Genomic DNA, 57671 nt, shown 5'->3' on the forward strand with positions numbered 1-57671 from the left:
TTGGGGTTGGTGCTCACGCCCGGCCCGAACATGGTCTACCTGATCTCCCGGTCGGTGGCGCAGGGCCGCCGGGCCGGGCTGGTCTCGCTGCTCGGAGTGGCTGCCGGCTTCGGCGTCTACCTTGCTGCGGCGGTCGCCGGGCTGGCCACCGTCTTCGTCCTGGTGCCGACGCTGTACGCGGTGGTGAAGCTCGCCGGGGCCGGCTACCTGCTCTGGCTGGCCTGGCGGACCATCCGCCCTGGCGGGCGGTCGCCGTTCACGCCCGCGCCACTGCCGCCGGACCGGCCGCGCCGGCTGTTCACCATGGGCCTGGTCACCAACCTGCTCAACCCGAAGATCGCCATCCTGTACGTGTCGCTGCTGCCGCAGTTCGTCGACCCGGCGCGCGGGCATGTGGCGGCGCAGAGCCTGCTGCTCGGGCTCACCCAGATCGTGGTGGCGCTAAGCGTCAACGCGCTGATCGTGCTCACTGCCGGTTCGCTCGCCGGGTTCTTCGCCCGCCGTCCGGTGTGGCTGCGGGTGCAGCGCTGGGTGACCGGGACGGCGCTGGCGGCGCTCGCTGTGCGGATCGCCACCGACCGCTCCCGCGCGGCCGTCGCCGCCGGCTGACGCCTGGCGGGCTGCCCCGAGGTCGGGCTGGTCAGCGGCGGACGGCTCCTGGCGGCGGTTGCCGGTGCGTCGGAGTTGGAGGACCACCACGGAGGACAGCACCACCGCGCCGCCGACGAGCTGCATCGGAGTCAGGGACTCGCCGAGGACGAGCGCTGCCAGGGCGGCGGTGACGACGGGCTCGAAGGTGGACAGGATGGCGGCGGTCGACGGGCCGGTGCGCTTGAGCCCGGCGAAGAAGCTCAGCATCGCCGCAACTGTGGAGACCACGGCGATGCAGGCCAGCCAGAACCATCCCGCCACCTCGAAGCCGAGGTCGACGCCACCGGTGACCAGGGCGCGGACGCCGAGAGTGCCTGCCGCGCCGGTCATCACCAGGGCAGACAGCACCACGGGCGCCAGCCGTCGTACGACGGTGTCGGCGACGAGGATGTAGACGGTGTAGGTGATCGCGGAGGCGAAGGCCAGCAGCGCCCCGAGCAGGTGGAAGCTCACGGCGCCGGCCCCGAGCAGGACCAGCAGTGTTCCACCGGAGGCAGCCGCCAGCGCGGCGCCACGCGCTGGTGTGAGCCGGTCCCGGCCGAGCGCCACCGCCACCACGGTGACCATGACCGGGTAGGTGTAGAGGATCAGTGCCAGCAGCGAGGCGTCCATCAGTTGCAACGCGGAGAAGAACAGGCTCGCCTGCGTGGCGTACCCGATGGCGCCCAGACCGACGGCGATGGCCAGCATGCGGGAGCGCGTCATCGTCGGCTGACCGGCCGCCGCGCCGCCGGGAGGGCCGGACGTGGCGCGGCGCAGTTCCGGTCGTGCCAGCAGGGCGATTCCGAGCAGGACGGCGGCCAGGGTGAAGCGGACCAGCAGCAGCGACCCGGGTGGCACGCCCGCGTCGTAGGCGAGCTTGCCGAAGATCGCCATCGCGCCGAAACAGGCTGCGGACACAAGACACATCGCGGCACCCATGCGGCCAAGGATCTCGGACGTGACCGATCAGGTCTAGCGATGATTTCCGGAGGTGAATCGTTAGGATTACCGCATGATCGAGTTGGGTCTCCGGCGGTTGCGCTTCCTGCGGGAGTTCGAGGAGCGAGGCACCCTGGCGGCGGTCGCCGCGGCCCTGGGCTACAGCCCGTCCACCGTCTCGCAGCAACTGGCCCTGCTGGAGAAGGAGGTCGGCGCCCGCCTGTTCGACAAGGCCGGACGGGGCGTACGGCTCACCGACGCCGGGCACCTTCTCGCCCAGCACGCGCGGGTGCTGCTGTCGGCGGCCGAGGCGGCAGAAGCCGACCTTGCCGCCCTCAGCGGGGAGATCCGGGGCACCGTGCGGGCCGGCGGCCTCCAGTCGGCGGCACGCCGTCTCCTCGTCCCGGCGGTGGCCCGCATCAGGGCCGAGCACCCGCAGGTCCGCGTGGAGGTCTTCGAGCTGGAGTTGGAACAGTCCCTGCCAGGGCTACGCCTGGGCGCTGTCGATCTCGTCGTCGGCGACGAGTACGACAGTCATCCCCGCCCCCGCCCGGCCGGACTCCGCTTCACCCTCCTGCTCGAAGAGCGCCTGAAACTCGTGCTGCCCGCGACGCATCCCCTCGCCCAGTCCGGCGGACCCGTCGCGGTGGCCGACCTGCGATCGGACATCTGGGCCGCCTCCGCCGAGGGCACCGGTCACCATGCCATGGTCGTGGGCACCTGCCGCGGGCTCGGCGGTTACGAGCCCGACCTGCGGCACCGTTGCAGCGACGCGGACGTTCAACTCGAACTCGTCCGTGTGGCTGCCGCCGTTGCCCTGATGCCTGCCTTGACAGTGCCCGACAACGACCCCGCGCTCGCGGTCCGGGACGTCGCCGAGGCCACCCTCAAACGACGGCTGTTCGCCGCCACCCGGGACACCCCGCCGGCTCCCGCACTCACTGCCCTCCTGGCAGCCGTGACGGACCAGGCACACAGGATCGGGGCTCAGCCCGCGCAGACCGCTGCGGGAAGCGCCGCGCGCTGAGCGCGTCAGCTGTCGGGCTCGCGGTGGCGACGGAGCATCCCGGCGGCCAGCGGCGCGGCGTCCAGGTCACCGGCGGCGAGCCGGGCGGCGAGGGTACGCCGTACCAGCCGGTCGGCCAGCGCGGGCGCGTGCCTGCCGACTGCCATCTCCAGCCGGCCGCGTCTCGTGGTCGCCACGTCCCGGGGTGCCCGTCGGGCGGCGGCGGTACGCAGGATCGCCGCGACGACGCCCTCGACGGGCTCCGGTCGGGACACCCCTTGCAGGGACAGGCCGGCCTTGGCGGTGCTGTCGTGGATCGGTGAGGCCACCATGCTCGGGTAGACCACGCTCACGCCGACGTGGCTGCCGACCTCGTGGCGCAGCGCGTCGGCGTACGCGACGAGGGCCCGTTTGCTGACCCCGTACGCGGCGGCCAGTGGCAACGGCAGCACCGCCATCCGGCTGGCCACGAAGATCACCCGTCCGCGGGCGGCGATCAGCGCTGGCAGCGCCGCGGCGGTGGTCCGCCAGGCGGCGAGCAGGTTGACCTCCAGTTGCTGGCGGACCACCTCGTCGGGCGGCAGTTCGGCCGGGGCGGGGCCACCCACCCCGGCGTTGTTGATCAGCAGGTCGAGGCCGCCGAGCCGGTCCACGGCGGATGCCACCGCGGCGGGCACAGCGTCCGGGTCGGTCAGGTCGCAGCCGAGCACCGGCACGTCGTCGTCGGGGCGCGCGTGCAGGTCGAGCCCGACGACCCGTGCGCCGGCGGAGGTGAGCGCGGTGCCGAGGTGCCGGCCGAAGGTCCCGTTCGCCCCGGTGACGAGCACCCGCCGGCCGGCCAGCCCGGTCACCCTCCGGCTCCCGCCCGGCGGGCCCCGGAGGTCAGCTCACGGGTCAGCTCGGCCAGGTACGCGTCGAAGTCGACACGCATTGCCGGGCGACGCTGACCCCAGCGGGCGGTTGCCGCGCGTAGTTCGGCCCGGCAGGCGGCGCGTTGCCGCTGCGGGTCGGGCAGCGCGTACCGGCCGGCCAGGTGCGCGGCGATCAGCTTGGCCTGTGCCTCGACGAGCGGGAACGCGGAGCCGGTGGACTGCATGAGCCCGACGAACGTCAGGCCGGGAGCCTCGGGGTGGAACACGTGCCGGTACAGCGCCAAGGTGTCGGCGCCGCCGCCGAGCAGCGCTGGGTCGAGGAACGGGATCTGCACCCGGTAGCCGGTGCACCAGATGACCAGGTCGACGTGGTCGCTGCGGCCGTCGGTGAACTCGACCCGGTCGCCGTGCAGGGCGGCGACGCCGGGGCGGGCCTCGACGTCGCCGTGGGTCAGCCGGGACAGCAGCCCGTCGGAGAGCGTCGGATGGTCCTGGAGGAAGCCGTGGGTGGGTGCGGGCAGCCCGTAGCGGGAGGGGCTGCCGACGGTGGCGGTGAGCAGGGTCTGACTGATGCGTTGACGCAGTCGCCACGGCAGCCGGCGGGCCAGCGCTCCGTTGAGGGTGTCCGAGGGGCGGCCCAGCAGGTATTTGGGCACCACCCAGACTCCCCGGCGCAGCGACAGCAGAGTGCGCTGCGCGGCGTACGAGGCGTCGACGGCGATGTCCATGGCCGAGTTGCCGCCGCCGACGACGAGGACCCGCTTTCCCGCCAGCTGCTCCGGACCCCGGTAGTCGTGGCTGTGCATCTGCTCGGCGGTGCACTCGCCGGGGTACGGCGGGTCGGGCAGTCGCGGCACCCGGTTGTGGCCGTTGGCGACGACCACCGCCTCGACGGTGATCTCGACCGGCCCGTCCGGCCCGCTCGCGGTCACCGTCCACGTGCCGGCGGGGTCGCGGGTGACCTGCTCGACGGTGTGCCGCAGGCGGATGCTGTCACGCAACCCGAAACGGTCGGCGTACTCGGCCAGGTAGGCGGCGATCCGGCGGTGGTCGGGGTAGTCGGGCCAGTCGGCGGGCATCGGGTGGTCGGCGAACTCGGTGCGGCCACGGCTGGTGTTCAGGTGCAGCGTCCGGTACGCGGGTGAGTCGGGCGCCCCGTACACCCAGAGGCCGCCAACCTGGTCGGTGGCCTCGAAACACACGGTGGGCACGGCCGCGTCGCGCAGTGCCTTGACGGCGGCGAGGCCGGCCGCGCCGGCGCCGATCACCGCGACAGTGGGTGGTGCCTGCATCGCTGCCCCCATGTAATCCAACGTCCGATGGATAATCGTCGGGTGGGGGCGGCCCGTCAAGAGGGCGGTGGCCCGTACAGGCCGTCCAGGAGACGGTGCACGAACGTCCGGAACTCGCGCCGCTCCCGGGCACCGGGGGCACCTGCGGCCAGCGCCACGACGTGCCCGTGGGTGGCCCACACCAGGCTGCGTACTGTGACGTGCGGGGTCGGTTCGGTCAGCGCGCCGGCCTCCGCCGCGGCGGTCAGCAGCTCCGCCACCAGCCGGTACAGCGGCTCGGCGTAGCGCTGGTCCAGTTCGGCGTGCCGCTGCGGTTCCAGCCAGCGGCGCAGCCACAGCGCTGTGGTCTCCGGGTGGTCCTCCAGGAAGTCGACGAACACGTCGACCAGATCGTGCAGCGCCCGCCGTGCCGCGTCGGGCCCCGCGTCGAGCGCCGCGCGCGCCCGCTGCGCGGCCCCGGTGAGCACGTCCCGCTCGGCGCTGAACACCCGGGCGAAGCAGGCGTCGTACAGCGCGGCCTTCGTACCCGTGTGGTGCGCGACAGTGGCGACGTCCACGCCGGCGGCCGCGGCGACGTCCCGCAGCCCGACGGCGTCGAAGCCGCGCTCGGCGAACAGCGCGGTGGCGGCGGTGAGCACCACCTCGCGGGTCGGTCGGGTCTCCTCGCGTCGGGGCCGACCCGGACGGCGTCGGGGCATGGTCATGGCCGCCATTCTGCCCCTAGAATCCAGCAACCGTTGGATTGCGGAGAGGAAACGGCCATGACCGGGCTCGACCGGCGGCCCGCGGCCGCCACCGACGCGACGCTGCCCCGCGGCCCCCTGACGGGCTTCGCGGTCGGGTCGCTCGGCATGGGTGTCTGGGTGACAGTGCCCGGCCTGCTGCTGCTCTACTTCCTCACCGACGTGCTGGCCGTCGCACCCTGGCTCGCCGGCCTGGCGCTGCTGCTGCCGAAGATCGCCGACGTGCTGCTGCACCCGTGGATCGGTCACCGCGCCGACGTCGAGCAGACCCGCCGGGGCGACCGGCGTCGACTCCTGCTGGTCGGCTGCGCCCTGCCTGTGGCGTTCGCCGCGCTCTTCGCGGTGCCCGGAGGCCTGACCGGCGTGTCGGCCGCCGCCTGGGTGGCGGTGCTCTTCGTCGCCGGCAACCTGCTGTTCGCCGCCTACCAGGTCCCCTACCTGGCCACACCGGCCGACCTGCGGATCGGCTACCACGAACGCACCCGGCTGATGGCGTTCCGGATGGTCGTGCTGACCCTGGGCATCCTGGTCTCCGGCCTGCTGGCCCCGCTGCTCACCGGCGGCGACGCCGCGACCCGCGCCGGCTACCAGCGGATGGGTGTGATCCTCGCGGTCGGGATGCTGATCGCCATGCTTGTCGGCGTCGCCGGCATCGCCCGCCTGCGCGGCTCCGCGGCGACCCCCACCCCGGCGGGGCACGGCGGCTGGCGGGCGTTGCGCACGGCGTTGCGCGACAGGCAGTTCCGCTGGCTGGTCGCCGCCTACCTGGCCATGTCCACCACCACCCACCTGGTGCTGGCCGGGGTGCCCTACTACGCCGAGTACGAGCTGCGCGCCCCCGGCCTGACCACGGTGCTGGTGGCCGCGTTCGTCGCGCCGGCGCTACTGGTCACGCCGGCCTGGCTGGTCCTGGCCCGCCGGGTCGGCAAGCAGCGGGCTCTGCTGGGCGCGCAGGGCGCGTTCGCGGTCGGCTCGCTGGTGCTGGCGGTGGGCCGCCCGGCCGGCCTGCCACTGCTCATCGGTGCCGTGGCGGTGCTCGGCGTGGCGTTCGCCGGCATGCAGTTGCTGCCGTTCTCGATGCTGCCCGACGTGATCCGCGCCGCCACCACCAACACCACCGGCGCCGGCACCTACACGGGGGTGTGGACGGCCACCGAGGCCACCGGCGCGGCACTGGGCCCGTACGCGTACGCGCTGTGCCTGGCCGTTGGCGGTTTCGTGGCCTCCACGGCCGGCGAGTCGCCGGTGCAGCCGGACACGGCGCTCGCGGCGGTCCGCTACGGCTTCGGCCTGCTGCCGGCGGTGGCGATGCTCGCCGCGTTGCTGCTGCAACGCCGCTACACCCTGGACTCGGCGGCCCGGGCCGCGACCTGACCCCGTCGGCGGCCGGCACTAGACTGCCACCTCGATGGACGCCGAGCCCACCCCCACCGACACCCGCCCGTGCGCCCACTGTGGACAGCCGGTGCCGCAGCGCGTCGGCGCGGGTCGCCCCTTCCGCTACTGCCGGGACAACGACGGGGCGTGCCAGCGCGCCTCCCGCAACAGCCGGATGCGGCACCGCAACGCCCCCGGCCTGCCCGGGCAGGTGGCCCGCACGTGGGAGGCGGTGGACCGGCTCGACCAGATCGTCGAGACGCTGACCGAGGCCCTGCACGCCGAGCTGTCCCCGCTGGGTGTGCAACGGCAACTCGCCCAGGCGCACGCCGAGGCCGCCACCGAGATCGCCGCCGCCCAGACCGAACGCGACGAGGCCCGCGACGACGCCGAGAACGCTGCGGCCGACGCCGCACGCGCCCGGGAGCAGGCCCGCGTCGCCATCGCCGAGGCCGACGACGCCCGGCAGCGCGCCGAGCAGGCAACGCGGCAGGCCACCGCGGCCGACGAGCGCGCGCAGCACGCCGAGGCAGCCCGCGACGCGGCACGACACGACGCCAGCGCCGCCGAGGCGCTGCGTGTCCAGGCCGAACACGACAGGGACCAGGCCCGCGCCGAGGTGCGGGACCTGCGGGCGCACCGCGACGCCGAGCGGCAACGCGTAGCGGACCTGACCGTCGAGCGCGACGGGTTGCGCGCCGATATCGAGCGGGCCACCCGGGCCGCCGCCGACGCGACCGAGCGGGCCGGCCGGTGGCAGAGCGAGGTGCAGGACGTCCGCCGCCAGATCGACCAGGCCCGCGCCGACGCCGCCCGGACCCGCACCGAGGCCGCCGACGCGGCCCGCGCCCGCGAGCAGGCCGACCGGGCCCGCGACCGCGCCCAGGTCGCCGCCCGCGCGGCCGACGGCGCCCGGCAGGAGGCCGCCGAGCTCGCCGCCCAGCTCCGCGCGGAGCTTGCCGCCACGGTCGCGCACCGCGACTCCCTCGCCGTCGAGCTGACCGCCGCCCGGCAGGCCGCCGCCACCGCCGAGGGCCGGCTCACCGCCCTGTCGGTACGCCTCGACGCCGCCGAGTCCGACCGTGACCTGGCCCAGCGGCGGGTGGCGCAGCTCGGTGACCAGGTCAGCGACCTGGCCGTGGCGCTGGCCCGCCTCGGCGCCGCCGCCCCCGGCGAGGCCGCCCGCTGACCGCTGGGGATGCCCGGCGCAACCTTCGCCGTGCCTGGGCGGTTAACATCCCCGGTGGCAGCCATCACCGCCGCCGCCGGAACACGGCCGGGCAGGTGTCCGGCCAGGCCGGCTACCCTTGGTTCCGGCCCACCTGTGGACGCATGGTGTCCTCGGGCGGGAATGGGGCGACGGGAACCCACCGTTACACCCGGAAGACCAGCACCACGAACGAGGGGAAGTCGATCATGGGCGAGCGTATGCTGCGCGGAAGCCGGCTAGGCGCGGTCAGCTACGAATCCGACCGCAACACGGAGCTCGCGCCGCGTCAGACCCGCGAGTACCTGTGTGCCAAGGGCCACCAGTTCGAGGTGCCGTTCGCCGTCGACGCCGAGGTCCCGACGACCTGGGAGTGCAAGTTCGACGGCAGCGTCGCCCGACTCGTCGACGGCAACGAGCCGGAGCAGAAGAAGGCCAAGCCGCCGCGTACCCACTGGGACATGCTGCTGGAGCGGCGCTCGATCGCCGAGCTCGAGGACATCCTCGCCGAACGGCTCCAGGAAGTTCGCACCCGCCGCGGCCGCGCCTGAGCAAGCCGCACCACACGCGTCGGCGCCCCCGGGGAATTCCCCGGGGGCGCCGACGTATCTGTGCCTCAGTTACGCGGGCCGGGCTCGACGATCTCACCCTCGATGGCCCGACCGCCGTCCACCACGACCGGCGGCGGCTCCGGCTGCGGACGTGGCGTCGGTTGCGGCGCGCCCTGGCGCACCCGCACCGTACGCGGCCCGAACAGGTCACCGGCGACCATCGACGACACCCGCCGCTCGGCGGTGCGTTGCACCCCGGCGCGGGCCAGACGACGCAGCGGCGGCACCATCAGCAACAACCCGACCAGGCCACTGACCAGCCCGGGAACCGCCAGCAGCAGCGCACCGGCCAACCCGACAAGGCCGTCGGTGACCTGCCGCCCCGGGGGCTGCCCGGCCTGCGCGGCCGTCCGGAAGCCCCGCCACGCGCGCATCCCCTCACGGCGCAGCAGCACCAACCCCAGCAGAGACGCGGCGAACACCACAAGCACCGCCGCACCGAACCCCACCGCCCGCCCCAACAGGACGAACGCCGCCACCTCCACAAGCACCGCCAGCAGCAGGGCAACCGGTACGAACCTCAGTCCTCGCCGCATCTCACCTCATCGCTAATTGGGCGGCACACCCACACGCGCCGCACATCCAGCATGACACGGCCGTGCTCACGGCCACCGCACCTGACCTGTGGAGGTGCCGTTGAGGCCACGCCGTACCGCCTGACGGCGGTCCTGCACACCCCACCTGGTGATCCGCCACAACGCCTCGGCGACGATGCGTGGGCTCATCTTGCTGTCCCCGTGCTCCCGCTCGGCGAACGTGATCGGCACCTCGACGATCCGCACACCGGCCTGGTGGGCCAGACGGGACAACTCCACCTGGAACGAGTAGCCCTGGGAGCAGACCGACTCCAGGTCGATGGCGTCCAGGGCGCTGATCCGGTACACCCGGTAGCCGCCCGTCGCGTCGGACACGGGCATGCCCAGCGCGAGGCGCGCGTACAGGTTGCCGCCACGCGACAGCAGCAGACGCCGCAGCGGCCAGTTCACCACCCGCGCCCCGCTGGTCCAGCGGGACCCGATCACCACGTCGGCGTCGCGGGCGGCCTCCAGCAGCGCCGGCAGGTCCTCGGGGGCGTGCGAGCCGTCGGCGTCCATCTCCACGACCGCGTCGTAGCCGCGCTCGCGCGCCCACCCGAAACCGGCCAGGTACGCCGCGCCGAGGCCCTGCTTGCCCTCACGGTGCAGAACCCGCACATGCGGGTCGTTCTCGGCCAGAGCGTCGGCGATCGCGCCGGTGCCGTCGGGGCTGTTGTCGTCGGCGATGAGGATCCGCACGGCGGGCGCGGCACGGCGGACCCGGCCCACGATCGCCGCCACGTTGTCGGCCTCGTTGTAGGTGGGGATCACCACCAGCACCTGACCCACGCCGGGCACCTCGTCGGGTCGCCGGATCGTATCGGTCGCCTGGATCACGGTTCCTCCGCTCCGCCGGCGTACCGGCTGCTGCTATCCGGGCACGACCCGCTGCCGGCGGCGCAGCACCCCCGCGCCGACCAGGGCTGCCACTGCCAACCCGGCCAGGGCCAGCTCCGGCCACCAACCGAGACGGGTGGCGAGGGTCCGTCCGTCGTGCAGCCGCAGCTCCCGCACCACGACCTCCCGGGTGTTGAACCCGGTGGCGTCGCTTACCCGCCCGTCGGGGGCGACGAACCCGGACACCCCGACAGTGGACGCCATCAACGCCGGCAGGCCGTGCTCCACCGCCCGCAACCGCACCATCGCCAACTGCTGGCGGGCCTCGGCCACATCGAACGTCGCGTTGTTCGTCTGCACCACAAGCAGCTGCGCGCCGCCGGTGACGGTGTCGCGGACCACCTCGTCGTAGGCCACCTCGAAGCAGATGACATCACCCAGGACGATCGGGCCGGCGCGTACCACGCCCGGGGTGCTTCCGGGTACGAAGTCGTTGCGGACCAGGTCGACCTTGTCGCTGACCATCCGGGCGATGTCGCGCAGCGGCACGTACTCGGCGAACGGCACCGGGTGCCGCTTCGTGTAGAGCTGCGACATGTCCGCCCCGGTGTCGGGCTGCCACAGGATGCCCGCGTTGCGGACCTGCCCCGGGCCGGGGCCGAGCAGCACCGCGCCGACCAGGATGGGTGCGCGGATCGTGTCGGCGGCCTGGGAGATGCGGGCCCCGGCGGTGGGGTTGCGCAGCGGGTCGATGTCGCTGGAGTTCTCCGGCCACACCACAAGGTCGGGTTGGCGTTGCGTACCGGCGGCGACCTGAGCGGCCAACTCGATTGTGGCGTCGACGTGGTTGTTGAGCACCGCCTGGCGCTGGGCGTTGAAGTCCAGCCCGAGGCGGGGGACGTTGCCCTGCACGATGGCCACGGTGACGGGCGCGCCGCTGCCCGTGGCGGCGAGCGGCACGAGCAGGCCCGCGGCGACCACTGCCACCGCGGCGACGGCCGGCGCGATCACCGGCGCCCACCGCCGCGCGGGCGCAGCCCCGGTAAGGGCGTTGCCGTCCGGCGCGGGGTCGCGCCCGTCGGTGTCGGCTGGTGCGGTGTCGGCTGGTGTTTGGCGGGCGGCCCTGAGGGTGGTCCAGGCGTGCCACGCGGCGGTGACCAGCAGCCCGCCGGTGAGGGCCACCGCGAAGGTGACAAGCGGAGCGCCGCCCAGCGCGGCCAGCCGCAGCAGCGGGGAGTCGTCCTGGCTGAACGCCAGCCGCCCCCACGGGAACCCGCCGAACGGCGTACGGTCGCGCAGCGCCTCCTGTCCGACCCAGAGCAGCCCGGTCAGCGCCGGCCACGCCCAGCGGCCACGGTCGGCCAGCGGCGACACCCAGGCGGTGGCCGCGCCCAGCAGGGCCAGGTAGCCGGCCTGAAGCAGCGACAGCAGCACCCACGGCAGGTAGCCGGTGTGCAGGTTCGTCCAGGACAGCAGCGGCGCGAACAGCGCCACCCCGGTGAGGAAGCCCACGCCGGCGCCGGCGCGCAACCTGCGGCGGTGCGCGGCGGCGGCCAGCAACGCCACCCCGACGGGCGCGAGCGGCCACATCCCGTACGGCGGGAACGCCAACAGCAGCGCCAGACCGGCGACGACGGCCATCGGCGCGGCGACCTTCAGCGGCAGCGGCCGCCCCGCGGCAACCGGAGGCGGCGGCACCGCCGGGGAGTGGGTCTCGTCCCGGTCCAGCATCGTCACCGCAGCATCCCCTCGATCACGGGGCGAAGGCTACCTGGCCGGGCGGCACATCGGCCGCATCGGGCTGCCGGGGACAGACCACCCGGCGGACATGAAATCGGGGCGCGGCTCGCGCCGCGCCCCGATGCTCCCAGGCCCTCCCCGGCCGGTGTGGCGAGGACGAGGAGCGCCGACCTTCGGACCGACCGGACGCGGACTGGCTGCCCCCGCCGGGCCGTTGTCTACTGGCCGTGCACCTCACCCTGCCCGTACACCGGTAACCGCGACCGGTTCGCGCCGCCCCGCCGACCCCCGCCCGCTGGACCTGGCCGCTGCGACGATCACGCTCAACTGTCGCTCGGCCAGCGGACGAAGGGACGAAGCGAACAACAGCCGCTTCCCGTGGTAGGACTCAAAGACGGTACGTGCCGACCCCCGCCTCCTGTCAACCCACCCCCGGCCTGTCGTGTGATGTACCACGGCGTGTCGGCCGGTGTTTCTCACTGCGTGCCCAGATGGTGGCGCAGCAGTGCCCCCGCCGCCGCCCGGTGCTCCTCGGCGAGCAGCCCGCCGGCGGCCAACACGTAGTCCACGTCCACCACGGCGCGGGCCGCCCGCGGCAGCGCCCACCCGCCGGCGTGGTCGGCGAGGACCGCCGCCAGCACCTCAGCGGACACCGGCGCGGCAGCGTGCCGCAGCACCCCACCGGAGCCCACCAGCAGCCTCACGTCGCGCAGATCCCGGCCGGCGCGTTCCCCAGTTGCGGCCCCACGGGCGTGCCGCCGCAACGCGACGGTCGCGGCGAGCGTGGCGATACGCCGGTCCACGGCCCGCTCGGCGTCGTCGCCGGCCAGGAACGCCGGGTCGGCGGCCCGCCGTTCCGCCGCGACCGCCAGATCGTCGGCGTCGGCGGCGGCCAGCAGCCGCTCCTCGACAGCGGCGCGCACCACACCGGGGGCGCTCCACCGCATACCCAGGTCACCCTCGACGGTGCGGGCCCGCCACAGGCTCCCGGCCACCTCACGGCCCGGCCCAGCGGCCCGCTCGTCGGGGGTGAGCACCGAATACACGTCGGTGGTGGCCCCACCCACGTCGACCACCGCGAGGTCCCCGCCGATCGTGTCGGCGAGCACCTCCACACCGGTGAGCACGGCGTCGGGGGTGGCCGCGCGCACCAACCGGGCGAACCGGCCGCCCTTGGACAGCCGTTTACCGCCGATGACGTGGCGCAGGAACACCGCCCGGATCGCCGCCCGCGCCGACGCGGGCGCCAGCACACCGATGCGGGGCAGCACGTTGTCCGCGCCCGTCACCGGCACCCCGGCGGCCTCCAACAGCCCTGTCAACTCGCCGCGCACGTCACCGTTGCCCGCCAGCACCACAGGTATCCGGAAGCGGGCCCGGGCCAGCCGTGTGGCGTTGTGGGTGATCGTGTCGGCGTCACCACCGTCGGTACCACCCACGAGCAGCACCACATCCGGTCGGGCCGCGCGCAACGCCGCCAGATCTGCCCCACCGAGGCGCCCGGCGGCAACGTGCACCACGTGCGCCCCGGCGGACAACCCGACCCGCCGACCCGCCTGCGCCGTGACCAGCGGCTCGTAGCCGACCACGGCAAGCCGCAGCCCACCGCCGGCCGACGAGCACACGTACCACGGCACGTCACCCACGCCCAGCCCGGCGGTCGCCGCCGCGACCGCGGCGTCCAGGCCCCGCAGCACGTCGCTGCCCACCGTCGTGGGAGCGGCCGCCGCACCCACCAGCACACCGGCGACCAGATCCACCACTGCCGCCTTGGTGTACGTCGAGCCGACGTCCGCGCAGACCGCCAGGGTCACAGGCCTCCCCTGTTCGCGACTGCGGGGCTCGCAACCCCGGCTCACTCCTCGCGACTCGCACCTGCGGCGGGAACGACCACGGTGCCGGTCGCGGTGACCGCCACGATCGGCGGGTCGAGGACCTCGGCGGCGGACTCGGAGCGGTCCGGGCGGCCCCGGCACACCACCGCGCAGCTCAACTCCAGGGTGCGGCTGCGCGAGCCCACCTTCGACACCCGCGCCGTCACCTCCACCACGTCACCGGCGCGGATCGGCGCGAGGAACCGCACATCGGCGTACCCGGCGAACAGACCCTCGTCGCCGTCGGTACGGATGCACACCTCAGTGGCCACGTCACCGAACAACCCGAGGGCGTACGCCCCGTCGACGAGGTTGCCGGCGTAGTGGGCGTGCGCGTACGGCACATACCGCCGGTGCGTCACCGTCAACCCGAGCCTGGAGTCGGTCATGCCATCGCCTTCCGCTGCGTGATCAGGGCGTGCACGAGGTAACTGGCCACCTCGCCGGGCGTGGTGCCCCGACCGAAGATCCGGTCCACACCCAACTCGTCGGTCATCGACTCGTCGAACCGGGGACCACCGACGATCAGCAACGGCCGACGGCCCGCCGGCATCGCCTCCCGGAACGCCGCCGACATCTCCCGGGTGTTGTGCAGGTGCGCGTCGCGCTGGGTGACGACCTGCGACACGAGCACCGCGTCGGCCTTCTCCACCCGCGCGGCCTCCACCAGCTCCGGCACGCTGACCTGCGCACCCAGGTTGGTGACCTTCAACTCCCGGTAGTACTCCAGGCCCTTCTCCCCCGCGATGCCCTTCACGTTGAGGATCGCGTCGATGCCCACGGTGTGCGCGTCGGTGCCGATGCACGCCCCCACCACCGACAGCTTGCGCCGCAGTCGCTGCTTCACCACAGTGTTGACCTCCTTGGCCGACAGCAGCGCGAAGTCCCGCTCCACCACCTGCACCGCGTCCAGGTCCACCAGGTGGTTCACCCGCCCGTACACGACGAAGAACGTGAACCCGTCGCCCATCGGTTTGGCGTGCACCACCATCGCCGGGTCGATGCCCATCCGGTTGGCCAACTGCACCGCCGCGCCCTCGGCCCGTTTGTCGTGCGGCACCGGCAGCGTGAACGACACCTGCACCATCCCGTCACCTGTGGTGTCCCCGTACGGCCGCACGATCTGCCCACTCACGCCGCCGCCTCCAGGATCTCGGTGGCCGGGTTGCAGTAGTCCGCCTCGTGTGCGGCGACCCCCGCGAGGCCCTTACCCCGGTCAGCGGGCCGTTTCATGATCCCGAACGTGCCCTCGGCGATCGCCGTGAGAAGCGTCTGCTCCCCGATGCGCTCCAACAGGTCCAGCGCCTCACCGAGAACCTGGTTGGCCCGGCGGCGGATGAACCCGCCCGGCGCCGGCACGAAGTCCTCGTGCAACCCGCCGGCCGCGCCCAGCACGTACCGCACGTTCTGCAGGGCGATGTCCCGGTCCGACAGCCACGGCGTCACCACCGCCTCGGTCATCATCCCCACCAGCAGGATGCCCTGCCCGGTCAGCGCGCCCGCAAGGTTGAAGAACCCGTCCAGCAGGTTGCCCCGGAAAACGTCACCTGTCATGTGCTTCGTCGGCGGCATCCACTTCAGTGGCGCATCCGGGAACAACTCCCGGGCCAACAGGGCGTGCGCCAACTCCAACCGGAACGACTCCGGCACCTCCGGGTTGATCTCGAACGCGTGCCCCAGGCCCAACTGCCAGTCCGCCAACCCCGCCTCGTGGGCGAAGAACTCGTTGAGCAGCTGCGAAACCGTCACCGTGTGCGCCTCGTCGACCGCGTCGGCGGTCGTCAGGTAGTTGTCCTCACCGGTGTTGATGATGATCCCCGCGCGAGCGTGCACCTGCCGGGAGAACCGCTGGTCCACGAACGTACGGATCGGGTTGATGTCGCGGAACAGGATCCCGTACATCGAGTCGTTGAGCATCATGTCGAGGCGTTCCAACCCGGCAAGGGTCGCCATCTCCGGCATGCACAACCCCGACGCGTAGTTGGTCAACCGCACGTAGCGGCCCAACTCCTTCGACGACTCGTCCAACGCCGCCCGCATCAGCCGGAAGTTCTCCTGCGTGGCGTACGTGCCCGCGAACCCCTCCCGCGTCGCGCCCTCGGGAACGTAGTCCAGCAGCGACTGCCCCGTGGAGCGGATCACCGCGATCACGTCCGCGCCCGCCCGCGCCGCCGCCTGCGCCTGCGGGATGTCCTCGTAGATGTCGCCGGTCGCCACGATCAGGTAGATCCACGGCCGCTGCGCCGGGTCACCGTGCCGCTTGACGAGCCGGTCCCGCTCCGCACGTCGCCTGTCGATGCGCCGTACACCTGCTCCGACGGCCTTGCGCGCCGCGGACCGGGCTGTCGTCGCGGCCCGGCCGGTCGGCACGGCGAAACGCACCGACCCGGCAGCCGCCTTCTGCGCCAGCAACGTCACGTCGGTGATGCCCTCACGGGCGAGGGCGTCGAACACCGGTACCGCCACACCGTGGCCCAACCCGATGTCCGCGACGACCGCGTCGACGAGCCGGTTCACCCACGGAATGCCGTCCGGGTCGGCGCCGCTCACCCCGGCCAGCCGCAGCACGGCCCTCTCCACCGACACAGTGGTGTGGCTACGGGCCAGGTCCACCACCGGCTGTCCGGCCCGACGCGCCAACTCCCGCGCCCGCGCCACAAGCACCGGATCAAGATCAAGCTTTCCGGTCACGCCACACCGCTCATCTGCTCGCTCACGACGACCCTTCCTCGTAGATGACCTCACCGCGCAGCACCAGACGCCGGCACACAGGCAGCGGCGTCGGATCGTCCGGACCCCGCAACTCCGGATCCTCGGCCAGCAACACCGGCAGACCCCGATCCACACCTGCCGGCGTCGACCACACCGCGAACGTCGCCGGCGCCCCCAACGCCAGCACCCCCTCGACGTCCAGGTGCACCGCCCGCCACCCACCACGGGTGTGCGCCGCGAACGCCGACCGCACACCCATCCGCTGCGCCGGATTGTGGTGCGCCGCCGCCGCCCGCACCGACCCCCACGGATCCAGCGGCGTCACCGGCGAATCCGACCCGAACGCCAACGCCACACCCACCGAATGCATCGCACCCATCGGGTTGGACTCCAACGACCGGTCCAACCCCAACCGCGACTCGTACATCCGGCCCGCGCCACCCCACAACCTGTCGAACGCCGGCTGCATGCTCGCCACGACCCCGTACTCCACGAACCCGGCGATCAACCGCTTACTCATGATCTCCGCGTGCTCGATGCGGTGCCGAGCAGCCCGCAGCCGCTCCACACCCACCGCCCGCGCCGCCGCCGCGAAACCGTCGAGAACCGTGCCGATCGCCGCGTCACCGATCGCGTGGAACCCTCCCTGCATGCCATGCGCCGCACAGTCCAGCAGATGATCACGCACCTGCTCCGCCGACAGGTACCCGTGCCCACACCCGTCACCATCGCCGTACGGCTGCGACACGTGCGCCGTCCGCGACCCCAACGCCCCATCGGCGAACAGGTCACCACCAGCGCCCACCGCACCCAACTCCCGGGCCCGCGCCGCGCCACCCAGCTCACCCCAGTACCCGTACACCTCCGGCAACCCATCACCGGAGATGCCCAGCAGACCGGTGAAGTCCTCCTCGTCGGAGATCTCCGGCCCACCGCACTCGTGCACCGCCGCGATACCCAGCGACGCCGCGTGCGCGAGCGCCACCCGCTGCGCGGCCACCCGCTGCGCACGACTCACCGACCCCTGCGCCGCCGCCCGCACCACATGATGCGCGTCGCGCCGCAACCAACCCGACGCGTCGAAGCCGGCCGCGTCGGCCGCCTGCGGGCACGCCGCCAGCAGCGCCGACGACACCAACGCCGAATGGATCGACGCCTGCGACAGATACACCCGCCGACCGTCGGCCGCCCGGTCCAGCGCCGCCGCATCCGGCAACGTCGCGTCCGACCAGCCCGACTCGTCCCAGCCGTGCCCCAACACCACAGCGTCCACCGGCAGCCCCGCCGCGTACGTTGCCACCGCGTCGAGCAACTGCCCCGCCGACCGCACCCCGGACAACTCCAGCCCGGACAGCGTCAACCCGGTGTCGGTGGCATGCACGTGGGCGTCGACGAACGCCGGCGTCACCAGCGCACCATCGAGATCCACCACCCGGTCGGCAGGCGGCGCGTCACCGTCAATGCCCAACCAGGCGATCCGCCCACCGGAGACCAACAGCGCGGTAGCGCTCGGATCAGCGGGACAGTGCAGCACACCGCCGCGGTACAACGTCGAGGGGTTCGTCATGACCTCAGTCTGCCGCCACCCGCGCCGCGAAGAGCCGACGCACCCCCGGCTCGGCACGCAGCAACCCCAACGCCAACTCCGCGTGCCCCGGCACGTAGCCGTTGCCCACAAGCATCGTCACGTCCGCCGCCAACCCCTCGGCGCCCAACGCCGCCGCGGAGAAGCTCGTCGCCATCGAGAAGAAGACCACAGTGCCACCGTCAGCCGTGGACAGCACCGCCCCGTGCTCACAGCCCGGCACGTCCACGCACACCACAGTCACGTCCGCCGGGGCACCCAGCGCCGTCGTCACCGCCGTCGACAACCCCACCGGATCCCGCGCGTCGGCCAACGCCACCACCGACGCAAGATCGGCCGCCACCAGCGCGTCACGCTCCGCCGCGACCGGCACCACCCCGACGGTACGCGCCGCACCCGCACGTCGCGCCGCCGCAAGCGACAGCGACCCGCTCTTGCCCGCCCCGCCGATCACCGCCACCCGCACCGGCGTCGGATCACCTGCACGGCTCCGATCCTCGACGTAGCGCGCCACCACCCGCGCGGTCAACGCCGGCGCCCCGCACACGTCGAGCACCGCCAGGGACAACTGCGGGTCCTCGTCCTCGGGCAGCACCGCCGCGATGGAACGGGCGAACAGGATCGCCCACCCGTCGCACGGCACCTGCTCGCTGCGCCCGTCCCAGCGGGCCAGCCCGTCGGTCACCACAAGCGGCGTCAACGTGAGCGACACAAGCGTGGCGACCCGCTCCCCCGCCTTGAGCCCCAGCGGGGAACGCCGACCGGCTTCCTCGACAGTGCCGATCAGCATCCCGCCGGACCCGGTCACCGGGTTCTGCATCTTGCCCCGCGTCGAAATGATCTCCAGTACCTCGGCGCGGACGGCGTCCCCGTCGCCACCGTGCTTCTCCGACAACTGCCGGAAGCTCGCCGCGTCCAGGTTGAGTCGCTGCACCCGGATCCGCACCTCGTTCGGGGCGATCGCGGCGGACGTGTCAAGCCGCCAGGCCGCCTGCGGCAGCACCCCCGCTGGCTCCACGACGCGGTGCAGTCCCACCGGTGACGTCACGCCGACCTCCCCTGCCCAGCCGTCCGAAGCCCCGGTCAAGGCTCGCGTAACGGGAAAACTTACGGCAGACTAATTTCTTTGCCGGATATTTTCCAGTAGCCTTCGAGCCTCATGATCAGCCACGAGCACCGAGGAGGGGCCGTGACCCAGACCCAACCGGTCGAGACCATCGCTCAACCACGTCACGCCCCGGTCGCCGTGCCGAGCGCCGGGCAGCCGTACGAATACCGCCGCCAGCCGCTTGTCGAACCCGACTGGACCCGCTTCCCCGGCTGGCGCCACGTCACCCGCGACCAGTGGGAATCCGCCCAGTGGCAGCGCGTCAACTGCGTCAAGAACGTCAAGCAACTACGCGCCGTCCTCGGCGACCTCGTCGACGAGAGCTTCTACGCCGACGTCCAGGCCGACCAGCAGGCACTGGCCACCATGTCGATGCTCGTACCACCCCAAATGATCAACACGATGGTGCCGTTCGCGCCGCCCACCACCGAGGCGCTGCTCGCCGACCCCATCCGCCGCTACATGATCCCGGTCGCCTCCGACCGCCGCACCGACTGGCCGTCACACCCCTACGCCAGCCGTGACTCCCTGCACGAGCACGACATGTGGGTCGCCGAAGGCCTCACCCACCGCTACCCCACAAAGGTCCTCGCCGAACTGCTCTCCACCTGCCCGCAGTACTGCGGGCACTGCACCCGCATGGACCTCGTCGGCAACTCCACCCCCGCCGTCGACAAACTCAAGCTCACCCTCAAGCCCGTCGACCGCTACGACGCCCACATCAGCTACCTCAAGGCCCACCCCGGCGTCCGCGACGTCGTCGTCTCCGGCGGCGACGTGGCAAACGTCCCCTGGCGCAACCTCGAGTCGTACCTGATGCGCCTCCTGGAACTGGAGACGGTCCGCGACATCCGGCTCGCCACCAAGGCCCTCATGGGCCTCCCCCAGCACTGGCTGCAGCCCGACGTCGTCGAAGGGCTGGAGCGGGTGGCCCGTACCGCCGCCCGCCGCGGCGTCAACCTCGCCATCCACACCCACGTCAACCACGCCCAGTCGCTCACCCCTCTGGTCGCCAAGGCCGCACAGACCGCCCTCGACGTCGGCGTACGCGACGTCCGCAACCAGGGCGTCCTCATGCGCGGCGTCAACGCCACCACACCCGAGCTGCTCGACCTCTGCTTCGCGCTCCAGGGCGAGGCCGGGATCCTGCCGTACTACTTCTACATGTGCGACATGATCCCCAACGCCGAACACTGGCGGGTCCCCGTCTGGCACGCTCAGCAACTCCAGCACGACATCATGGGCTACCTGCCCGGCTACGCCACCCCACGCATCGTCTGCGACGTGCCCTTCGTCGGGAAGCGGTGGGTGCACATGCTCACCGACTACGACCGCGACCGCGGCATCTCCTACTGGACCAAGAACTACCGGACCTCCATCGAGTCGGCAGACCTGGAGGCCCTCAACAAGCGCTACGCCTACTACGACCCGATCGACACCCTGCCCGACAGCGGGCAGCAGTGGTGGACCGACCACCGCGACGACTGATCCACCACCCGGAGCGCCTGTTGCGCCGCGAGGGCGCCCGGTGCCGCGGGCCGTCGGCTGTCAGCCGTCGTAGGCATCGGCCGTCGTAGGCGACGGCGACGTAGGTCTGCGGCGAGCGTGATACCTCTGCGTCATCAATATGACTCTGCGGTATCACGCTCGCCCATCAAGCCCGCTGGCCGTGCTTGCCGCAATGGCTGGCATGAACGCATACGGCCTCGGCGGCAAGGTCGACCCGCCGCTGCATCCTCCCTGCTCGGCCAGCAGCCGCCGGACTCTCAGCCGCCGGTCAGGACCTCCGACAGCGTCGCTGGCACCAGGCCCCGCTCGCGCAACCCGGCCAGGATGTGCGGCAACGCCTCGTCGGTCATCGAGGCGTTCGCCTCGGTCACGTGCATGATCACGATCGACCCGGGGCGCGCCTTGTCCAGCACCGCGCGCACCAGTGGCTGCCACGCCTCGGCGAACGGATCACCGCTGACCACGTCCCCGTCGACAACCGTCAGCCCGAGCGGAGCGAGCGCGTCCAGCGCAGCCTTGTCGTGGCACAGGCCCGGAAAGCGGAAGTACCGGGTCTGCCGACCCCCGTACGGCTCGATCACCCGGAACGTCTTCGCCACGTCCTCGGTCATGCCCCTCGCCGGCAACCGGGGAAGGCCGTAGCAGTCCCCCGTGAACGCCAGGTGCCCGTACGTGTGGTTGGCCAGCTCGAACCGCGGATTGCCGGCGATCCGCCGAGTCACCTCCGGATAGCGCTGCACCCACTTGCCGGTCAGGAAGAACGTCGCCGGCACCTGCTCCCGCTCCAGCAGGTCAAGGATGCGCAGGTTGGCGTACGACCGCACCCGGCCGCTGCGCAGACTGTGCAGCATCCCGTCGGTCATGTCCGCGTCGAACGTCAACGCCACCCGGTTGCCGACACGCGGCCCGTGATCGACCACCGGTGGCCTGATCCCCGTCGGCGTCGCACCCGGAACACCAGTCGGCTGCGGGCTCACCGGCGCCGCGACAGCGCCCGACGGCGAAGCCGAAACCGCCGGGATCGAAGCCGCCGGAGCAGGGACCGCCGGCGGCGAAGCGCCCGACGGGGCGACCGAAGCACCGGACGGGCTCACGAAGACCGGCGAGGACGCCCGGGAGGGCGAGGTGCCGCAAGCCGTGACGCCGAGCACGGCACCTGCCGCCAGAACACCTGCCAGAAGCCGGAGCCGAAAGTGGATCACGCAGCGGATCATGACAGACGCGAAAGGGACTCGGTGTCCCCCGCTCAGCCGCCTACACGGAACCGCCTCGCGGCGCGTACATGATGACGGCGACACCGAGCAGACACAGCACCGCACCCGTGACGTCCCACCGGTCCGGGCGGAAACCGTCGACCACCATCGCCCAGCCCAACGAGCCCGCCACGAACACCCCGCCGTAGGCGGCCAGGATCCGGCCGAAGTTCGCATCCGGCTGGAACGTCGCCACGAAGCCGTAGCAGCCCAACGCCACCACACCGGCGACGATCCACCACAGGCCGCGCTGCTCCCGCCAGCCCTGCCAGACCAGCCAGGCGCCACCGATCTCGGCCAGCGCCGCGAGCGCGAACAACACAAGCGAACGAAGCACCGTCACCCGGCGACAGTAGCCGCAGCACCACGGGTCCCCGGGCCGTCGTACGCCCGGGGACCCGTGGACAGCTCAGGTCACTTGGTGAAGGAGTCCTTCGCGTTGCGACCCGCGTCCTTCATGTTCTGACCGGCCTGCTTGGCGCGCGCCTCGCTCTTCTCGCTGGCGCCCTCGCCCCGCATCCGCTCGTTGTCGGTCATGTCGCCAACGCGCTCCTTCGCGGCGCCGGCCATCTGCTCAACCTTGTTACGTGCCTTCTCGGTGAAGCTCATCGCGCCTCCTCGGTCTGGCGACTGTCCCCACCCGCTTGCCCGGTCTCTGGGTGCCGAAACCGGCGGTGCCGCTCGGCACAACCCGTAAGGCATCCTAGGAAGATAGGTGGGATGGTGGAGCCGCATGCCTCCGTCCGCACGGTGGTTAACTGGCCGGATGGGAGAGCTCCTGCTGATCCGGCACGGCGAGACCACCTGGAGTGCCGCCCGCCGGCACACCTCGTACACCAATCTGGAGCTGACCCCCGACGGTGAGCGCCAGGCCCGCACCCTCGCGGCGTTTCTGGCCGGCAGGCGGTTCGCCACGGTGCTGAGCAGCCCTCGCACGCGGGCCCTGCACACCGCGCAGCTGGCAGGGCTCACCGTCGACGGCGTCGACGAGGATCTCGTCGAGTGGAACTACGGCGAGTACGAGGGGCGCACCACCGTCGACATCCACTCCGACCAGCCGCAGTGGAACATCTGGACCGACGGCTGCCCCGGCGGTGAATCACCCGCCCAGGTGGGCGCCCGGCTCGACCGGGTGCTGGCCCGGGCCACGCCGCTGCTGGACCAGGGCACCGTAGCCCTTGTCGGTCACGCGCACAGCCTGCGGGTCCTCGGCGCCCGCTGGGTCGGCCTGCCCCCGTCCGCAGGCGGCCTCCTGCGGCTGGACACCGCCACCGTCAGCGCGCTCGGTCACGAGCACGGACGGCGGGTCATCCTTCGGTGGAACCAGCCGACTCCGCCGGCACCCGGGACCGCGACCGACTCGGTCCCCCCGCGCTGATCTTCGGCGGCCGGCTCTCGTACGGGGTGGACAACACCACCGTCGTCCGGGTCGTCACGCTCGCCGAGGTGCGGATCTCCTGTAACACCCGCTCCAGGTCAGCCGGGCTGGCCACCCGCACCAGCAGCATGTAGAAGTCCTCCCCCGCCACCGAATAGCACGAGTCGATCTCGGGCAGGTGGGCCAGCCGCTCCGGCGCGTCGTCCGGCTGCGACGGGTCGAACGGCCGGATCGCCACGAACGCCGTCAACGGCAGGTCCAGCGCCTCGAAGGAGACCTTGGCGGCGTACCCCTTGATCACCCCGCGCTGCTCCAGCCGGCGCACCCGCTGGTGCACGGCGGACACCGACAACCCCACCTTCTCGGCCAGGTCGGTGTACGACAGGCGGCCGTCAGCGGTGAGCGCGGCGAGGACAGCGCGGTCGATCTCTTCCACGGCGAGCAACCTACCGGGAAAACGGCCCGACGGCGACGGGCACGGCGAAGCCGCCGCACCCGTCGCAGCCCGCTCAGCCCTTCGCCAGCGACCGGGAAATCACCAACCGCTGGATCTGGTTGGTGCCCTCCACGATCTGCAACACCTTCGCCTCACGCATGTAGCGCTCCACCGGGTGGTCAGCCACGTAGCCGGCACCACCGAGCACCTGCACCGCGTCGGTGGTCACCCGCATCGCCATGTCGGTGGCGAACAGCTTGGCCTTGGCCGCCTCGATCGAGTACGGCCGCCCGGCGTCGCGCAGCCGCGCCGCCGCAAGGGTCAGCGCGCGGGCCGCCGAAATCTGCGTCGCCGCGTCGGCGAGACCGAACCCGAGACCCTGGAAGTCGATGATGGCGCGGCCGAACTGCTGGCGCTCCCGGGCGTAGGAGACCGCGTAGTCGAGCGCGGCCTGGGCCAGCCCGACCGCGCAGGCAGCGATGCCGAGCCTCCCCGAGTCCAACGCGGACATCGCGATCGTGAAGCCCGCGCCCTCGCCCCCGACGAGCCGGTCGGCCGGCACCCGGGCCTGGTCGAAGACGATCTGCGCCACCGGCGAGGACCGCAATCCCATGGTCCGCTCGGCCGCCTGCGGCGCGATGCCCGGCGTCGCGGCGTCGGCGACCACGCAGGAGATCCCTTTTGGACCCGGGCCTCCGGTGCGGCAGAACACGTTGTAGAAGTCGGCGTTCCGGGCGTGGGTGATCCACGCCTTGGTGCCGGAGAGGACGTACGCGTCGCCGTCGCGGACCGCCCGGGTGGTCAGCGCCGCAGCGTCGGAGCCGCCCTGCGGCTCGGAGAGGCAGTACGCCCCGAGCAGTTCACCGCCGAGCATGTCCGGCAGCAGCTTGCGCTGCTCGTCGGTGCCGAACGCGGCCACCGGATAGCAGGACAGGGTGTGCACGCTCACCGCCTCGGCGACCGCGAGCCACCGGCTGGCCAGGATCTCCAGCACCTGGAGGTACACCTCGTAGGGCTGGGCTGCCCCGCCGTACTCCTCGGGGTAGGGCAGGCCGAGCAGGCCGGCCCTACCGATGGTGCGCAGCACGTCGCGGGGGAACTCGGCGCGTTCCTCGAAGCCGGCGGCCTTGGGTGCGAGCTCCCGGTCGGCGAGCTCGGTGGCGAGGTCCAGCAGGTCGTGGGCCTCGTCGGTGGGGAGGATCCGGTCGACAGTCATAAGGCGATGAGCTCCGTGGGGGTGGTATTGAGCCGTTGCACGCCGTCCGTTGTGCAGACGACGATGTCCTCGATGCGGGCGCCGTGTCGGCCCGCGAGGTAGATGCCCGGTTCGATGGAGAATGCCATCCCGGGTTCCAGGGGCCTGTCGTTGCCAGCGACCAGGTAGGGCTCCTCGTGACCGTCCAGCCCGATGCCGTGGCCGGTGCGGTGCAGGAACGCGGGGCCGTAGCCGGCGGCGGCGATCGGTTCCCGGGCCGCGGCGTCGGCCCCCGCGCCGGTGACCCCGGGTCGCACGGCCGCCACCGCCGCGCGTTGGGCGTCGCGCAGCACCGCGTAGTAGTCCAGGAACTCGGCCGGCGCCGGCCCGCCCGCCACGTAGGTGCGGGTGCAGTCGGAGCGGTAGCCCGACGGCATCGTGCCGCCGATGTCGACAACCACCGGTTCGCCGGCGCCGATCGGCCGGTTCGAGGTGCCGTGGTGCGGGCTCGCCCCGTTGGGACCGGCGGCCACGATGACGAAGTCGACGCTGACGTGCCCGGCGGCCCGGATCGCGGCGGCGATGTCGGTGGCCACCTCGGCCTCGGTGCGGCCGGGGCGCAGCCATTCGCCCATCCGCAGGTGCACCTCGTCGATGGCCACGCCGGCCTCGGCGAGCGCCGCGACCTCCGCCGGGGACTTACGGATGCGCAGCTCGCGCAGCACCTCGGAGGCGAGCCGCTGCGCGGCGCCGGGCAGCACCGCGCGCAGTGCGAGAACCTGCTCGGCCCACATCCGGTCGGCCAACCCCACCGATGCCGGCGGGCCGTCGAGGGCTGCCACCACAAGGGGGTACGGGTCGACGCCGTCGGCGTGGTCGACGATGCGCAGGCCGGTGGCCGGTGACGCCTCGGCGGCCGGACGTTCCAGGGTCGGCACGATGAGCGTGGGCTCACCCTCGGCGGGCAGCACCAGGCAGGTGAGCCGCTCCCCCGCGTGTGCGTCGTAGCCGGTCAGATAGCGCAGGTCGGAACCGGGGGTGAGCACCAGCGCGTCCAGACCGGCGGCCGCTGTGGCGCGCTGCGCGGCGATCAACCGGTCGGACGGGTACAGCTCGTCGATTCCCACCTCGTCAGCTTAACGGTCGTTTGGGCATCCCCAGAAGCCGCGCGGGGTCCGCCGTGGGAAATCCACCGGGGTTGATTGACGCCGACAGTTAACACTCTTTAAGATTTGGCTGCCTCGAGGCCATACCCGCGTTTTCGCACCTCCCGCCCGTGACAACCCTGCGCGGGCGGGCGTCGTCCCCCGCCCGGGAAGGCCCCACCGATGCCCTCAACACTGCGCCGCGCGCTCACCGCCGGCCTGCTCGCGCTGGCCACCGCCGGCGCCACCCTCACCCTCGTCCCCACCGCCGCGCAGGCCGCCGTACTGCCCAACAACTTCAAGAGCGTCGGCTACCTGCCCTCGTGGGCCGGCAACGTCAACACCATCCAGTACAACAAACTCACCCACATCAACTACGCCTTCGTGCTGCCCAACAACGACGGCAGCCTGCGCCCTGTGGAGAACCCCAGCAAGCTCTCCTCGCTGGTCTCGCTCGGGCACGCCAACAACGTCAAGGTGTCGATCGCTGTCGGCGGCTGGAACGACGGCAACGACTCGGCCTTCGAAGCCCTCGCCGCCAACGCAGGTACCCGGACCGCCTTCGTCAACAACCTCGTCAACTTCGTCAACCAGTACAACCTCGACGGTGTCGACATGGACTGGGAATACCCGGACCCGGGGACCTCGGCCAACAACTACACCCAGCTCATGACCCAGCTCGGCAGCGCACTGCACAGCAGGGGCAAGCTCCTCACCGCCGCCGTGGTCTCCGAGGGCACCTACGTGCAGGGCGTACCCACCGCCGTCTTCGCCCAGGTCGACTGGCTCAACATCATGGCGTACGACGGCGGCAGCCCACACGCCAACTACGACTGGTCGATCGCCAGCATCAACCTGTGGAAGTCGCGCGGCCTGCCCGCCAGCAAGGCAGTGCTCGGCATCCCGTTCTACAGCCGCCCCGGCTACTACACGTACTCGGCGCTTGTCGGCATGGACCCGGCCAACGCCAACCGGGACTGCGCCACCGTCAGCGGCGTGCAGCAGTGCTACAACGGCATCCCGACGGTCAAGCGCAAGACCCAGTGGGCGCTCGCCAACGCCGGCGGCGTCATGAACTGGGAACTGTCGCAGGACACCACGGGCTCGACCTCGCTTGTCAGCGCCATGTACGACACCATCATGGGCGGCACCACCCCGCCGCCGAGCGGGCGTACCGGCCGGATCACCGGGATCGGCGGCAAGTGCGTCGACGTGGCCTCCGCGAGCACCGCCAACGGAACCGCAGTGCAGCTGTGGGCCTGCAACGGCACCAACGCGCAGACCTGGACGGTGGCCGGTGACAGCACCCTGCGGGCGCTCGGCAAGTGCGCCGACATCACCAGCGGCTCCACCGCCAACGGCGCGAAGATCCAGCTCTGGGACTGCAACGGCACCGGAGCCCAGGTCTGGCAGGCGCAGTCCGACGGCACGCTGCGCAACCCGCAGTCCAACAAGTGCCTGGACGCCAGCGACAACAGCTCCGCCGACGGCACCCGGTTGCAGATCTGGGACTGCTTCGCCGGCGCCAACCAGCGCTGGACGCTTCCCGCCTGACGGCACGGTCCGTGAGATCCCCGGCCGACGCGCCCCGCGCCGGCCGGGGATCCTCGCGCTCACGCTCATCGCCGGCCGGGGATCCTCGCGCTCACGCTCATCGCCGGCGCGCTGGCCGACGGACGCTCTGGTTTTCCCGGTCGGACGGCCCCGGCGGTCATAGCCTGGGGTCAGGAACCCGCACGGGCTCCCGACCGGGAGGAGCGACGTGGCAGCGAACCAGGCGAACCGGGCGGCCACACGCCGTCGCCGTCAACTGTGGGCCGGCGTCCTCGCGCTCGTCGGTCTGGTGCTGCTGGTCATCGGGCTCACCGTGGCCGACGGTGTCGCGGCCTGGATCGAGGTGCTTGTCGCCGTCGTGCTGCTGGTGACCAGCTATGTCGTGCAGCACCTGGCCCGGCGGGCGACCGTCTACGGGCACGACGAGCAACGCTGACGCCGCCGTCGGCAGGGCGTACCCGAGATCGTCGGAGGGCTGTGCCAGGCTGTCCGGCGTGGCACATCGACCCCCGATCCTGCTGATCGACGCAGCCAGCCTCTACTTCCGGGCCTACTTCGGCATTCCGGAGTCCGCAGCCCGCACCGAGGACGGCACTCCCGTCAACGCGGTACGTGGCTTCCTCGACATGCTCGCCACCCTCATCCGTGGACGCGGCGCCGACCGGATGGTCTGCGCCCTCGACTACGACTGGCGGCCGGCGTGGCGGGTCGAGCTGCTGCCGTCGTACAAGGCGCACCGGGTTGCCCCGCAGGGCGGCGAGGTCGTTCCGGACACGCTCTCCCCGCAGGTGCCGATGATCCTGGAGGTGCTGGCCGCGATCGGCATCACCGCCGTCGGGGCGACCGGCTACGAGGCCGACGACGTGCTCGGCACGCTGTCGGTGACCCAGCCGGGCCCGGTCGAGGTCGTCTCCGGCGACCGGGACCTCTTCCAGCTCATCGACGACAGCCGACCGGTCCGGCTGCTCTACGTCGGGCGCGGCGTGGCCAAGCTCGACGACTGTGACGACGCAGCGGTGCGCGCCCGCTACGGCGTGCCGGCCGACAGGTACGCCGACTTCGCGGCGCTGCGCGGCGACCCCAGCGACGGCCTGCCCGGCGTGCCCGGTGTCGGCGAGAAGACCGCCGCCCGGCTCATCGAGCGGTACGGCAGCATCGCCGGCATCCTTGCCGCGCTCGACGACTCCGACTCGTCCTTCGCGCCGGGCCTGCGCACCAAGCTCGCCGCCGCCCGTGACTACCTGGCGGTCGCCCCGACTGTGGTCCAGGTGGCCCTGGACGTGCCGCTGCCGGAGCTGCCCACCGCCCTGCCGACTTCTCCCGCCGACCCGGACCGGCTCCTCGAACTGGCCGCCCAGTGGAACCTGGCCGGCTCGACCCGCCGCCTCGTGGACGCCCTGGCCGCCCGCGCCGACCACTGACTCCGGTCGACGCTGGCCGGGCCGGCGTCAGCCGCGTAGTTCGGCCGTGCGGGCGGCCATCACCCTCATGGCGTACCGCTGCATGCCGGGGCCGAAGGTGATGCGCGGAAGGCGGAGGCTGTCATCGGTCGCGTCTCCCGACGGATGCGCAGGGGGTGCTGGGACGGGCGGAAGCTATTTGACCTTGCGGGTCGACCGGACCACGATGCCCTCGTACTCCGGGTGCTTGCGCAGCCACTCGGCGAGGAACGGGCAGATCGGCACGACCATGCGCCTCTTGGCCTGGGCGTCGTCCATCACCGCGCGGGCCAGCGTCGACCCGACGCCTCTGCCCTCGTACGCCGGATCGGTCTCGGTGTGGGTGTAGACGATGATGCTGCCGGTCAGTTGGTAGGTGACGAATCCAGCGACAGCGCCTGCCTCGTCGCGCGCCTCGAACCGCTCCCGCGTCGGCGCCTCTGTCACTGTGAACTGCACCGGACCATCCAATCACAGCCGGCTCTGCTCGATTCCGGCACGACGCACGGGCGGGGCCCACCCCCAGTTGAGGGTGGGCCCGCCCGTGCGTGGTCCTCAGTGCCGTCGGCGGCCGTACATGCCGGCGACGATTGCCACACCGATCGCCGCGAACACGATCTGGATGAACAGTTCGATCCAGTCGACGCCGGCGGTGTCGTCGACGCCGAACACACCGGCAACGAGGGTGCCGAGGATCGCGGCCAGTACGCCGATGGCGAGGGTGAGCCAGATCGGGATGTTCTGCTTGCCCGGCACCACCAGCCGGCCGAGGGCCCCGATGATCAGACCGATGATGATGGCGGTGAAGAAGCCCGTAACCTCCACGGGAACCGTCCTTCCTCAGTGTCGTGAAGCTGAAATTTTTCGTCGGCGACGCTTTCGTGCCCCCGATGGTGCGCCACCGAAACCGGAGATCGGCTCGTCAGCCGATTTGTCACGCGACTGTCATGAAACGTATGACTGCGCCCCACGGCCGGCGGTCGCGGTCACTGCGGCACGATGAGCGGGGCGAAGTCGGTGCGGGTGAGGGGCCGTTCGGTGAGCGAGCCGTCGGCGCGCGGCACGCCGAGGGGCTTGCCGTCGCGCAGGAACGTGACGGTGGCGACGTCGTCGCGGCTGGTCAGGGTGCAGACGATCTGGCCGAAGGCGAGGACCTCGTCGCTGCGGCCCACATCGTGGCCGGGTTCGTCGACAACGACGCGGGCCTCGGCGTCGGTGACCGTCGCCCCGGCGGCGGTCACCGCACCCGCGAGCGCGCTCGTCAACCCGTCGTCCCGCTCGGTCGTGGTGGGCCCGGCGAGCAGATGCCGCAGATGCTCCTCGACAGTCGGCGGACGTTCCACGCGCCGGAGCACGGGGACGATGCGGTTGTCACGCAGCAGACAGAGGATCTCCGCGGCGCTGCCGGCCGGGACCGTGGCATCCGTGGAAGCCACTGTCGGAAACGGCCCGCGTGGGGGCGTCACCGGCCGGGCCGTGTCGTCGGTGGGGATGCCACAGCCGGCGAGCAGCGCGGCGAGCGTCACCGCGACGACCAGACGACGGCCCGTCATGGCAGGCTCTCCGCGAGGGTGACCCGGAAGCGGGCGCCGCCGCCGGGCCGGTCGCCGAGGGTGACGTCGCCGGCGTGCGCGGCGGCGTGCTGGGCGACGAGCGCGAGCCCGAGACCGGTGCCGTCGCCGGTGCCACGGGTGTTCGCGGCGCGGCCCCGCACGAACCGGTCGAAGATCGCCTCACGGTCCTCGACCGGCACGCCCGGGCCCTCGTCGTCGACCTCGATGACACCTGCGCTGCCGTCGCGGCCCAACCGGACGGCCACCGGGCCGCCGCCGTAGGTTGCCGCGTTGCCGAGCAGGTTCGCGAGGATCTGGGCTACCCGCCGCCGCTCCACCTGCCAGGTCGCCGGCACGCCCGGACCGAGGTGGACCATGCTCGCGGGCAGGTCCAGGGCGTGACAGGCGTCCCGGGCCAGCGCCACCACGTCCACCGGGGCCCGACGGGCGGGGTGGTCACTGCGGGCCAGGTCGATCAGGTCGTTGACGAGCCGCTGGAAGCGGTCGATCTCGTCGGCGACGAGACCGGCGGCCGTCGCCGTACGTTCGTCCTGGTGTTCGCGGCGGCGGGCCAGGACGCTGGCCGCCGCGGCGAGGGTCTGCAACGGGGACCGCAGTTCGTGGCTGACGTCTGCGGCGAAGCGGCGGTCCCGTTCGATGCGCTGCGCGAGCCTGTCGACCATCTGGTTGAACGACGACGACAGGCGGGTCAGGTCGGGGTCGGTGGTCGGGTCGAGGCGGGCGGTGAAGTCACCGGCGGCGATCTTCTCGGCGGCGTCGGCGACCGCCGTCAGTGGACGCAGCCCGTGCCGGGTGGCGTACCAGCCGAGCGCGGCACCGGAGCCCGCCACCATGATCGCCACGGTGGTCAGCGCCAACGCCAGGACCTGGAACGTCTGCTCCAGCTCACGCAGGGAGTTGACCTCGAAATACATCGACGTGTCAGACAGCGGCACCCCGACCACCAGGGCGGGCTGGCCGTCGAGGCGTACCCGCTGCAACGCCGGCTCCCCGGCGGCCACGAGCCGTCGCAGGTCGACAGGGATGGACGTGGTGGTGCCCGAGTCGACGGTACGGGCGTACCACTCGCCGTCCAGGTGCAGCACGGGCCGGCGGCCCCCGCCGGTGTCCAGCGAGCGCAGCACCTCCACCACGTCCGGGGTGTCCGTGTCGAGGCCGGCGCGCACGATGGCGGCGTCGAAGTAGGCGGCGCGCAGGGCCGTACGCTCGCGTTCCTCAAGCAGGGAGCGGCTGACCAGCTCGTACGAGACGAGGGCCATCGACGCGGCCAGCAGGAGCGCACCGACGGCGAACGCGGCGGTGACCCGGGTACGGAGTCCGAGGCGGTGTCTCATCGCTGCAGCTTGTAGCCCATACCCCGCAGGGTGACCAGGTGGCGGGGCGTGGCCGGATCCCGTTCGATCTTCTGCCGCAGCCTGCCCACGTGCACGTCGACAAGCCGCTCGTCGCCCAGGTCGTAGCCCCAGACCCGTTGCAGCAACTGCTGCCGGGACAGCACGCGACCGGCGTGCTCGGCCAGCTCGCAGAGCAGCCGGAACTCGGTGCGGGTGACCGGCACGGGCTGGCCGGCCCGCCGGACCTCCCCCGCGTCTGGGCTGATCTCCAGGTCGCCGAAGGCGAACACGGGCACCGGCGCAGGCCCCGGACCGGCGACGCCCGCGCGGGCGCGGCGACGCAGGGCGCGCAGCCGGGCGGTCAACTCCTTGATCGCCACGGGCTTGACCACGTAGTCGTCGGCGCCGGCTTCGAGCGCGGCCACGATGTCGTGGGTCTCGTCGCGGGCGCTGACCACCACGATCGGGACGTCGTCGTCGCGGCGCAACTGCCGGATGCACTCGAAACCGTCAAGGCCCGGCAGCATCAGGTCGACAAGCACGTAGTCGGCCGGGTCACGGCGCTGGGCGCGCAGGCCCTCCTCGGCGGTGGCCGCGCCGACGGCGTCGTACCCCTCGTCCTCCAATGCGAGCAGCAGCGCCAGCCGGATGCGGTCGTCGTCCTCGATCACCAGTACGGCCGTCATACAGGGAATCATCCCCAGGCCGCACGCCGCGCGGCCAACCGCGCCCGCCGGTTGGTGGATTTGTCACGCAACTGTCATGGATCCGCGCGGTGACCGCCAAGCCGGCCCGGCACGGTCGTTGGCGTACAGGGCCGCGAGCGAAGGGGTACGCCATGACGGAGTCACCGGCACCGACGTCGTGGACGCTGCCGATGGTCGAGGTGTGCATCGACACGTTCGACCTGGCCGGTCTGCCGGAGACCGGGGTCGTGTTCGACAGGCTGCTGGCGCTGCGTCCCGGCCGCGTCGTGGTGGACCTGTCACGGTGCCGGCACATCGACGCCGCCGCCATCGGGCTGCTGCTCGACGTCCACCGGCGGCTGGTACGGGCCGACGGGGTCCTCACCATCCGTAACCCGAACCCCCGCATCCGGCGCATCCTGCACACCGCCCGGCTGGAGCAGGTTCTGCCGATCGTCATCGACGCCGAGGACGGCCAGCCCGAAGCCGCCCCGCCATCGCCGATCGCGCAGGGCCGGGCGCCCGTGACCACCCGGCACTGACGCCGGCAGCGACAGGAGAGGCAGCATGAGTGTCAGCGGGTTGGTCAGCGCCGTCGTCGTCGGCGTGGTCGCGGGGGCTCTCGGCCGGCGTGTCGTTCCCGGCCCGCACAGCGTTCCGCTGTGGGTCGCCCTGACCGTCGGCGTCGTCGCCGCGCTGATCGGGTCCACCGCCGCGCGCCTGGCCGGTGTCACCGCCCAGGGGTTCGGTTTCCTGGAGTTCCTCCTGCAGATCGGCGTCGCCGGTGTCGGCGTCGTTCTCGTCGTGGTGACCACGGGACGAGCCACCTCAGAGACGCCAGAACCGTGACGCACGGGATCCGCACCACCGATTTGAGCCCGCACCGAGGTCGTCCGCGGCCGGGCACGGACGTAGGAAGGACAGCGCCATGACCGTCGTCCCCGACGACGACCTGATGACCCTGATCTGCGACATCTGCGGTGACTCCCTCCGGGCCACCGCGTGCGTGCTGCCCGACGCGGAGGTCGTCTGGACGCTGGTGTCCGAACACGGCTGGAGTGGATCGCCGTTCGCCACCGGCCCCCATCGCTGCCCGCACTGCAGCCTGCGGCCGACCTCGCAGGGCGCAACGGTCTCGTGCAGCGACCACGGACCCGGCGGCATCCTCGCCATCGACCACCTCGACGACGTGACGGTCGTCGCGGCCACCGGCGACATCGACCTCGAAGCCGGTGACACACTGCGCTCCGCCCTGCGGCACGCCGCCGAGATGGGTGGGCACGTCGTTGTCGACCTGAGCCACGTGCACCTCATCGACTCCACCGGACTGGGCCTGCTCGTGCGCGCCCACCAGGACGCCCGCGGCCGTGGCGCCACGCTCAGCCTCGCCGCGCCGTCGCGGTTCATCCGCACCGTCCTGCACACCATGCGCCTGGACGGGACGTTCCCGATCTTCGAGAGCCGCGCCGACGCGCTCGCCCACCTGTCGCAGGACGCGTCCGTGTCGGGCACCCGCGTCTGATCACGGCCGATCCACCAGCAAGGAGCTCTTTTCGTGCACATGCCATGGCCGCTGCCTGACGAGAACTGGTTCGCCGCCAGTCAGCCCGAGCCGGACAGCCCGGACCGGCGGCTCGAGGCGCTTGTCGCGCAGCGACTGAGCGCCGACTCGACCACGAGGCGGCAGCGGATCGGCGTCACAGTGCAGAACCGGGTGGTCATCCTGTCCGGGTTGGTGAGCGACACTGACGCACGCCAGGTCGCCGCGGAACTCGCCTGGGACGTGCCGGGAGTCTTCGACGTCTGCAACACGCTGCGGCTCGGCGACCAGCGCCGCAGCCGCCGCTGAACCGGGTCGCACCACGCCGCAGCTCGCCGGCCAGGACCGCGCCGCCCGCAGCTCGCCCGCCAGGGGCCGTATGTCAGAGGCCCTGGCGGGCGAGCGCGTCGTTCAGTAGGCGTGCCCCTGTGGGAAACGCCGCGGGGTTGGGGCCGGCGTAGCTGAGTCGGAGGAACGGCCCTGTGGGTTCGGCGGGAAACCACCCGGTCCCGGGGGCGATGACGAGCCCGGCGTCTCCCGCGTCGGAGGCGAGCCGTTTGACGTCTGTGCCGTCGGGCAGGCGGACCCACAGGTTCAACCCTCCGGCCGGCACCCTGTCGATGTGCGCCAGTGGGGCGTGCTCGCGTAGCGCGGTGACGAGGAGATCGCGTCGCGCGCCCAGTTGCTGGCGCAGGCCGCGCAGGTGCGTGGCGAAGGAGGGCTGGGTGACGACGTCGAGTGCCGCGGCTTGCAGGAGGCCGCTGACGTACATCGACTCGGCGGCCTGGTCGGCCAGGAGCCGTTCGCGGGCCGGGCCCCGGGCGATGACGGCCGCCACGCGGATGGCCGGCGACACGCTCTTGGTGAGCGAGCGCAGGTAGACGACGTGGCCGCTGTCGTCGTGGGCGGCCAGAGGTGTCGCGGTGGCGGTGTCGCCGAGGTCGTGGGCCCAGTCGTCCTCGACGACGAAGGCGCCGTGCTCGCGTACGACGGTGAGCACCTGCTCGTGCAGCGCCGCCGACCACCGTGCTCCGGTGGGGTTGGCGTGGTTCGGTTGCGCGTAGAGCACCCGGGCGGCCGTCTCGGCGAACGCGCGGGCCACCTCGCGGGGGTCCGGCCCGTCGGGGCCGCTGGGGACCGGTACGACCCGCACGCCTGCCTGCCGTGCGGCAAGGATGGCTCCCCAGTAGGTCGGGGACTCCAGCAGCAGTGGTTGACCGGGCCCGACCAGGGCGCGGAACACCGAGCTCAGTCCACTCTGGCTGCCGGGGACGATGATGACGTCGCTGGGTGTGGGTGGTGTTCCGCCGAGCGGGGTGACGGCACGCACCTCGTCGGCGAACCAGGACTGCAACTCCGGCAGGCCGGCGGTGGGCGGCCGGGTCAGCGCAGCCTCCGTGCGAGCCGCCCGGGCGAGCGCGGAGCGGACCAGACGCTCCGGGAGAAGCTCCCGGTCCGGGTAGCCGGCGTGCAGGGCGACGACGTCGTTGGGGGTGCTGCGCAGCGCTGTCGGCACCGCGCCGGAAAGGGCGTGCGGCGCGCGTAGCGCGGCGGTCTGCCAGCCGTAGTCGGCCGGTCGCGCCGTCCGTACGGCGCGGACGAACGTGCCGACTCCGGGCCGGCTCTCGACGAGCCCGCGGGCGGTGAGGGTACGCAGCGCCTGCTGCACCGTCACGGGACTGGCCTGGTAGCGGGCGACCAGTTCCCGGGTGGACGGCAGCCGTGCACCGGGTGCGGCCGTCGTGATCCACCGGGCGAGGTCGGTGGCGATCCGGGTGCTGCTACCGTCATTCATGATAACACAGAGTAGCGCTACTGCCCATCCGCCCCGCGCGATATCGGCGTCGCGCCCGTCCGGTCTGTGGTGGGGTCTTGTCGGGGTGGCGGCTTTCTCGCTCACAGTTCCCCTGACCCGGCTGGCGGTGGGCGGCCTGTCGCCACTGTTCATCGGCTCGGCAAGGGCCGTCGTGGCGGCGGTGCTGGCCGCCGGCGCGCTGGCCCTGACCCGCCAGCGCCCGCCTGGCGGCGCGCAGTGGCTCCGCCTCGCCGTGGTCGGCGGAGGCGTCGTGGTCGGGTTTCCGCTACTGACCTCGTACGCCCTGACGAGCGCGCCGGCCAGCCACGGCGCTGTGGTGATCGCCGTGCTGCCGGCGGCGACAGCTGCCCTGGCCGTCCTGCGGGGCAGGGAGCGTCCGCCGCTCGGCTTCTGGATAGCCGCCGGCGCCGGAGCGGTAGCGGCGACGGTCTTCGCCTCGGCCCAGTGGGGCGGCCTGGGTCACCTGCACCGCGCCGACCTGCTGCTGTTCGGCGCGGTCGTGGCCGCCGCCGCCGGGTACGCCGAGGGCGGTCTGCTGGCCCGCGAGCTGGGCGCCTGGCAGACCGTCTCCTGGGCGCTCGTCCTGTGCTCCCCGCTCATGGCGGCCCTGACTGTCGTCGCCGTCGCCCGAGAGGTCCCGCAGGGCACGCCTGCGCAGTGGGCGGCGTTCGGCTACCTCGGCGCGGTCAGCATGTTCCTCGGCTTCTTCGCCTGGTACCACGGGCTGGCGATCGGGCCGATGGCGCAGGTCAGCCAGGTGCAACTCGCCCAGCCCGTCATGAGCATCGCCTGGGCGGCCCTGCTGCTGGGCGAGCAGATCGGCGCCACGACGCTCGTCGGCGGCCTCGTGGTCATCCTGTGCGCCGCGACAGCGATCCGCACGCGACTCGGCACCAACCGGTGATGGGACGCGGGCCGGCGCGTAACCTCGGCACATGTGGATCGTGCGGGGGTTCGGTGGCTGACGCGGACGACGTGCGGCGACTGGCGCTCGCTCTGCCGCACGTGGTGGAGGTCGACAGCGCCGGCTTCGACTTCCGGGTGGCCGACAAGGGATTTGTCTGGTCCTATCCGGAGCGCCGCCCCGGCAAGCCACGGCTGATCCGCACCGACGTCGCCGTGCTGTTCGTCGGCGACGAGGCCGAGAAGCAGGCATTGCTGCTCGGCGAGCCCGACCTCTTCTTCACCGCGCCCGGTTACGAAGGGCTGCCCCTGGTGCTGCTGCGCCTGCCCGAGGTCGGCGTCGAACGCCTCAGCGAACTCGTCACCGACGCGTGGCGGATGCGGGCACCGGCCGCGCTCGTCGCCGACCTCGACGACCCCGCGACGCTCTCGGGCTAGCGACCGCCGCCGGCAGGCGGCCGCCGAGCCGGACCGGGCCGCGGCCGGACCGGGCGGCAGCGAGCAAGAGGGCCGGCCGCGTTGCGGCAAATAGCGACATCCGTACGCAACCTGGTTGACACATTGACGTGGATCTCGGCGTTCGATTACCGTGCGAGCGAGAGAGAGCGCTCTCTCAGTCGACCTTCTCCTCATTTCAGACGCAACGCGCCGGAGCGGGCACGGACCGTGACCCGGCGTGCGATGGAGGCACAATGAAACCTCCCGTCCCCCACCGTCGATGGGTCCTGGCCGCCACCACGGCCCTGGCCCTGGTCGTCGGCGGCCTCACGATCCCCCTCACCCGCGCCGCCGAGGCCGCCGCCGTCGGCGCCGGTAGCTACACCACCACCCCGGTCGGCCCGCTCCCCTCCGGCTGCGGCTCGATGTCGAGCAACCCCCGGCAGTTCGCCACCGCCAACGCGCCCGCCGGTGCCATCCCCACAAACGACTGGTGGTCCTCGCTGCTCTGGAAGCGCACCGACTGCTCCTTCAGCGAGCCCCTGCACGCCCACCCGATCTCGTACGACACGTTCACCGACGGTCTCGGGTTCTCCGCCAACTCCACGCCCGCCATCAGCGGCACCGCCACCGGTGTCGGCGAGTTCCACTACCCGTACGTGCAGGACATCCGGGTCGGTGTCGCCGGGCTCGGCGCACCCCAGGTCAAGGTCGACGGCTGGAGCGACTGGACGGTCAGTCCGCACTGGAGCGACGGCACCCGCACCCTGCGGGCCACCATCGGCCACGGCCTGCCGTTCGCGTACTTCCAGAGCACCGGCGGCGACGCGGTGATCAGCACGAGCGGCAACCCGGAGGTCTGGTCCAACAGCGGTGCCACAATCGGATTCCGGGTCAACGGCCACGACTACGTGGGGTACGCCCCCAGCGGCGCCAGCTGGAGCGTCGCCTCCGGCCGGATCTCGTCGGGGCTGGCCGGTCGCGGGTACTTTTCGGTGGCCCTGCTGCCGCCGACCTCCAGCGCGTCGGAGCGCTCCGACCTGGCCGCGACGTACGGCAGGTACGCGCACGCCCACGTCACCGGCACCACCGTCTCGTACACCTACGACCAGGCCACGAGCGGGCTGAACACCACGTACGCGTTCACCACCACCGCCCGGGAGGGCAGCGCCACGCAGACTGTGGTCAGCCTCTACCCGCACCAGTGGAAGTCGCTGTCCGGGTCCACCCCGATCACGCCGACGTACCCGTCGGCGCGGGGGCGGATGAAGGTGCTCACCGGCGTCAGCCAGTTCCGCACCGCCATGAAGTTCCAGGGCGTACTGCCGGAGTTGCCGGCCGTCGGTGACGGCAGTGGTGCCGACCTGGCGACGCTCAACGGTCACCTGGCCGCCACCCGCGCCAACCCGATGGACCAGCGCGGTGGCGACACCTACTGGACCGGCAAGGGGCTCGGCCGGGCCGCCCGGCTCGCCGAGGTCGCCGACCTGGTCAACGACACGGCCACCCGCGACAGTGCGCTGAACGCCATCCGCAGCACGCTCACCGACTGGTTCACCGCGTCGAGCGGCAAGACCAGCAGGGTCTTCTACTACGACAGCAACTGGGGCACCCTGATCGGCTACCCGGCGTCGTACGGCTCGGACCAGGAGCTCAACGACCACCACTTCCACTACGGCTACTACATCGCGGCCGCCGCGACTCTCGCCAAGTTCGACCCGTCGTGGGCCTCCACCAGCCGCTACGGCGGCATGGTGGACCTGCTGATCCGCGACGCCAACAACTACCGGCGCGACGACACGCGCTTTCCCTACCTGCGGGACTTCGACATCTATGCCGGCCACGACTGGGCCTCCGGGCACGGCTCGTTCGGCTCCGGAAACAACCAGGAGTCCTCGTCGGAGGGAATGAACTTCGCAAGCGCCCTCATCCAGTGGGGACAGGTCACCGGCAACACCGCCGTCCGTGACGCCGGCATCTTCCTCTACACCACGCAGGCCGCGGCCATCCAGGAGTACTGGTTCGACGTCAGCGACCAGAACTTCCCGGCCGCGTTCGGACACTCGACTGTCGGCATGGTCTGGGGCGACGGCGGCGCGTACGCCACCTGGTTCAGCGCCGAGCCGGAGATGATCCAGGGCATCAACCTGCTGCCGATCACCGGCGGGCATCTCTACCTGGGCAACAACCCGGCGTACGTACGCACCAACTACGCCGAACTGGTCCGCAACAACGGCGGGCCACCCACTGTGTGGCAGGACATCCTGTGGCAGTTCCAGGCCCTCGGCGACGGTGACGCGGCGCTGGCGAACCTGCGGGCGAACCCCAACTACACAGTCGAGGAGGGCGAGAGCCGGGCGCACACGTTCCACTGGATCCGCAACCTCGCGGCGTTGGGCACCGTCGACACGACGGTCACCGCCAACCATCCGCTGAGCGCGGTCTTCTCCCGCAACGGTTCACGCACCTATGTGGCGTCGAACCCGACCGCGAGCCCGATCACCGTCACGTTCTCCAACGGCACCAGGCTCACCGTGGCGGCCGGAAAGACTGCCACCACCGGGGCGTACACCTGGAGCGGTGGCAACGCCGCTGGCGGCGTCACCCCGACCACGCCGCCCACCACGGCACCGCCGACCACGGCACCGCCCACGACGGCTCCCCCGACGACGGCTCCCCCGACCACGCCGCCGCCCAGCTCGGGCTCTCCGACCCGGTACCTGCTGTCGAACGGCGGGCTGGGCACCGCCGGAAGCGCGGCCACGACGACTGTCGCGGCGGCAAACGGAAACCACGACGGTACGCCGACCAACGCGCGGGTGTTCACGGCGACCGGCCTGAACCTCGCCTACTCCGGCGGGCAGAGCGCGTTCGACCTGTTCCTGGACGCGGGCACGGCGGTCGGCAACGGCGTGCAGGTGCGGATCTCCTACGACCTGACCGGCAACGGCAGTTGGGAGCGGGTGGAGACCTTCCGCTACTTCGCCACCGACCCGGTTTCCGGCTACGAGCACTACACCCAGAGCGCCGGCCTGGCCTCGGCCACCGGAACGTTGGGCGCGCTGTCCAACGGCACGGTCCGGGTGGAGGTCTGGTCGGCGATCGGCAACAACCCCACAACCCTGGGCATCGGCAACCAGTCGGTGCTCCGGCTCCCCTACTCCTGAGCGCGCTTTCCGGGTCGCCGTCGGTCGGGCAACGACCGGCGGCGACCCGGAACCGCGTCCAGGTGGACCTGCGGCGAGCAAACCGACAGACCACCCAAACGACGCATCACGGCATCGACGCCGAGGATCGGACACCGATTCGGCAACCTGGGCGTGGCAGCCAAAAACTTTTGTCAGGTTCCTACAACTGAGCGGCGGTCTGTTCGGCGGTTGCGCCATGGCATTCCGCGCCCCGAGCCGGAAAAGTGATCACTGCCGGGAGCCCATCAACTCGCGGCGTGCACATGATGGTCTACCAAAGGGGTCAGTCGGGTGTTCAACCGTGTCGCCATCGTCAACCGTGGTGAAGCCGCCATGCGGCTCATCCACGCGGTCCGAGAGCTGGCCGCGGAGACGGGCATCCGGATCGAGACGATCGCCCTCTACACGGACGTCGACCGCACCGCCACGTTCGTCCGCGAGGCGGACATCGCCTACGACCTCGGCCCGGCGTCCGCGCGCCCGTACCTCAACCTGGCCACCCTGGAGCGCGCCCTCGTCGAGACCGGGGCGGACGCCGCCTGGGTCGGCTGGGGATTTGTCGCCGAGGACCCGGCGTTCGCGGAGCTGTGCGAGAAGATCGGCGTCACGTTCATCGGCCCGAGCCCGGACGCCATGCGCCAGCTCGGCGACAAGATCGGTTCGAAGCTGATCGCCGAGAAGGTGGGCGTACCTGTCGCGCCGTGGAGCCGCGGCGCCGTGGAGACACTTACCGCCGCCCGCGCCTCGGCCGCCGAGGTCGGCTACCCCCTGATGCTGAAGGCCACCGCCGGCGGTGGCGGCCGCGGCATCCGCGTGGTCCGCGACGAGGCCGAACTGATCGACGCGTACGAGCGCACCAGCCAGGAGGCGGCGCGGGCGTTCGGCAGCGGCATCGTGTTCCTGGAGCGCCTTGTCACCGGCGCCCGGCACGTCGAGGTCCAGGTGATCGCCGACGGGCAGGGCACAGCGTGGGCGCTCGGCGTACGCGACTGCTCGGTGCAGCGCCGCAACCAGAAGGTCATCGAGGAGTCGGCGTCGCCGGTGCTCAGCCCCGAGCAGGCGGCCGAGCTGAAGACGTCGGCGGAGCGGCTCGCCATCGCCGTCGGCTACCGCGGCGCGGCGACAGTCGAGTTCCTCTACCACCCCGGCGACCGGCTGTTCGCGTTCCTGGAGGTCAACACCCGCCTCCAGGTCGAGCACCCGATCACCGAGCTGACCACCGGATTCGACCTGGTCAAGGCCCAGCTGCACGTCGCGGCGGGCGGCCGGCTCGACGGTGAGCCCCCGGTCGAGCGCGGGCACGCCATCGAGGCCCGGCTCAACGCCGAGGACCCCGACCGGGACTTCGCGCCGTCGCCGGGCCGCATCGCGCGGCTGGACCTGCCCAGCGGCCCCGGCATCCGGGTGGACACCGGCGTCAGCGAGGGCGACACCATCCCCGCCGACTTCGACTCGATGATCGCGAAGATCATCGCGTACGGGCGCAACCGCGACGAGGCGCTTGGCAAACTGCGCCGGGCGATGGCGAACACCACGGTGATCATCGAGGGTGGCGCGACGAACAAGAGCTTCGTGCTCGATCTGCTCGACCAGCCCGAGGTGCTCGACGCCAGCGCGGACACCGGCTGGATCGACAGGGTCCGGGGCGAGGGCCGGCTCGTCACGCACCGGCACTCCGCTGTTGCGCTTGCCGCGGCCGCCATCGAGTCGTACGAGGAGGAGGAGCGGGCCGAGCGGCAGCGACTGCTGTCGACGGCCTCCGGCGGGCGCCCGCAGGTGCAGCACGCCAGCGGCCGTCCGCTGGACCTCAAGCTGCGCGGCGTCACCTACCGCCTGCGGGTGGCACGCATCGGCGCGCACCGGTTCCGCGTCGGCATCGAGGCGGGCGGCACCGTACGCACCGCCGACGTCGTCCTGGACCGCTTCGACAGGCACACCGGCCAGATCGTCGTCAACGGCATCCGGTACCGCCTGCTCACCGGCACCCACGGCCCGACCCATCTCGTCGAGGTCGACGGCGTCACCCACCGGGTCAGCCGCGACGAGGGCGGCGTCGTCCGCTCCCCCATGCCGGCTCTGGTCGTGGCCACACCGCTGGAGGTCGGCGCCGAGGTCGAGGCCGGCGCGCCGGTGCTGGTGCTGGAAGCCATGAAGATGGAGACGGTGCTGCGCGCGCCGTTCCGGGCGCGACTCAAGGAGTGCGCCGTCTCCGTCGGCAGCCAGGTGGAGGCCGGAGCGCCGCTGCTGCGGCTGGAACCCCTCGGCGACGAGTCCGCGACGACTGTGGACGGCCCGAGCGCCGCCGCCGTCGAGCTGGACCTGCCCGCCGCCGACGACGACGTGTCGGCGTACCAGCGCAGCCGGCGCGGCCAGGAGGATCTGCGCGGCCTGCTGCTCGGCTTCGACGTCGACCCGCACGACGACCGTCGCGTGCTCGACGACTACCTCGCGGTACGGCGGACGGCCGCCGAGGAGGGCCACCCGCCGCTCGCCGCCGAACTGGACCTCATCGAGGTCTTCGCCGACCTGACCGAGTTGAGCCGCAACCGGCCCACCGGCGAGGACGGCGGCGCCCACGTCCGTAGTGCGCGCGAGTACTTCCACACGTACCTGCAGAGCCTGGACGTGGAGCGGGCCGGGCTGCCGGACGGCTTCCAGGCCAAGCTCGCCAAGGCGCTCGGTCACTACGGTGTCAGCGACCTGGACCGCTGCGGCGACCTCGAAGCCGCCGTCTTCCGAATCTTCCTCGCCCAGCAGCGGGCGGCGGCCGACGCCACTGTCATCGCGGCGCTGCTGCGCGCGTGGCTGCGCGAGACCCCGCCGGAAGAGGCGATGCGCGAGCCGGCCGGTCTGGCACTGGAGCGGCTGATCGCCGCCACCCAGGTCCGCTTCCCCGTCGTCGCCGACCTGGCCCGGGGCGTGGTGTTCGCCTGGTTCGCCCAGCCGCTGCTGCGCCGCAACCGCGCGCGCGTCTACGCCCAGGTCCGTGGGCACCTGCGGCACCTGGACGCGCACCCGGACGCGCCCGACCGCACCGAGCGCATCGCGGAGATGGTCCGCAGCACCGAGCCGCTGGTCCGGCTGCTCGGTCAGCGCCTCGTGCGCGACCACCTCGACAACACGGTAATGCTGGAGGTCCTGACCCGGCGGTACTACGGCAACCGGGCGCTCACCAGCGTGCGTACCCGCGATGTCGAGGGCTGCTCGTTCGTGGTCGCCGAGCGCGCGGATTCGAGCGTGGTCTCCGCAGCGGTGCGCTTCGACACGCTCGGTGTCGCGCTGCGCGGGCTTGCTGAGCTGGCCGGCGGCGAGGACGCCGTCGACGCCGACATCTACCTCGGCTGGGAGAACCAGCCGGAGGACTTCGACGCGATGGCCGCAGCGCTGCTGGAGGTCGTCACCGCGCACCCGCTGCCGGCGCAGGTGCGCCGCCTCACCACCACAGTCGCCGGTCGTGGCGGCGCGGTGATGCACCACCACTTCACGTTCCGCCCGTCGGACGGTCAGATGGCCGAGGACCGGCTGATCCGGGGTCTGCACCCGTACATCGCGCAGCGGATGCAGCTGGAGCGGCTGCACAAGTTCGACCTGACCCGGCTGCCGTCGGCGGACGAGGAGGTCTACCTCTTCCAGTGCGTGGCCAGGGAGAACCCCGCCGACGATCGTCTCGTCGCGTTCGCGCAGGTGCGTGACCTGACCGAGCTGCGCGAGCAGGACGGCCGGCTGGTGGCGCTGCCCACCGCCGAGGACGCCATCGCCGCCTGCCTCGACTCGATCCGCCGCGCCCAGACGCTGCGGCCGTCGAAGACGCGCTTCACCACGAACCGCATCGTGGTGTACGTCTGGCCGCCGAGCGAGCTGACCCGCCAGGAGATGGAGATGATCGCCGGGCGCGTACGTCCGACGACCGTGGGCGCCGGGCTTGAGGAGATCCTCTTCATCGCCCGCCAGCGTGACCGTCGTACCGGCGAACTGACCAAGATCGCTGTCCGGATCACGTTCGACGCGGCGGGTGGTGCCGAGCTGACAGTCGGCGAGCCACCGGTCGAGCCCGTCGAGCCGCTGGACGAGTACCGGCTGAAGGTGCTGCGCGCCAGCAGCCGCAACACCGTGTACCCGTACGAGCTGACCGGCCGCCTCGGTGACTTCGTCGAGTACGACATCGACGACGACCACGTGCTGGTGCCGGTGGACCGGCCGAAGGGGCGCAACCGCGCCGCGATCGTCGCCGGTGTCGTCACCACGCCGGCGCCGCTGCACCCGCAGGGCGTCACCCGGGTCGTGCTGCTGGGTGACCCGACGAAGTCGCTGGGCGCCCTGTCCGAGCCGGAGTGCCGGCGCGTGATCGCCGCACTGGACCTCGCCGAGAGCATGCGGGTGCCGCTGGAGTGGTGGGCGCTGTCCGCCGGCGCCCGGATCTCGATGACCTCGGGCACCGAGAACATGGACTGGGTGGCGGCGGCGCTCAAGCGCATCGTCGAGTTCACCCAGGCCGGCGGTGAGATCAACATCGTGGTGGCGGGCATCAACGTCGGCGCGCAGCCGTACTGGAACGCCGAGGCCACGATGCTCATGCACACGAAGGGCGTCCTGGTGATGACACCGGACTCGGCGATGGTGCTCACCGGCAAGCAGTCGCTGGACTTCTCCGGTGGCGTGTCCGCCGAGGACAACTTCGGCATCGGCGGCTACGACCGGGTGATGGGCCCGAACGGGCAGGCGCAGTACTGGGCACCGAACCTGACCGCCGCGCGGGACGTACTGATGGCCCACTACGACCACACGTACGTCGTGCCCGGCGAGGCGGCACCTCGGCGGGCGGCGACCACGGACCCGGTGGACCGTGACGTCTCCGACTTCCCGCACGACGTGGCGAGCAGCCCGTTCCGTACCGTCGGCGAGATCTTCTCGGTCGAGTCCAACCCGGACCGCAAGAAGCCGTTCGACATCCGGACGGTGATGCGGGCGCTCTCCGACCAGGACCACCCGGTGCTGGAGCGATGGGCGGGCATGGCCGACGCGGACACCGCAGTGGTGCAGGACGTCCACCTCGGCGGGATCCCGGTGTGCCTGCTCGGCATCGAGTCCCGGTCGGTGCCGCGGCGTGGCTTCCCGCCCACCGACGGCCCGGACACCTACACGGCGGGCACGCTGTTCCCGCGCTCGTCCAAGAAGGCCGCGCGGGCCATCAACGCGGCGAGCGGCAACCGGCCCCTTGTCGTGCTGGCCAACCTGTCCGGCTTCGACGGCTCACCGGAGTCGATGCGCAAGCTGCAGTTGGAGTACGGCGCCGAGATCGGCCGGGCGATCGTCAACTTCGACGGCCCGATCGTCTTCTGCGTCATCTCGCGCTATCACGGTGGCGCGTTCGTGGTGTTCTCGAAGGCACTGAACCCGCGCATGACGGTGCTGGCGCTGGAGGGGTCGTTCGCCTCGGTGCTCGGCGGCGCTCCGGCAGCGGCGGTGGTGTTCTCCGCGGACGTCAACGCCCGTACCGCCGCCGACGATCGGGTCCGCGACCTGCAGGCGCGCGTCGCCGCCGCGTCCGGCACCGACCGCGCCGCGCTGACCGCCGAGTTGGACGAGCTGCGGTCCTCGGTGCGGGCGGAGAAGCTCGGCGAGGTGGCCACGGAGTTCGACAGGGTGCACAACATCCAACGCGCTGTCGAGGTGGGCTCGGTGGACGCCGTCATCCGCGCCGCCGAACTGCGCCCGCGCATCATCGAGGCCATCGAGGACCACCTGCGGTAGCACGCGCGTTTGCCCACGGTGCCACTGTCGATCGTCGACAGTGGCACCGTCGCTGTGTGAGGGCCGTCCGGACGTCCGAAAGTTTCAACCATCCGATGTTCGTGGCCGCGCAGCTCACTCGGCCGATTTCCGGAAGTTTTCACAGTTGACGAGGTCCATCGACGGGCTTAACGTTTCGAGCAAGTTTCCGGTTCCTCCGTGGAACCATCGGCGCCACCCCCTGACCTGTCCACACCCCGGCACCCGGCGCCGACTTCCGTTTCCGTCACACCGAATCCGGGGCCGCACCCTCCCTTCAAAGATCGACATCTGTCGATCAATATCGAGAGGAAGGCAGATGAAGCCAAGACGGTGGATCAGCGTCGGCGCCGTCGCCGTCGCGACCGCTGCGGCGCTGAACGCGGTGCCCGCCACCGCGAGCCGACCGTACGACCCGACAGCGCAGACCCTCGGCGCTCTCGGCCAGCGCCACGGCCTGCACATCGGCACGGCTGTCAACGCGACTGCCCTCAACGACGCCAGCGACCCGCAGTACCGCCGGTTGGCGGCCACCGAGTTCTCCTCGGTCACCGCCGAGAACGCCATGAAGTGGGAGAGCCTGGAGCCCACCCGGGGCACCTACGACTGGGCCGCCGCCGACCAGCTCATCGAGTTCGCCAAGCGCAACAGGCAGAGCGTCCGGGGCCACGTACTGGTCTGGCACAACCAGGTGCCGGCCTGGCTGACCAGCGGCGTCGCCGACGGCAGCATCAGCAAGCAGGAGCTGCGCGACCTGCTGCGCAAGCACATCACCACCGTCGTGAGCCGCTACAAGGGCAAGATCTGGCAGTGGGACGTCGTCAACGAGGCAGTCAGCGACCCGTGGGACACCCCGTCGACCCTGCACTACAAGGGCTTCTGGGCACAGAACCTCGGCCCCGACTACATCGCCGACGCGTTCCGCTGGGCACGCGCCGCCGACCCCAAGGCGCTGCTGTTCTACAACGACTACAACATCGAGGCGTTCGGCTCCGGCAACCCCGCCGACGACAAGACGCAGTTCGTCTACGACATGGCCAAGGGGCTGCGCGCCAAGGGCGTCCCGATCGACGGCGTCGGCGCACAGGGCCACCTGGGCACCCAGTACGGCAACTTCGACACCCTCCAGGTGACTGCCGCGCTGAAGCGGTTCGCCGGACTCGGTCTGGCCACCGCCTTCACCGAGGTCGACGTACGCAGCGAGATGACCGAGGCAGTGCGGGCCGGCAACTCCGCCGAGATCAACCCCCGGTTGCAGGCGTCGGCTGCCAACTTCAGCGTGCTGATGAAGGCGTGCCTCGCCGTCCGCACCTGCCTGTCGTACACGGTGTGGGGTTTCAGCGACAAGTACTCCTGGGTGCCGGAGTGGTTCAGTGACCCGCCGGAGGGCATGGCCACCATCTACGACGAGAACTACCAACCCAAGCGGGCGTACCAGGAGATCAAGTCCGACCTGATCTTCGCCGGACCGCCGTACGTGCTGCCTCGCATCGCGCCGAAGCCGCGCCGCTGAGCTGGCGCGGGCCGGGTGTGGGGCTGACCTCCCGCACCCGGCCCGCGTCGCGCGACCGGTCAGTCGGTCGGCAGGAGGGGACGCATGAACGTCCGCTCGTAGCGCACCACACAGCCCGACTCGTCGCGGATGCGGTCCGCCGCCACGAAGTCCGGGTCCGGCGGTCGGCCCACAGTAGGATCAACGGCACGTCGCCTCCCCCATCCGGAGTCCGCATGCCCGAGCAGCCGGGCGCCTCCGGCACCCGATCCTGGTGGCACCCGCGCGGCCTCAGTCGACTCCGCGGTCGCGGCAGCCCCGGTCGCTCGTACCGACAGCTCCGCCGGGCCCTTGCCGTCGGCTGCCTGATCGCCGCCGCCGCGGTGCCGGCCGGCTCGTCGGTGGCCCGGCCTCCGGTCGCCGCCGACCTCCCCGCGCCCACCATCCTGCAAATGCTCCAGATGAACCTGTGCAACAGCGGTCGTGCCGGCTGCTACACCGGCCGATCGGTGACCAGGGCCGCCGAGGTGATCACGGCCGAGCGGCCCGACCTGGTCACCCTCAACGAGATCTGCCGGGACGACGTGGCAGCCCTGCACCGCGTCCTCGCCGACGCGCACACCGGCGCTACGGTCGTGTCCGCCTTCCAGGCGGCCGGCGACCGTCCCAGCGGCGCCGACACCTGGTGCCGCAACGGCCAGTCGTACGGGATCGGGTTGCTGGCCCGCCTCCCGACGCCGGACAGGGGCCACACCGTGCACAGTGGCATACACCCGATACAGGACGTCGCCGACCCCGAGGAACGGGCCTGGCTCTGCGTCGACGTCACCGGAGCGCTGCTCGCCTGCACCACCCACCTGGCGGCCACCAGTCGCACCGTCGCGCTCGCCCAGTGCGGCCACCTGTTCGACGAGGTCATGCCAACCCTGCGGGGCGGTGCCGGCCACACGCCCACCATGCTGGCCGGCGACCTCAACCTCCGCGCGGGCGGCGACCCGGATGTGCGGGCCTGCACACCGCCGGGCTATCTGCGGGTCGACGACGGCGCACTGCAACACGTCCTGGCCAGCGGCGACATCATCCCGGCCCGCACCAGGTCGGTGGGCATGGAGGGCGCTACCGACCACCCCGCGCTGCTGACCACCCTCACCATCGACGGCAGGCGTACCGACAGCTGACCGGCCCGCGAGTCAGGGCAGCAGGAGGACGTGCAACAGGCGTGGGCCGTGCACCCCCTCCACCCGGATCAGCTCGATGTCGCTCGTGGCCGAGGGGCCGCTGATCCAGGTCAGTGGGCGATGTGGCGTCAGTCGGGCGAGCGCCTCGGGCACTGTGGCCACCACCTGGTCGGCGCGGACCACGCAGATGTGCCGGTCCGGCAGGAGGCTGAGCACCCGACGCCCCTGGTCGGGAGAGCCGTCCAGGACGACGGTGCCGGTCTGGGCGATGGCGACCGCGGCGGCGGTGACGACCGCGTCCGCGGCGCCGATCCGCGCCTTGTCCAGGCCGTCGTCGGGCAGGGCTGTCACCGTCGGCGGCAGCCACGCAGGCGGCAGACCCGGAGGTACGACGACAGTGCCGCCCGGCGGCAGGATGCCGGCGATCGTGTCGGCCACGGCGGCTTCGGCGACCCGGTGCACGTGTGCCCGGTAGTCGGTCAGCCGCTGCACCAGTTGGTCGAGGTCGAGGGTGCCGGTGTGCCGGTAGTCGCGGGGCACCTCCACCGGCTCCGTGCCGCCGGCGAGCGCGGCCCGCAGCCGGCCGAGAACGACGTCGCGCGAGCTCACCGGTCGGCCCACCAGTCACGGAACGTCTGCGCCGGTGGTTCCGGCAGGTCTCGGCTGCCGGTCCAGCCGTTCAGCGGCGGCGGCAGACCCCTCCCGCGCCGGCCGGCGAACCGGCTCAGGCGGGCGGCGCGCTGCCCGGCCGCGTACAGCCGGGGATGGTCCATGGCGTACGCGGCGGCGGCCATCGCTATCGACTCTGCTGTGGGTCGGCGATGCGACTCGACGGCCTCGGCCCGCAGGTGCACCAGCAGCTCCGGAATGTTGATCTTCACGGGGCAGGCGTCGTAGCACGCGCCGCACAGCGTCGAGGCGTACGGCAGTGAGGCGTTGTCCTCGATGCCGGTGAGCTGAGGTGACAGCACCGCCCCGATCGGCCCCGGATACACCGAGCCGTACGTGTGCCCGCCGACGCGCTCGTACACCGGGCACACGTTGAGGCAGGCCGAGCAGCGGATGCACCGCAGCGCCTGCCGTCCGACCTCGTCGGCGAGCACCGCGCTGCGCCCGTTGTCAAGCAGCACGAGGTGGAACGCCTGCGGCCCGTCCCCGGGGGTGACACCTGTCCACATCGACGTGTACGGGTTCATCCGCTCCCCCGTCGACGCCCTCGGCAGCAGTTGGAGGAACACCTCGAGGTCCCGCCAGGTCGGCACCACCTTCTCGACACCCAGCACGGTGATGAGCGTCTGCGGCAGGGTGAGGCACATCCGGCCGTTGCCCTCGGATTCGACAACGGCAAGCGTGCCGGTCTCGGCGACGGCGAAGTTTCCGCCGGACACCGCCACAGGCGTACTCAGGAAGGTCTGCCGCAGGAACCGGCGCGCGGCGGCGGCGAGGGCCGTGGGGTCGTCGGTAAGCGTCGGGTCGACGCCGGGCATCTCGCGGAGGAAGATCTCGCGGATCTCCGCCCGGTTGCGGTGGATCGCGGGGACCAGGATGTGGCTGGGCCGGTCACCACCGAGCTGCACGATGAGTTCGGCGAGGTCGGTCTCGACAGGCGTGATACCGGCGGCAACGAGCGCCTCGTTGAGGCCGATCTCCTGGGTCGCCATGGACTTGACCTTGATGACCCGGTCCACGCCGGTCGCCCGGACGAGGTCGGTGACGATCCGGTTGGCCTCCACCGCGTCCGCCGCCCAGTGCACGACGCCGCCGGCCTCGGTGACCCGCGCTTCGAGCTGCTCCAGCAGTTCGGGCAGGCGGGCCAGGGTGTCGGCCTTGATCGCCGCACCTGCCGCCCGTAGCTGCTCCCAGTCGGGCAGCTCGGCGATGACGCCGCCGGACTTCGCGCGGATCGTCGTCGTCGCGTGCCGCAGGTTGCGCCGCAACTGCGGGTCGGCCAGGCCGCGCCGCGCGGCGGCCGGAAACGACTCCGCGCCGCGTAGGTGGCCCACCCCGGGCGGCGCGGTCGTCGGCATGCCGAGGAACGTCCGGCGCGTCATGGCCGCGCCGCCGGCCTGTTGGCGGCAGGGCTTGTCGCTGCCTGCTCGGTCGAGGCCCGGATCTCGGCCCGGCTTGTCGCGGCCTGCTCCGTCGAGGCGAGGATCTCGGCGAGGTGCACGACACCGACCCCGGTCCGCAGCCGTGACAGGCCTCCGCCGATGTGCATGAGGCAGGAAGCGTCGCTGGCGGCGCACACGTCGGCGCCGGTGGCGAGCACATGACGCATCTTGTCCGCGAGCATCGCCGTGGAGGTCTCGGCGTTCTTCACCGCGAAGGTGCCGCCGAACCCGCAGCACTGGTCGGCGGCCGGCAACTCGACGAGGGTGAGGCCGCGCACCTCGCTCAACAGTCGTCGCGGCCGGTCCCCCACGCGCAGCATCCGTGACGAGTGGCAGGTCGGGTGGTAGGTGACCCGGTGCGGGTAGTACGCACCCACGTCGGTGACCCCGAGCACGTCGACAAGCAACTCCGACAGCTCGTACGTCCGCCGGGCCACCGACTCGGCCCGCCCGGCGAGCCGTTCGTCGCCCGCCCGCCGGGCCACCATGGCGTGCTGGTGCCGCACCGACCCGACGCAGGAGCCCGACGGCGCGACGATCACGTCGTACGTGTCGAAGACGTCCACGTGCCGGCGTACCAAGGGCACCGCGTCGCGCTGGTAGCCGGTGTTGACGTGCATCTGACCGCAGCAGGTTTGGTCCTGCGGAAAGGCGACCTCGTGGCCGAGCCGCTCCAACAGCCGCACGGTGGCGATGGCCGCCTGCGGGAACATGGTGTCGGCCAGGCAGGTCACGAACAGCGCGATCCGCACGGGCCACCTCCACCTGTCGGCCCATTCTGCGCCACCGGCACCGGCGGCAGGGGACGGGGTGTGGCAGTCATGGCCGTACGCGCAGGTGGGTGACGCCGCCGTCGACATCCAGCACGGTGCCGGTGGTGGAGCCCGAGCGCGGCGACGCCAGGTAGAGGATCGCGTTCGCGACCTCCTCGGGTGTCACCAGTCGGCCGATGGGCTGGCGTGCCTGCAACGCCACCCGCTCGGCGGCCGGATCGTCGGCCTGCGCCAGTAGGCGACCGACCCACGGTGTGTCGGCGGTGCCGGGGCACACGCAGTTGACCCGGATGCCCTCGCGGACGTGGTCGGTGGCCATGGCGAGGGTCAACGACAGCACGGCGCCCTTGCTTGCCGAGTAGAGCGCCCGGTTGGGCAGGCCGTTGAGCGCGGCGATGGACGAGGTGTTGACGACCGACGCGTGCTCCGAGCGGCGCAGCCACGGCAGGGCGGCGCTGACCACCCGGGCCATGCCGACCACGTTGACATCGAGGACCAGGTGCCACTCGTCGTCGGTGTTGTCGGCCACCGTGCCGGTAGCGCCGACGCCTGCGTTGTTGACGACCACGTCGATGCCACCGAGGTCGGCGGCGACCGCACCGACCGCCTCCTGCACCGACGCACGGTCGGTCACGTCTGCGGTGTAGCCGGCGATGCCCTCGTCCAGGTCGCTCGGGTCGAGGTCAAGGACCGCCACCCGGGCACCCCGGGCGAGCAGTTCCAGGGCGGTGGCGCGACCGATGCCGGACGCGCCACCGGTGACGATCGCTGTCAACCCGGCGAACTCCCCGGTCATGCCGCCACCATCGTCTGGCGGGCACGGCCCAAGCCGGCGATCTCCATCTCCACCACGTCACCGGGCCGCAGGTAGGGGTGGTCCGGAAGGCCGAGCGCCACGCCGGCCGGAGTGCCCGTGTTGATGACATCGCCGGGGTACAGGACCATGAACTGGCTGAGGTACCAGACGACGTGCGCCACCGGGAAGATCATGTCGCGGGTGGACCCGTCCTGGCGCAGAACCCCGTTGACCCACAACCGCAGCGCGAGCGACTGCGGGTCGTCGACCTCGTCGACCGGGACGAGACTCGGCCCCAGCGGGTTGAACGTCTCGCAGCTCTTGCCCTTGTCCCACTGGCCTCCCCTGTCGAGCTGGAACTCGCGCTCGGAGACGTCGTGCGACACCGCGTACCCGGCGATGTGCCGCATTGCCTGTTCCGGCGAGTCGGCGTACCGGATTGTGGTGCCGACGACCACAGCGAGTTCGACCTCCCAGTCGGTCCGGGTGGAGCCGCGCGGGATGTGCACGTCGTCGAACGGCCCGACGATTGTCATCGGGTCCTTCATGAACACCACAGGCTCGGCGGGCAGTGCCGCACCTGTCTCGGCGGCGTGGTCGCGGTAGTTGAGCCCGATGCAGACGATCTTGTTGGGGCGTGCGAGGGGCGCGCCCACCCGCAGTGCGGCGGCGTCGGGCAGCTCGGCCAGCTCTGCGCGCCCGAGCGCGGCACGGGTACGCGCGATCCCCTCCGACGCCCAGAACGCCCCATCCAGATCGGCGGTGAGCGGCCGCAGGTCGTAGGTCGTGCCGTCGTGCTGGACCACCGGGATCTCCCGGCCGGGCGGGCCGAGCCGCTGGAAGTTCATCGTCATCTCCTCTGTGAACGTTCGCGGTCATTCAACACCTGTCGCCCGGGCGCCGCGTACCGATCATGGGTGTCATATATCGATGCTCTTGCATGTCTTGCATCTGCTCGTGTAGGAAGGCTGCAGCACCACCAGGTGCTGTTTCTGGGGAGGAGCAACGATGAAACACGCTCTACGCCGCCTGCGAGCGGTCGCCGTCACAGTCGGCGCCTGCGCGCTCGGGTTCACCCTGCTGCCGCTACCCGCCGCCGCAGAGACGCCCGTCCGACCTCTCGCGCCACAATCCGAACGGGCACCCGAGTCGAGCCAGTTCTCGACCGAGGGCGTCACCACGGTCGGCGAACTCCGCGTCGTCGACGGCACCCTCTCCGACAGGCGCGACCAGCGGACCCAGATCATCCGGCACACCGGCGCGACGTACATCAAGGTGCACTTCAGCGCGCTGCGCATGGGCCCCAGCGACTACGTCACCGTGTCCAGCCCGGACGGCCGGGAGAGCTACCGGTACGACAGCCACCTCAGCACGTCGAGCGGATCGCCCTACACGACCGACGGCCAGCCGGGATTCTGGGCGATGTCGGTGGACGGCGACACGGCGGTGGTGACGCTGCACAGCAGCGGCCCTTCGCGCGGCACCACGGCCACCATCGACCGGTTCTGGCGCGGCTACGACCCCACGGAGATCACCCAGCACAACTTCTCCACGCTGTCCGTGTGCAGCACCGACGCCCGACGCGACGCGGTCTGCTACCAGAGCAGCCACCCCACCGAGTTCACCCGGGGCCGGGCCGTGGCACGCCTGCTGATCAGCGGCGGCGGGATGTGCACCACCTGGCGCGTCGGCAACACCAACCGGATGCTGACGAACAAGCACTGCTTCTCCACCCAGGCCGCCGTCAGCGGCAGCGAGATGCAGTTCAACTACCAGTGCGCCACCTGCGGCGGCGCGAACCCGGGCGCCGGCACGAAGGTCAGCGGCGCCACCCTCTACAAGGTGAGCAGCGGCGGCTCCAGCCAGTTGGACTACGCCCTGTTCTCGGTGAACAACTTCGCCAGCATCCAGACCTTCGGCACCCTGTACCTGGCCACGAGCGCCACCACCACCGGCACCCGGATCTACATTCCCGGCCACGGCGACGGCAGCCCCAAGCGACTGTCGATCTACGAGGACACCCAGGGCGGCGCGACGTGCACTGTCAAGAACGCCAACTACAACACGTACAACATCAGCTACAGCTGTGACACGTCCGGCGGCAACTCTGGCTCGCCGGTGCTCAACGCCAGCCACCGGGTGATCGCCCTGCACCACCTCGGCGGCTGCCCGTCCAACCAGGGCGCGAAGGCGCACCTCATCTACAACGAGATCGCCAGCCTGATCGACAACAACGGCTGACCACGACGGGCCGTCGGGGCTGTGCCCCGGCGGCCCCGCCGTGGCCGGGGAGGCGCTCTTCGCGGCGTCCCGTTCCTCAGCATCGAGGAGCGGGTCCGCCAGTCGACGTCAGCGGGGCGGGTTGTCCCGGCGTGACGGGAACGGGGTGCCCGGCTGGCCGAGGGTGGAGCGGGCGCGCAGCCCGACCGGGTCCGGCGCTGCCGCCGGCGCCGCCGGCTGCTCCGGAATCCGGCGTGCGTTCAGGTACGCGGCGCCGGCCAGGTCGTCGTCGGTGGGCGCGGCGAGCAGGGCGTACAGCAGCCCGACCACTCCGAAGATCACCGCCAGGACGATCGGCACCAGCAACGCGCTCACTCCGGCGCCGGCCACGCCGCCCTGCCGCTCGTGCAGGTGCACCGAGAGGGCAGTCATGCCGGTGAAGTGCATCCCGTTCACAGCGATGCCCATGACCAGGGCGGAGGCGAAGATGACAAGGCCACGGCGGACGGTCATGGCCAGCCACAGCGCGACGGTGGACGCGACGACAGCGATGACCACCGAGAGCACGACCCGGAGGGTGTCGTAGCGGAGGCTGCCGTTGAGGTGCATCGCCGCCATGCCCGTGTAGTGCATGGCAGCGACGCCGGCGCCGGTGAAGACACCTCCGGCGATCAGCCGCACCGGGTTCAGCCGGCCGGTGCCCACGATGGCCAGGCCGATGCCGACCGCCACCACGGCGATCACGGTGCTGGCCGCGGTGAGCGGCACGTCGTACCGGATGCGGGTGCCGTCGACGGCGAAGCCGAGCATGGCCATGAAGTGCATCGCCCAGATGGCGGTGCCACCGATGGCCCAGGCCGAGAGGAGACCCCACCAGGCGCGCTGCCCGGCGGTACGGGCCGTTCTGATGCGGCCGGCGCACACGAGCCCGAGGATCGAACCGAGGACGGACAGCGCGTAACTCAGCGCAGGTGTGATCCACCCGTACTCAAAATGATTGATCTCCGCCATGGCGGTCTGCTCCCCACTGGTCACCAGCGCGCGTGCACGGCGCTCGGGCAATGATCAGGGGTGCTCCGGGCCGATGCAACAGGGACCCCGGGGCTATCCGGGGCGTACTGTCACGGTGACCGTCCGCTGTGTCGCCTCGTCAGCGACCGTGACCGAAAGTGATCATTACGCTGAGGTGTGGTACGCCAGTACGCCTCGGTTGATGGCCGCTATTGCCTGCCGGGCGGTGGAACGCAGCTCCGGCGCCGCGCCACCAGAGTCAGCAAGTTGACCAAGTAGGTCGACGACCTGCCGCGCCCACCGGACGAAGTCACCGGCCGGCATCTCACCGTCGATCTCGTGGCCGCTGCCGAGCACCTTCGCCAACGCCTCGCCCCGCGCCCACCGGTACACCGGCCAGGCGAAGCCCAGATCCGGCTCCCTGGTGGCGGTCAACCCGCGCGCCGCCTCGTCGGCCTCGATCTCCCCCCACAGCTTCAGCGTCTCGTCCACGGCGTCGGCCACCGGCCCGCGCGGCAGCGACGCCCGTTCGTCGACGTCGCGGCGCGCCTCGAAGACCACCACCGACACCGCGGCGGCCAGTTCGGCCGGCGACAACCCGTTCCACACGCCCCGCCGCAGGCACTCGGCCACCAGCAGGTCCGCCTCGGTCCAGATCCGGCCGAGCATCCTGCCCGCGTCGGTGACAGCGCCGTCGCGGGCGAGGTAACCGCGCTCGGTCAACAGCGCCACGATCCGGTCGAAGGTCCGCGCGAGCGACCCGGTACGCCCGGACACCCGCTCGCGCAGCTCCTCGGTGTCCCGTTCCAGACGGCGACGGCGCTCCGCCCAGCGGGCGTGCTCCTCCCGCTCCGGGCAGGCGTGGCAGGGGTGCCGGCGCAGCTCGGTCCGCAGTTGGGCGACCTGGTGGTCCTCGCCCGGCGTCTGCCGGGACCGGCCACCACGCCGACCGCCGTGCCGGTCCAGGCCGGTGCCACTGACCTCGGCGGCGAGATCACGCCGGGCCGCCGGCGAGCGGTGGTTGAAATGCTTGGGCACCCGGATCCGGGCCAGCACCTCGGCCGGGGTGGTGAAGTCGCCAGGGCTGACCCGCCCCGCCCAGCGGTCCTGGGTGAGCACCAGCGGACGCGGTTCGCCGAACCCGCCGGTCGCCGGGTCCAGCACCACGGCCAGGCCGGCCCGCCGGCCCGACGGCACCCGGATCACGTCGCCGATCCGCAGCCGCTCCAGCGACGCCACCGCCGCGGCCTTCCGCTGCGTCTGCCCCTGCCGGGCGATGGCCTTCTCCCGGTCGGCGATCGCCACGCGCAGCGCGAAGTACTCGTCGAAGTCGCCGTGATGGCAGGCGGCCTCCGCGCCGTACGCCTCGATGGTCTCGGTGTTGCGCTGCACCTGCCGGGCCAGGCCGACCACCGACCGGTCGGCCTGGAACTGGGCGAACGACGACTCCAGCAGGGCGCGGGCCGGCTCCGCGCCGACAGTGCCGACCAGGTTCACCGCCATGTTGTACGAGGGCCGGAAGCTCGACCGCAGCGGATAGGTGCGGGTGGACGCGAGCCCGGCGACATGCCGCGGGTCGGTCTCCGGGGACCACACCACCACGGCGTGCCCCTCCACGTCGATGCCCCGTCTGCCGGCCCGCCCGGTGAGCTGCGTGTACTCCCCCGGGGTCAGGTCGACGTGCGCCTCACCGTTGTACTTGACGAGCCGCTCCAGGACGACGCAGCGGGCCGGCATGTTGATGCCCAGGGCGAGGGTCTCGGTGGCGAAGACCGCCTTGACCAGGCCCCTGACGAACAACTCCTCGACGATCTCCTTGAAC

Annotated in this window: 52 protein-coding genes and 1 pseudogene (2 of these 53 cut by a window edge); 21 read left to right on the forward strand and 32 right to left on the reverse strand. The window is 71.9% G+C overall.

Annotated features, from left to right (window positions below; genetic code table 11):
- Positions 1 to 609: the 3' portion of a LysE family translocator gene (locus ADK66_RS29755; protein WP_053661214.1), read on the forward strand. It extends 42 nt beyond the left edge of the window; 609 of the gene's 651 nt are visible here — the last part of the coding sequence; its start codon lies off the left edge, out of view; the stop codon is at positions 607 to 609.
- 90 nt (positions 610 to 699) lie between these two features.
- Here the strand turns inward: ADK66_RS29755 and ADK66_RS29760 are convergent.
- Positions 700 to 1572 (reverse strand): annotated as a pseudogene (locus ADK66_RS29760) (DMT family transporter); the annotation flags it as partial.
- Between the two features lie 73 nt (positions 1573 to 1645).
- Between ADK66_RS29760 and ADK66_RS29765 the strand changes: the two are divergent.
- Entirely contained in the window at positions 1646 to 2599 is a 954-nt protein-coding gene (locus tag ADK66_RS29765; RefSeq protein WP_053661215.1) for a LysR family transcriptional regulator, read from the forward strand.
- Between the two features lie 5 nt (positions 2600 to 2604).
- On the opposite strand, the gene ADK66_RS29770 is transcribed toward ADK66_RS29765, so the two are convergent.
- The 3 genes from ADK66_RS29770 to ADK66_RS29780 are packed head-to-tail and all read right to left on the reverse strand — an operon-like array spanning position 2605 to position 5446.
- On the reverse strand, positions 2605 to 3429 hold the full coding sequence (locus ADK66_RS29770) for an SDR family oxidoreductase (RefSeq protein ID WP_053661216.1): 825 nt from the start codon (positions 3427 to 3429) through the stop codon (positions 2605 to 2607).
- On the reverse strand, positions 3426 to 4754 hold the full coding sequence (locus ADK66_RS29775; RefSeq protein ID WP_197281686.1) for an NAD(P)/FAD-dependent oxidoreductase: 1329 nt from the start codon (positions 4752 to 4754) through the stop codon (positions 3426 to 3428). The genes ADK66_RS29770 and ADK66_RS29775 overlap by 4 nt, the downstream gene beginning before the upstream one ends.
- A 44-nt stretch (positions 4755 to 4798) precedes the next feature.
- On the reverse strand, positions 4799 to 5446 hold the full coding sequence (locus tag ADK66_RS29780) for a TetR/AcrR family transcriptional regulator (protein ID WP_245241299.1): 648 nt from the start codon (positions 5444 to 5446) through the stop codon (positions 4799 to 4801).
- Positions 5447 to 5503: 57 nt separating this feature from the next.
- On the opposite strand from ADK66_RS29780, the gene ADK66_RS29785 reads away from it, so the two are divergent.
- The 3 genes from ADK66_RS29785 to ADK66_RS29795 all read left to right on the forward strand — a co-directional run bounded on the left by ADK66_RS29785 (position 5504) and on the right by ADK66_RS29795 (position 8620).
- A complete protein-coding gene (locus ADK66_RS29785) occupies positions 5504 to 6859 on the forward strand; it encodes an MFS transporter (protein WP_053661220.1) in 1356 nt (451 codons plus the stop codon).
- A 34-nt stretch (positions 6860 to 6893) separates the two neighbouring features.
- On the forward strand, positions 6894 to 8051 hold the full coding sequence (locus ADK66_RS29790) for a hypothetical protein (protein WP_053661222.1): 1158 nt from the start codon (positions 6894 to 6896) through the stop codon (positions 8049 to 8051).
- A gap of 227 nt (positions 8052 to 8278) precedes the next feature.
- Positions 8279 to 8620: an RNA polymerase-binding protein RbpA gene (locus ADK66_RS29795; RefSeq protein ID WP_007460094.1), complete on the forward strand. Its 342-nt coding sequence runs from the start codon at positions 8279 to 8281 to the stop codon at positions 8618 to 8620.
- A 65-nt stretch (positions 8621 to 8685) separates the two neighbouring features.
- Here the strand turns inward: ADK66_RS29795 and ADK66_RS29800 are convergent, their stop codons facing one another.
- From ADK66_RS29800 to ADK66_RS29840, 9 genes are all read right to left on the reverse strand, one after another.
- Entirely contained in the window at positions 8686 to 9216 is a 531-nt protein-coding gene (locus ADK66_RS29800; protein ID WP_053661224.1) for an FxsA family protein, read from the reverse strand.
- 66 nt (positions 9217 to 9282) lie between these two features.
- Entirely contained in the window at positions 9283 to 10092 is an 810-nt protein-coding gene (locus ADK66_RS29805; protein WP_053661226.1) for a polyprenol monophosphomannose synthase, read from the reverse strand.
- 33 nt (positions 10093 to 10125) lie between these two features.
- Positions 10126 to 11823: an apolipoprotein N-acyltransferase gene (gene lnt / locus ADK66_RS29810; RefSeq protein ID WP_053661430.1), complete on the reverse strand. Its 1698-nt coding sequence runs from the start codon at positions 11821 to 11823 to the stop codon at positions 10126 to 10128.
- Between the two features lie 485 nt (positions 11824 to 12308).
- On the reverse strand, positions 12309 to 13646 hold the full coding sequence (locus tag ADK66_RS29815; RefSeq protein WP_053661227.1) for a glutamate mutase L: 1338 nt from the start codon (positions 13644 to 13646) through the stop codon (positions 12309 to 12311).
- Between the two features lie 41 nt (positions 13647 to 13687).
- Entirely contained in the window at positions 13688 to 14095 is a 408-nt protein-coding gene (locus ADK66_RS29820) for a hotdog domain-containing protein (protein ID WP_053661229.1), read from the reverse strand.
- Positions 14092 to 14841, reverse strand: a complete 750-nt coding sequence (locus ADK66_RS29825; protein ID WP_082377749.1) for an OAM dimerization domain-containing protein — start codon at positions 14839 to 14841, stop codon at positions 14092 to 14094. Before ADK66_RS29825 ends, ADK66_RS29820 begins: the two co-directional genes overlap by 4 nt.
- Complete coding sequence (locus tag ADK66_RS29830; protein ID WP_053661232.1) at positions 14838 to 16397, reverse strand: lysine 5,6-aminomutase subunit alpha; 1560 nt, start codon at positions 16395 to 16397, stop codon at positions 14838 to 14840. Before ADK66_RS29830 ends, ADK66_RS29825 begins: the two co-directional genes overlap by 4 nt.
- A gap of 22 nt (positions 16398 to 16419) precedes the next feature.
- Positions 16420 to 17985 carry an amidohydrolase gene (locus tag ADK66_RS29835; RefSeq protein ID WP_053661234.1) on the reverse strand — a complete coding sequence of 522 codons (1566 nt, stop codon included), beginning with the start codon at positions 17983 to 17985 and terminating at the stop codon, positions 16420 to 16422.
- 4 nt (positions 17986 to 17989) lie between these two features.
- Positions 17990 to 19039, reverse strand: coding sequence for a zinc-binding alcohol dehydrogenase (locus ADK66_RS29840; RefSeq protein ID WP_197281695.1), 1050 nt, complete (start codon positions 19037 to 19039; stop codon positions 17990 to 17992).
- Positions 19040 to 19192: 153 nt separating this feature from the next.
- Between ADK66_RS29840 and ADK66_RS29845 the strand changes: the two genes are divergently transcribed.
- Entirely contained in the window at positions 19193 to 20599 is a 1407-nt protein-coding gene (locus ADK66_RS29845) for a KamA family radical SAM protein (protein WP_053661237.1), read from the forward strand.
- 278 nt (positions 20600 to 20877) lie between these two features.
- Here the strand turns inward: ADK66_RS29845 and ADK66_RS29850 are convergent, their stop codons facing one another.
- The 3 genes from ADK66_RS29850 to ADK66_RS29860 all read right to left on the reverse strand — a co-directional run bounded on the left by ADK66_RS29850 (position 20878) and on the right by ADK66_RS29860 (position 22482).
- Entirely contained in the window at positions 20878 to 21540 is a 663-nt protein-coding gene (locus ADK66_RS29850) for a polysaccharide deacetylase family protein (RefSeq protein WP_082377750.1), read from the reverse strand.
- A gap of 334 nt (positions 21541 to 21874) precedes the next feature.
- Positions 21875 to 22216: a YnfA family protein gene (locus ADK66_RS29855; protein WP_053661239.1), complete on the reverse strand. Its 342-nt coding sequence runs from the start codon at positions 22214 to 22216 to the stop codon at positions 21875 to 21877.
- Between the two features lie 71 nt (positions 22217 to 22287).
- Positions 22288 to 22482 (reverse strand): CsbD family protein, encoded by a 195-nt coding sequence (locus ADK66_RS29860; RefSeq protein WP_053661241.1) that lies wholly within the window; start codon positions 22480 to 22482, stop codon positions 22288 to 22290.
- Positions 22483 to 22639: 157 nt separating this feature from the next.
- Between ADK66_RS29860 and ADK66_RS29865 the strand changes: the two genes are divergently transcribed.
- Positions 22640 to 23251, forward strand: a complete 612-nt coding sequence (locus tag ADK66_RS29865) for a histidine phosphatase family protein (RefSeq protein WP_053661243.1) — start codon at positions 22640 to 22642, stop codon at positions 23249 to 23251.
- On the opposite strand, the gene ADK66_RS29870 is transcribed toward ADK66_RS29865, so the two are convergent.
- The 3 genes from ADK66_RS29870 to ADK66_RS29880 all read right to left on the reverse strand — a co-directional run bounded on the left by ADK66_RS29870 (position 23181) and on the right by ADK66_RS29880 (position 26009).
- Positions 23181 to 23687, reverse strand: a complete 507-nt coding sequence (locus tag ADK66_RS29870; RefSeq protein ID WP_053661246.1) for an Lrp/AsnC family transcriptional regulator — start codon at positions 23685 to 23687, stop codon at positions 23181 to 23183. The genes ADK66_RS29865 and ADK66_RS29870 overlap by 71 nt on opposite strands.
- Before the next feature lie 73 nt (positions 23688 to 23760).
- Complete coding sequence (locus ADK66_RS29875) at positions 23761 to 24903, reverse strand: acyl-CoA dehydrogenase family protein (protein ID WP_053661248.1); 1143 nt, start codon at positions 24901 to 24903, stop codon at positions 23761 to 23763.
- Entirely contained in the window at positions 24900 to 26009 is a 1110-nt protein-coding gene (locus tag ADK66_RS29880; protein ID WP_053661250.1) for a Xaa-Pro peptidase family protein, read from the reverse strand. Before ADK66_RS29880 ends, ADK66_RS29875 begins: the two co-directional genes overlap by 4 nt.
- Before the next feature lie 201 nt (positions 26010 to 26210).
- Here ADK66_RS29880 and ADK66_RS29885 point away from each other — a divergent pair, with 201 nt between their 5' ends.
- The 3 genes from ADK66_RS29885 (at position 26211) to ADK66_RS29895 (ending at position 29002) form a co-directional block, all read left to right on the forward strand.
- Complete coding sequence (locus ADK66_RS29885; protein ID WP_053661252.1) at positions 26211 to 27581, forward strand: glycosyl hydrolase family 18 protein; 1371 nt, start codon at positions 26211 to 26213, stop codon at positions 27579 to 27581.
- Between the two features lie 208 nt (positions 27582 to 27789).
- Positions 27790 to 28017, forward strand: coding sequence for a hypothetical protein (locus ADK66_RS29890; RefSeq protein ID WP_053661254.1), 228 nt, complete (start codon positions 27790 to 27792; stop codon positions 28015 to 28017).
- Between the two features lie 58 nt (positions 28018 to 28075).
- Positions 28076 to 29002 carry a 5'-3' exonuclease gene (locus ADK66_RS29895; RefSeq protein ID WP_053661256.1) on the forward strand — a complete coding sequence of 309 codons (927 nt, stop codon included), beginning with the start codon at positions 28076 to 28078 and terminating at the stop codon, positions 29000 to 29002.
- A gap of 174 nt (positions 29003 to 29176) precedes the next feature.
- Here ADK66_RS29895 and ADK66_RS29900 read toward each other — a convergent pair whose 3' ends face one another.
- From ADK66_RS29900 to ADK66_RS29920, 5 genes are all read right to left on the reverse strand, one after another.
- A complete protein-coding gene (locus ADK66_RS29900) occupies positions 29177 to 29479 on the reverse strand; it encodes a GNAT family N-acetyltransferase (RefSeq protein WP_053661259.1) in 303 nt (100 codons plus the stop codon).
- A gap of 96 nt (positions 29480 to 29575) precedes the next feature.
- Positions 29576 to 29845 (reverse strand): GlsB/YeaQ/YmgE family stress response membrane protein, encoded by a 270-nt coding sequence (locus ADK66_RS29905; RefSeq protein WP_053661261.1) that lies wholly within the window; start codon positions 29843 to 29845, stop codon positions 29576 to 29578.
- 161 nt (positions 29846 to 30006) lie between these two features.
- Positions 30007 to 30573 (reverse strand): GerMN domain-containing protein, encoded by a 567-nt coding sequence (locus ADK66_RS29910; RefSeq protein WP_053661263.1) that lies wholly within the window; start codon positions 30571 to 30573, stop codon positions 30007 to 30009.
- On the reverse strand, positions 30570 to 31928 hold the full coding sequence (locus tag ADK66_RS29915) for a cell wall metabolism sensor histidine kinase WalK (protein ID WP_053661265.1): 1359 nt from the start codon (positions 31926 to 31928) through the stop codon (positions 30570 to 30572). Before ADK66_RS29915 ends, ADK66_RS29910 begins: the two co-directional genes overlap by 4 nt.
- Positions 31925 to 32614 carry a response regulator transcription factor gene (locus tag ADK66_RS29920; protein ID WP_053661267.1) on the reverse strand — a complete coding sequence of 230 codons (690 nt, stop codon included), beginning with the start codon at positions 32612 to 32614 and terminating at the stop codon, positions 31925 to 31927. Before ADK66_RS29920 ends, ADK66_RS29915 begins: the two co-directional genes overlap by 4 nt.
- 152 nt (positions 32615 to 32766) lie before the next feature.
- Between ADK66_RS29920 and ADK66_RS29925 the strand changes: the two genes are divergently transcribed.
- From ADK66_RS29925 to ADK66_RS29940, 4 genes are all read left to right on the forward strand, one after another.
- The gene (locus tag ADK66_RS29925; RefSeq protein ID WP_157553092.1) at positions 32767 to 33156 is read left to right on the forward strand and encodes an STAS domain-containing protein; all 390 of its coding nucleotides are present in this window, start codon (positions 32767 to 32769) and stop codon (positions 33154 to 33156) included.
- A 25-nt stretch (positions 33157 to 33181) separates the two neighbouring features.
- Complete coding sequence (locus ADK66_RS29930; protein ID WP_053661269.1) at positions 33182 to 33463, forward strand: hypothetical protein; 282 nt, start codon at positions 33182 to 33184, stop codon at positions 33461 to 33463.
- Between the two features lie 79 nt (positions 33464 to 33542).
- Positions 33543 to 34136 carry an STAS domain-containing protein gene (locus ADK66_RS29935; protein ID WP_053661270.1) on the forward strand — a complete coding sequence of 198 codons (594 nt, stop codon included), beginning with the start codon at positions 33543 to 33545 and terminating at the stop codon, positions 34134 to 34136.
- A 33-nt stretch (positions 34137 to 34169) separates the two neighbouring features.
- A complete protein-coding gene (locus ADK66_RS29940; protein WP_053661272.1) occupies positions 34170 to 34463 on the forward strand; it encodes a BON domain-containing protein in 294 nt (97 codons plus the stop codon).
- 73 nt (positions 34464 to 34536) lie between these two features.
- On the opposite strand, the gene ADK66_RS29945 is transcribed toward ADK66_RS29940, so the two are convergent.
- Positions 34537 to 35949: a PLP-dependent aminotransferase family protein gene (locus ADK66_RS29945; protein ID WP_053661274.1), complete on the reverse strand. Its 1413-nt coding sequence runs from the start codon at positions 35947 to 35949 to the stop codon at positions 34537 to 34539.
- On the opposite strand from ADK66_RS29945, the gene ADK66_RS29950 reads away from it, so the two are divergent.
- The 6 genes from ADK66_RS29950 (at position 35948) to ADK66_RS29980 (ending at position 48938) form a co-directional block, all read left to right on the forward strand.
- Entirely contained in the window at positions 35948 to 36874 is a 927-nt protein-coding gene (locus ADK66_RS29950) for a DMT family transporter (protein ID WP_053661277.1), read from the forward strand. The two genes, ADK66_RS29945 and ADK66_RS29950, sit on opposite strands and share 2 nt — an antisense overlap.
- Positions 36875 to 36927: 53 nt before the next feature.
- Positions 36928 to 37311 (forward strand): MmcQ/YjbR family DNA-binding protein, encoded by a 384-nt coding sequence (locus ADK66_RS29955; RefSeq protein WP_197281687.1) that lies wholly within the window; start codon positions 36928 to 36930, stop codon positions 37309 to 37311.
- A gap of 254 nt (positions 37312 to 37565) precedes the next feature.
- Positions 37566 to 40478, forward strand: a complete 2913-nt coding sequence (locus tag ADK66_RS29960) for a glycosyl hydrolase (protein ID WP_053661280.1) — start codon at positions 37566 to 37568, stop codon at positions 40476 to 40478.
- Positions 40479 to 40790: 312 nt separating this feature from the next.
- Positions 40791 to 46250 carry a carboxyl transferase domain-containing protein gene (locus tag ADK66_RS29965; protein WP_053661283.1) on the forward strand — a complete coding sequence of 1820 codons (5460 nt, stop codon included), beginning with the start codon at positions 40791 to 40793 and terminating at the stop codon, positions 46248 to 46250.
- A 337-nt stretch (positions 46251 to 46587) separates the two neighbouring features.
- Positions 46588 to 47781 carry an endo-1,4-beta-xylanase gene (locus tag ADK66_RS29970; protein ID WP_053661285.1) on the forward strand — a complete coding sequence of 398 codons (1194 nt, stop codon included), beginning with the start codon at positions 46588 to 46590 and terminating at the stop codon, positions 47779 to 47781.
- Positions 47782 to 47996: 215 nt separating this feature from the next.
- Positions 47997 to 48938, forward strand: a complete 942-nt coding sequence (locus ADK66_RS29980) for an endonuclease/exonuclease/phosphatase family protein (protein ID WP_231640253.1) — start codon at positions 47997 to 47999, stop codon at positions 48936 to 48938.
- Positions 48939 to 48950: 12 nt separating this feature from the next.
- On the opposite strand, the gene ADK66_RS29985 is transcribed toward ADK66_RS29980, so the two are convergent.
- From ADK66_RS29985 to ADK66_RS30005, 5 genes are all read right to left on the reverse strand, one after another.
- Positions 48951 to 49547, reverse strand: a complete 597-nt coding sequence (locus ADK66_RS29985; RefSeq protein WP_053661438.1) for an LUD domain-containing protein — start codon at positions 49545 to 49547, stop codon at positions 48951 to 48953.
- A complete protein-coding gene (locus tag ADK66_RS29990; RefSeq protein WP_053661287.1) occupies positions 49544 to 50989 on the reverse strand; it encodes a LutB/LldF family L-lactate oxidation iron-sulfur protein in 1446 nt (481 codons plus the stop codon). The genes ADK66_RS29985 and ADK66_RS29990 overlap by 4 nt, the downstream gene beginning before the upstream one ends.
- Complete coding sequence (locus ADK66_RS29995; protein WP_082377752.1) at positions 50986 to 51801, reverse strand: (Fe-S)-binding protein; 816 nt, start codon at positions 51799 to 51801, stop codon at positions 50986 to 50988. The genes ADK66_RS29990 and ADK66_RS29995 overlap by 4 nt, the downstream gene beginning before the upstream one ends.
- Positions 51802 to 51868: 67 nt before the next feature.
- On the reverse strand, positions 51869 to 52618 hold the full coding sequence (locus tag ADK66_RS30000) for an SDR family NAD(P)-dependent oxidoreductase (protein ID WP_053661289.1): 750 nt from the start codon (positions 52616 to 52618) through the stop codon (positions 51869 to 51871).
- Positions 52615 to 53466 (reverse strand): fumarylacetoacetate hydrolase family protein, encoded by an 852-nt coding sequence (locus tag ADK66_RS30005; protein WP_053661440.1) that lies wholly within the window; start codon positions 53464 to 53466, stop codon positions 52615 to 52617. The genes ADK66_RS30000 and ADK66_RS30005 overlap by 4 nt, the downstream gene beginning before the upstream one ends.
- Positions 53467 to 53626: 160 nt before the next feature.
- Here ADK66_RS30005 and ADK66_RS30010 point away from each other — a divergent pair, with 160 nt between their 5' ends.
- On the forward strand, positions 53627 to 54859 hold the full coding sequence (locus ADK66_RS30010) for a serine protease (protein WP_053661291.1): 1233 nt from the start codon (positions 53627 to 53629) through the stop codon (positions 54857 to 54859).
- A 108-nt stretch (positions 54860 to 54967) separates the two neighbouring features.
- Here ADK66_RS30010 and ADK66_RS30015 read toward each other — a convergent pair whose 3' ends face one another.
- Together ADK66_RS30015 and ADK66_RS30020 are read right to left on the reverse strand one after the other, a co-directional pair.
- Positions 54968 to 55849, reverse strand: a complete 882-nt coding sequence (locus ADK66_RS30015) for an MHYT domain-containing protein (protein ID WP_053661441.1) — start codon at positions 55847 to 55849, stop codon at positions 54968 to 54970.
- Positions 55850 to 56014: 165 nt separating this feature from the next.
- Positions 56015 to 57671, reverse strand: partial view of an RNA helicase gene (locus ADK66_RS30020; RefSeq protein ID WP_053661293.1) — the 3' portion only. Its footprint extends 1145 nt past the window's final position; 1657 of the gene's 2802 nt are visible here — the last part of the coding sequence; the start codon falls outside the window, past its right edge; the stop codon is at positions 56015 to 56017.

Source organism: Micromonospora sp. NRRL B-16802, from assembly GCF_001279555.1.
In the GTDB taxonomy this organism is placed as follows: domain Bacteria; phylum Actinomycetota; class Actinomycetes; order Mycobacteriales; family Micromonosporaceae; genus Micromonospora; species Micromonospora profundi.

What these genes read in the sequence shown, in the direction of transcription:
- ADK66_RS29765 (WP_053661215.1), top strand. Translation starts at nt 1,646, where the DNA reads ATGATCGAGTTGGGTCTCCGGCGGTTGCGCTTCCTGCGGGAGTTCGAG.
- ADK66_RS29775 (WP_197281686.1), bottom strand. Translation starts at nt 4,754, where the DNA reads ATGGGGGCAGCGATGCAGGCACCACCCACTGTCGCGGTGATCGGCGCC.
- ADK66_RS29780 (WP_245241299.1), bottom strand. Translation starts at nt 5,446, where the DNA reads ATGACCATGCCCCGACGCCGTCCGGGTCGGCCCCGACGCGAGGAGACC.
- ADK66_RS29785 (WP_053661220.1), top strand. Translation starts at nt 5,504, where the DNA reads ATGACCGGGCTCGACCGGCGGCCCGCGGCCGCCACCGACGCGACGCTG.
- ADK66_RS29790 (WP_053661222.1), top strand. Translation starts at nt 6,894, where the DNA reads ATGGACGCCGAGCCCACCCCCACCGACACCCGCCCGTGCGCCCACTGT.
- ADK66_RS29795 (WP_007460094.1), top strand. Translation starts at nt 8,279, where the DNA reads ATGGGCGAGCGTATGCTGCGCGGAAGCCGGCTAGGCGCGGTCAGCTAC.
- ADK66_RS29800 (WP_053661224.1), bottom strand. Translation starts at nt 9,216, where the DNA reads ATGCGGCGAGGACTGAGGTTCGTACCGGTTGCCCTGCTGCTGGCGGTG.
- lnt (WP_053661430.1), bottom strand. Translation starts at nt 11,823, where the DNA reads ATGCTGGACCGGGACGAGACCCACTCCCCGGCGGTGCCGCCGCCTCCG.
- ADK66_RS29820 (WP_053661229.1), bottom strand. Translation starts at nt 14,095, where the DNA reads ATGACCGACTCCAGGCTCGGGTTGACGGTGACGCACCGGCGGTATGTG.
- ADK66_RS29835 (WP_053661234.1), bottom strand. Translation starts at nt 17,985, where the DNA reads ATGACGAACCCCTCGACGTTGTACCGCGGCGGTGTGCTGCACTGTCCC.
- ADK66_RS29860 (WP_053661241.1), bottom strand. Translation starts at nt 22,482, where the DNA reads ATGAGCTTCACCGAGAAGGCACGTAACAAGGTTGAGCAGATGGCCGGC.
- ADK66_RS29865 (WP_053661243.1), top strand. Translation starts at nt 22,640, where the DNA reads ATGGGAGAGCTCCTGCTGATCCGGCACGGCGAGACCACCTGGAGTGCC.
- ADK66_RS29875 (WP_053661248.1), bottom strand. Translation starts at nt 24,903, where the DNA reads ATGACTGTCGACCGGATCCTCCCCACCGACGAGGCCCACGACCTGCTG.
- ADK66_RS29885 (WP_053661252.1), top strand. Translation starts at nt 26,211, where the DNA reads ATGCCCTCAACACTGCGCCGCGCGCTCACCGCCGGCCTGCTCGCGCTG.
- ADK66_RS29910 (WP_053661263.1), bottom strand. Translation starts at nt 30,573, where the DNA reads ATGACGGGCCGTCGTCTGGTCGTCGCGGTGACGCTCGCCGCGCTGCTC.
- ADK66_RS29915 (WP_053661265.1), bottom strand. Translation starts at nt 31,928, where the DNA reads ATGAGACACCGCCTCGGACTCCGTACCCGGGTCACCGCCGCGTTCGCC.
- ADK66_RS29920 (WP_053661267.1), bottom strand. Translation starts at nt 32,614, where the DNA reads ATGACGGCCGTACTGGTGATCGAGGACGACGACCGCATCCGGCTGGCG.
- ADK66_RS29925 (WP_157553092.1), top strand. Translation starts at nt 32,767, where the DNA reads ATGACGGAGTCACCGGCACCGACGTCGTGGACGCTGCCGATGGTCGAG.
- ADK66_RS29930 (WP_053661269.1), top strand. Translation starts at nt 33,182, where the DNA reads ATGAGTGTCAGCGGGTTGGTCAGCGCCGTCGTCGTCGGCGTGGTCGCG.
- ADK66_RS29935 (WP_053661270.1), top strand. Translation starts at nt 33,543, where the DNA reads ATGACCGTCGTCCCCGACGACGACCTGATGACCCTGATCTGCGACATC.
- ADK66_RS29950 (WP_053661277.1), top strand. Translation starts at nt 35,948, where the DNA reads ATGATAACACAGAGTAGCGCTACTGCCCATCCGCCCCGCGCGATATCG.
- ADK66_RS29945 (WP_053661274.1), bottom strand. Translation starts at nt 35,949, where the DNA reads ATGAATGACGGTAGCAGCACCCGGATCGCCACCGACCTCGCCCGGTGG.
- ADK66_RS29960 (WP_053661280.1), top strand. Translation starts at nt 37,566, where the DNA reads ATGAAACCTCCCGTCCCCCACCGTCGATGGGTCCTGGCCGCCACCACG.
- ADK66_RS29970 (WP_053661285.1), top strand. Translation starts at nt 46,588, where the DNA reads ATGAAGCCAAGACGGTGGATCAGCGTCGGCGCCGTCGCCGTCGCGACC.
- ADK66_RS29980 (WP_231640253.1), top strand. Translation starts at nt 47,997, where the DNA reads ATGCCCGAGCAGCCGGGCGCCTCCGGCACCCGATCCTGGTGGCACCCG.
- ADK66_RS29990 (WP_053661287.1), bottom strand. Translation starts at nt 50,989, where the DNA reads ATGACGCGCCGGACGTTCCTCGGCATGCCGACGACCGCGCCGCCCGGG.
- ADK66_RS30000 (WP_053661289.1), bottom strand. Translation starts at nt 52,618, where the DNA reads ATGACCGGGGAGTTCGCCGGGTTGACAGCGATCGTCACCGGTGGCGCG.
- ADK66_RS30005 (WP_053661440.1), bottom strand. Translation starts at nt 53,466, where the DNA reads ATGAACTTCCAGCGGCTCGGCCCGCCCGGCCGGGAGATCCCGGTGGTC.
- ADK66_RS30010 (WP_053661291.1), top strand. Translation starts at nt 53,627, where the DNA reads ATGAAACACGCTCTACGCCGCCTGCGAGCGGTCGCCGTCACAGTCGGC.
- ADK66_RS30015 (WP_053661441.1), bottom strand. Translation starts at nt 55,849, where the DNA reads ATGGCGGAGATCAATCATTTTGAGTACGGGTGGATCACACCTGCGCTG.